This window comes from Streptomyces sp. NPDC051364, assembly GCF_040682115.1.
Lineage (GTDB): Bacteria > Actinomycetota > Actinomycetes > Streptomycetales > Streptomycetaceae > Streptomyces.
Genome location: NZ_JBFBAH010000027.1, coordinates 55060 through 96374 on the forward strand (window position 1 = coordinate 55060; position 41315 = coordinate 96374).

Below are 41315 nucleotides of genomic sequence, written 5' to 3' on the forward strand. Positions count from 1 at the left end.
GGCTCTACGGCCATATCAAGCCGAGAAAGCACCGCACGAGGTTCCTGGAGTTCTGCCGCTACCTGCGCAGCCTCTACCCGCCTCCGGTCCGGATCATGGTCGTGCTCGACAACTTCTCCCCGCACCTGGCCAAGAAGGACAGCCGGGTCGGCGACTGGGCCGCGGCGGACAACGTCGAGCTCGCCTACACGCCGACCAACAACTCCTGGCTGAACCGCATCGAGGCCCAGTTCACCGCCCTGTGCCACTTCGCGCTGGACGGCACCGACCACACCAGCCACAAGGAGCAGGGCAGCATGGTCCGCCGCTACATCATCTGGCGGAACAAGCACGCTGCCGACGAACGCCTCCGCGCGGTCGTCACCCGCGCGAACGTGGCCTGAGCCATGGCAGCACCCGGTGGTTCATGGCAGGCTCCCGGGACTGCGGCTCCCAGATGACCAGGCGGTACTCCGCCGCGAGCTGCTTCCTGTTGCGGCGCTGGCTGACCTGGCGCTGTTCGATCGCGTGAAAAGGCTCCCCGTCGGCGGTATCCGCGCCGCTGGGACGGGCACAGCACTGCCCCGAGGCGGCTGATCACCTAGGCGGACACATATGTGAGTGCCGGATACACCTCCGGGTCGCCCTCGACACCGGCCTCACGGAGGATCGGAATGAGGATCTCGGCGAAGCGGTTGAGGGCCTCCTCGGACTCCCAGACGTCGACGACGCGGAAGGTGCTCTCGCCCTGTCCCGCGATGTGTGCGAGCAAACCTTCTACGGGCCAGTCGGCTGGAGATTCCATCCGGTTCTTGCCCCCGGTCAACTTGCGGTTGGTCTCCTCGTACTGCTCCTGTGTGAACTCGGGGGAGATGAGGACGATCGGCATTTGGGTCCTTCCAGATCGCGGAGACGCGGCATGGGCTGCCACGTCTGGGCCGGAATCAGGCGACGGCGACGTCCGCCTGTTCATATAGCGATCCTGGGCCGCGTCGCATCATCGCGCATGACTTGCTGCTCCACACGAGATGGAGTCACGCCCGTCGAGAGGGCGAACGTTGCCTGACGCGGCACCAGGTGCCGAAGTAAGCAAGCGAGCGTGCAGTTGGCCAGATGGGCCCTCGCTGGCGCTCCTTACCCCTACGGTCGGTGCGCCATGATCAGCTCGAACTCCTCCAGGCTCAGCAACCTGGCGTTCAGCTTCTTGAGGGACGCGCCGCGGATCGCCGACTGCGGCCCCCGCGTCGCGACCAGCGCGGCCTTGTCGCGGAACAGCGCGCCTACGTGCGCGCGCCCCGCCGCTGCGTTCAGGAAGAGCGTCGCGCTGACCGCGCCGTCCAGGGCCTCCAGCTGGGGACGGCCCAGCTCCTCGAACGTCTGCCGGTACGCGGGCGCGTCGGACGGGTCGAACTCCACGTACCCGGTCCGGATCCACATGCCGGGCGCCACCTTGGGCGCGGGCGTGTACGACACGGCCTCCCAGTCGTCGACGGTCACGGTGTCTGCGAAGGGGGCCAGCAGCTCCAGACGGCGCTCGCGCAGCCGCGTATCGCTCTCCGCCCGAGCGCTCTCGCTCTCCCACCACGAGCCCATGAGGATCTTGCCGATCTCCCCGTCCGCGAACAGCCCGAAGCGGTGGTAGCCGGGGTTCTGGATGAGCAGTCCGGGTGCTTCGCTGCGGAGCGCGTCGAGCACACCCTCGAGCTTGGCCGGGTCGCCGGTGGCGTAGGTGGTGCGCACGTACCAGGTTTGCATGGCTCGTCCTGTCGGAGGGGGGCTCCCGCGGCGGTGGCGCGCGGCTCCCCTCCATGCGAAGCCGAACCGAGCCGGTCCGCGACGCGAGTGGCCCATTCGGTGGTGGCATGGGGTGGGCTGGTCGCACTCCTGGAGCGCAGCCGTTCGAAGAACGCCACCACCTCCTGGTGTGGCTCGCCGGACAGCTGCTCCACTCCCCGACCCTGCGGGCAGCCGTGCCCACGGTGGTAGGCCCCGCCGAGCGGGCTGCCTACGCCGAGCAGCTGCGCAAGGAGGTCTCCGAGGCGCTCCACCCCCACGTCGTCGCCGAGTTGGCCGCCTCCCTGGATGCCCGCGACCCCGGACGCCCGGCCCCGTCCCTCCCGTACATCGGCGACGCCCTTGATGCCCGGGACCTGATCCTGGCCCTCACGACCGCCCGGGCCGCGATCGAGGCCGCCGACGGAGCCGTGGTGCTGCGCGCCGCCGGACGCATGGGAGTTCCACCCATGCGTCCGGCCCGCGCCGGAGGCCCTGATGTCCGGCGCCCGCCTGACCTTCGGCGACCTCGCCGAACCGCTCCGGCCTCACCGCCGAACAGGTCGCGGGCCTCGCCATGGAGCTGGTATCCAGGGACGCGGCCGCCGTCTCCCACCCGAGGTGGGACCAGCCATGTTCGACACCCCCGCACCCGCCACTGCCGACCGGATGCTGGCCGCCCAGCGGCACGCTGCCGACCAGTTCGGCCTGCGGGCCACCGGCTGGCCCGCCGCCCGGCCCGGTAGGGCCGTTGTCACAGCCGGCGGCTACCTTGCAGCTCAGCACACAGCCGATGCAGGACGCAGGGACAGGGAGCGGCGATGGTGGTCGAGGCGGGGTACGCGCAGGCGTGGGACCTGGAGGCCCGCGCGCCCTGGCGGCCGATATCCGCCGGGGAGGCCCGGGATGCCGCCGGGCTTCCGTACGTCGTGGTGTACCAAGCGGCGGGCCGGGAGGCTCCGCTGGAGGTCCGGCTCGTCTCCTGGCGGGATCACTATGTCGGGTTGTGGGTCTACGACGCCCAGGGCCGCCGCACCTACGACCTGGACATGCGGCTGCTGGACGACCCGTCGCGGCTGCTGCGCCGGTACTCCGTCGGCTGGTACTACACCGGCCCGGAGATGGCGGAGTTCGACAAGGCGTGCCCGCGCATCACCGTGGACCTCTTCCCGGACGGGAGGGGCCGACGGACGGAGGAGCGGCAGGGGCAGGGCGGGGGCTCCTACGTCACCTCGCCCAGTCTCCGGGACGACGAGCGCTGGATGGACCGCCCCGCCTTCGGGGAGTGGCCGCTGCTCTCGGCCCAGGTGCACGGGCTCATTGAGCCGCCGGCCTTCGAGGCGGCTGAGGTGGCCGAGGCAGCCGAGCCCGGTGACGGAGATGCCCCCGCCACCTGCTGGCGTCCGCCGCGACCCGCGCAGCCCGGGCCGATCAACGAGCTGTTCCGGCCCGGGGTGTGTGTGACCGACGGGTACCACCCCGAGATGACCGTCGTGGAGCCGCGCCGGGTCGGCACCCTGTGCGGGCCCAGCGGGCTGCTGGCCGTCTCCGGCCCGGACACCGACGAAGGCGACCGGCCGCGCATCACGGTCCCCCTCGCGCCCGGGGAGTACGTACTCGACGAGGCGCGGGTCCGCTTCAGCTACCACTGCGAGTGGCGGGACGCCGAGGTCACGACCACGGAACCCACGGCCGTCCGCCTGCTCGTCAGCGAGACCCCCGCCGCGACCTGGAGATGGCCCTCGGCCCGGACGACGATCCCCGGCTGTTCATCGAGAAGCAGATAGCCGGCTTCGACACCGACGGCGCCACCGGCTGCTTTGCCGACGCCGGGGCCTGGGAGCCGCTCATCGCGCTCTTCGAGCGGGGGCTGATCCAGGGGGAGCCGGACCTGGACGGGTATGAGGACATCGACGACGGCTCCATGTTCATGGCGTACCTGGGACGAGGCTTCCGGCGGCGAGCTCATGGCCTTCGCGACGACCGGGGACGGTACCTACCCCGTGTGGGTCGGCCGTTCCGAGGCCGGCGAGGTGGTCGGCGTCGTGGTGCTGGTGGGGGGATGCCCGAGCTGCTCCCGGAGCGGGACGGAACCACCGCCGATGCCTGAGACGACGTACGTGACCTTTGAGGAGTCCTGGGAGCGGCGTCCCCTACCCGGCGGTCGCGAGCTGTCCCCCGAGGAGGCGTGAGCCCGGGATGCCGCCGGCCTTCCGTACGCGGTGATCTACCGTGCGCCGGGTCGCGAAGGCCCGCCCGGGGGTGCGGATGGTGGCGTGGCAAGCCGGCGTCCTCGACGCCTGGGCGTACGACGAGCACGGCCGCCGGACCGCCGAGGCCGAGCTGCGGCTGCGGGCCTGCTCGTGCGGCGGTACCCGGACGGGCAGACGGCGGAGTTCGATGTGCACTGCCCCCGGACGGCGGTAAAGCTCTCCGCCGACGGTACCGCGCTCATCTCGCACCAGCCCGAGGGCATGCGGGGCGACTCCCCGGAGGCCGAGGTGGCGGTGGCCGAGGAGGACCTCTGGACGGCCCGCCCGGGCTTCGACGACTGGCCGACGCTCCCGGTCGCGGACGCGCTCCCCTGGGTCGCTGCGAAGCCGGCCCCGAGGCGTCCGGCTGGCACCAGGAGCCCTCCCGGCTGCTCGGGTCCACCGACTTCGACCGGGTCTTCCGGCCCGGCACCCACCTCCCCGGCTGACGGTCCGGTCCGGTTCCGTGTCCACGCGAACGGGGGGCCTGCGGCGGGCCACGGCTGACCAAGCGTGGCACGCCGGGGACCCAACATCCGGGCACACGTCCCGACCAGCATGGACGTGAGTGCCGTCCTTCGACCTGGTGACTTCTCTGAACCAGGAGGGTGTGTGCCTTCTACGGGCGCCCTGGGATCTTGTTTGCAGGCCTGCGCGGTAGAGCGTGGCGGTCTTCTCGTGGCGGGTGGCCGGGCCGCGGCACCTGATTCAGCGCACGCAATCCAGCGTTACGCAGGGCGTGGTGTGGTACGGCGGCACTCGGGTGGTTCCGTCGACGTTCACGTTGTTGTAAGGGTCTCCACTCGGCTGGGTGACCCCGACGTCGTCCTTCTCGACCGTGCGGGTCAGCTTCTTCACGGGCCTGGGCGTCTTGGTGAGGCGTTTGACCGTGCGCAGGTTGTCGGTGTCGGTGTCTGTGTGGACGCTTGCCGTCGTCGTGGTGGGAGCGGCGAAAGCGGTGGAGGAGAGCGAGACGCCTCCGCCGGCCAGGAGGGTGGCGATGAGCAGGGGGGCGACACGTCGGGTCCCGGTGGCGGTCATGGGGAGACGCTCCTCAGAAGAAGTTGTGGAGTGCGGAGGGGCGGGTTGCCCGTCTGACGGCGTTGAACCGTGACTCCATTGCGCCCCACGCAGGGCCTGCGGTCACGACACGGAAAGTCGGGGCTTGACACACCAGCCCACCCGGCCAGTCATGTGTCGGGGGCGCTCGCCTGCGCTTTCCCGCGTTCGGAGTGCGCGGGGAAGCGCAGGCCGCGCCGGGTCGGCCCGTGGCCGCGACGAGCCGCCCCGCGCCGCCAGAGGTGCAGCGGGTGCGACGCCGGAAGGATCCAGGGGCTGAGCGCGAGGCAGCGATCTTGCACGAGATGGCCGCCGCGGCGGCGAAGGAGAAGCGCAGCCGGCGAAGACGGCCTCCGCTGGTCGGAAGAACTATGCACACGCCATCGCCACCGGTGCTGACCAGTGAGCCCTTTCAGCGTTGCCTCTCCAGGGTGAGGACTGCCGTGGCGATTGACGTCATTCGATGGGGGCTGCCCCGTGTTCTTCGGAAGATCCGCCGGGACTTCAGCCGTGTCATGCCGCGTTCGACGGGTGCGCGGGAGATGGCCAGTGCCCGGTTGACCGTTGGCTGAGGCGCGGACAGGTCGCCGCCGGGCGGTCGTGTACGTCCGGGATCGCGCGAACGGGACGGGTGGGCATGCCGACGTCATAGGTCAAGCCGAACGTTGGATATCGGCCACCGATCAGCACTGAAGGCGATGGATGGCTGAGGTGTCGGACTGGGCAGCCTTATCAGGACTAATCAGCTTAAAACAGGCGACGAGAAGTGCAGAAATGTCCAGACGATGGCATATAAATCGGCCAGGGGGGTTTTGAGTCACCAGGTTCAATTTTCCTTTGCAGGCAGGTGCGGACCTATGAAGGGTTTCTCCCGTTCCCAACAGGGGGAATCATGGGAGGGGATTTCGTGAAGATTGCCGGTAGATCCGTCGCTTTCGCCATCGCGGGCGCAGCCATTGCGGCTGTAGGCCTCGCGGCGCCGGCCACCGCACAAGCGTCTGCAACCGCCAGCGCCTCCGGAGCCACCGTCACCGTCCACCATCGCGGGGACGGTACCCAGCCGCCTGCAGGGCTGGGCAACCCCTCTGAATGGGGTGTGGTGACGTTCAAGATGGACGCTTCGGCGGACTCCGCCAGGTCGCTGGCGAGTGCATGCCTCAGCCCGTCCAGCGGCGGCACCTGGTGTTACGGCTGGTACGCAAGAGAAGTCAGCCCCGGGGTAATCAATAAGTACTGCTACTCGAATTACGCGCACCAGACGAAGGGGCACTCGTCCACGGTGAAGCTCGCGGGCAACACGCGTCGCGTTCACGCCGCAGCCGGCGACACCTCTAACGCGAACCTCACTGCGGGTCTCGCCTACACCTGCTCTACCTACTACAGCGTCGACTAGGTTCTGATCCCCGCACCAAGCGGTAACTCCTTGGAAGGTGCGGTAGGTTGGTGCGCCGCTCGGGGGCTGTTCGGTTGCCCGTGCAGTCTCAGAGTGGCGCCACCTCCAACTCGGACTTACTCGCTGAACGGGGAAGAAAAATCATGCGCTTTACGCGTGCTCGAGTTGTGTCGGTCGCTGTGTCTCTCGTGGCGGGTTTGCTGCTTGGCCTGGTGGGCCCCGTTGTCGGGAAATGGGATAATCCCGTTTGTGTCGCCATGAGCATTGTTTTTTCTAGTGGTTGGCCGTGGGCCTGCTACGCATTGCTGGTGGGCTATTTCCGCCGATCTAAAATCGAGTCGGTATTGCTGGCATCTTTGGGATTGGCCATCGGTGTCGTCACATACTACATTTTCAAGGACATGAATCCCACCATTCCGGCCGGAATGGAATCCGCCAGCTCCATTCCGGCTGGAATGGAATCTGACACCTCCAGCGAGGGGCAAATTCTCGTGTGGGGAATAGCGGCTTTCGTGTTTGGTGCCCCTGTGGGACTCATGGGGAACGTAGCGCGAACGCCCGGAGTCGGTGGCCTTCTGTTCCGTCTGGTTGTTCCATTGACTGCCTTCTTCGAGGCTACTCAGCGATTGAGCACAGAGGCGGACTCGCAGGGTCCGGTTTTCGCCATAACCTGGAACGTAACTCGCATCGCAGCATGCGTCGTCGCCGTGGCTCTCATGGGACACACGGTGTGGAGCTGGCGCGTTCGGCGTAGCCGAGCCGACGGACGAACGGAAGCTGCCGCGCCTGCACGGCGTCTCTGACCCCAACCGAACGCTTCGGCGACCCGCTTGTCCTCGCGGCCAGTGTCCGGCTCCACGCGCACGTGCTCGTCCGAGAGAAGCACGCCGGACAGGCCGTCACGCTGATCCGGCACACCGCCTCCCAGCTCACCGTCTCGTACGACCGTCGCTCCCCGCACCACCTCGCCGTCCTCGGGCTGCTCCTGCTGCGCGGAGCCACGGCCGCGAGCCGCGCGGACGACCGTGCCGCCACCGGGGAGTTCCTCGCCGAAGCCGAGGAGGTGGCGCGGTACGTCGCCCTGGACCAGCCGGATGCCTGGGCCAACTTCAGCCCGACGAACGTCACCCTGCACCGGATCAGCGCCGCGGTCTCCTTCGGCGACGCGGGCATCGTGAAGGCGCTGAAGCTGCTGGGGGAACGGGTTCACCCGGACACCGGCCGTCTGATGTCCTACACCGCCTGCGAGGTGATCGGCGGCCACGCGCACATCGCGGACACCGACGAGCTGGCTGAGCTTGCATGGGTGGCCCACATTGAGATCTCGCAGTACATCCCGTACCCCCTCTTCGCGCCTGTGCAAGAACACCTGGACGTCGTCCTGGAGCGCTGACAGCGCGCTGCATGGCGTGGCCGCTGAATACGTCCCGGAGAATCTTGCCCTTGCCTGAGACCGGGTGGCACAGCACATGCTGTGCCACCCGGTCTCATTGCGTGGGTCAGGTGCTCCGTCTCATGCCGCTCGACGCCAGGGCAGGCGGGAGCGCCTCGCGGGCAGTCCGAGCAGTTCGTGCAAAGCCTTGCCCTCGTGGGCCCAGCGGCACGCGAAGCCCTGAGGCTGTCGTGCGGGCCTGTCGCGCGGGTCCTCCTGTCGGCGCGACATGGGCCGTGTGACCTGCGGTGGGGAGGTCTGGCCCCCGGGGCGGGCGTGGACGCGACAGCCCGGCCGCGGCCGGCGGCCGTCGGCCCCTGTTCAGAAGCACTGGACCTCTCCCTGGCTGTCGCAGGTAGAGGTGTCGGCGCGGTCGGGAGGCTTGCCCATGGGGGCTGACCTGGGGGAAGGAGCGGTGTCCGGTTTGGGGGGCCCGCCTCCGGCAGTGCTTCCGGTGCAACCCCCGGCTGGCTGGCCGGGGGTGGGGCCGGTTGTGGCTGCCGGGACCGCGGGAGGGGTCCCGTACGGAAGTAGTCGTCGGAATGGCGCCCACTTGTCCTGGTGGCCCGCGGATGGACGACCGGCGTGTCCTCCGAGGGGGAAACAAGGGGGGAACCATGGGGGGAGAGATGGGGGGAAGCGGTTTTCGCGGTCTGACTGCGTCAGCCCTGGTCAGAGCCTGTTCTGTAGGTGGACCAGGAAGGGGTTCTTGCCAGGGCAGCAGCGGTCTGCTCCTGGTGAACGCGGTCCTGGTCATGCCGCAGATGCTCGAAGATCGATCTGTACGCGGCGCGACCACCGCAGCGGCATGGAGATCCGAGAGATCGACGCAAGTCCCCTTCCGGTCGGCGACCTAGCGCCGGACCGTCGGGTAGGAGAAGACCTCGGCGCCGTGCTCCTCGACCAGGCGGTAGAAGATCCGTGTGATCGTGTGCCGTTGGGCACTCAGGGCGCTCAGGTGCGGCGGAGGGGCTGTGTAGGTCGTCGCCCTGCGGCTCGGCGGGGGCGGCCGATGCTGTGAGGGACGTACAGGGCTGGTGCCTTCCCCGGGTCGTGTGGCAGGCGCAGCCCCCTGCCCGGGTCAGCCGTCGGCGGTGCCGCCGGTCAGCAGCAGCTCCGCCAAGGGCGTTCGCGCGTGGTGCACCGAACGGCCTGTGCGCGTGGTGGTGAGGAGACCAGCGGCGCGTAGGGCCGAGGCGTGGGCTGAGGCCGTGGCGTTGCTGACGCCGATGCGGCGTGCCAGTCCCGTGGTCGTACGTGCTTCGTCCAAGGAGCGCAGGAGCGCGAGCCGGGTGCGCCCGAGGACTCCCGCGAGGGGCTCGCCCGCCTGGCCGCCCCTGTCCGGGACGAGCGGCAGCCCCCGGCCTGCCGGGTAGGTGAGCACCGTCGGGCGGTCCGGCAGGTGCTGAACGAGCGGGTCGCGACGCCAGTGGAATGTGGGGCGCAGGATCATTCCGCGTCCCCCGAGGTATATCTCTCGCACACCCCCGGCGCCCGGCCTGGGCCATTCCCAGACACCGTCGCGCAGCCGTGACCCCGGTGCCAGGTCGGTCAGGGTGGCGCCGAGGCCGTGTTCGGCGACGGCTAGGGCATGGCGGGTGAACTCCGTCCGGTGCAGGTCCTGGACCAGAGGCCAGACCGGCGCGATTACCGTCTCGTGGGCCGCCCGCTGTGCCCGGCCGAGTGTCCGCCAGGCGTCGGCGGTCCCGCCGTGCAGGGCGCGGATCCACGGCGGGGCCGGCCGTCGCGCGTACACCTGCTCGATCCCGGCCCGCACGGACTCCGGGCGAGCGGCCCTGATCAGCGCGACCCCCTCGTCCAGCGTGTCGCCGAGGACGTCGAGGAAGGCGGGGGCCATCCCGTCCGGCACCAGGTCCGCGAGCGGTTCGACCGCGCTCGGCAGGCTCCGCAGCAGTCTGTTCCGCCAGCGCCCGAAGAGCAGCTCCTCGTGCGGGGCGCCCAGCATCATCAGGGCAGCGTGCAGCTCGGGTACCGGTGAGGGCCGCGGCGCGAACCGTACCCGGGCGAAATCGTCCGCCGTGAAATGGATCCGGATCACGCACATCTCCCTGTTCCGCGCAAGCCTTTCGGGCCCGGCCGCAAGCTTCGCCGTGGCATCGCGCCCGCTCCCAGGATGCCGTCCATGACCATGTCCTTCACGCCCGGCCGCCGTTCCTTCGCCAAGGGCGCCCTCGCCGGCGCCGCCACCCTGTTCCTCGCGACCGCCGCCCCCGGCTCCGCCTCGGCTTCCGCGCGTTCCGGCGCGCCCCTCCTCCGGCTGCCCACGCCCACCGGCCCGTACCCCGTCGGAGCCCGGGCCCTCCACCTCGTCGACCGCTCCCGCAACGACCCGTGGCAGCCCGAGATCGGCGTACGCGAGCTCATGGTCACCATCCTGCGGCCGGCCGTGCCCGGCCGTGGCTTCCCGCGCGTTCCGCAGCTGTCGCCCGGCGCCGCCGGAGAGTTTGCCTTCCTCGCCCACCTAGTCCGTCCGCACCTGCCGGCGACGGGGGTCGACTGGTCGGCCACCCTCACCCATGCCCGGGCCGGGGCACCGCCGTTGCCCGGCCGGCGCCCCGTACTGCTCTACAGCCCCGGCGGCGGCGACGCCCGCACGATGGGCAGCTCACTGGCGATCGACCTCGCCTCATGCGGCTGGACCGTCATCACAGTTGACCACCCCGGGGACGCGAGCGAGGTGGAGTTCCCCGACGAGCGGCCGGGACGCGACCGGATCCGGACGACCGTGCTGCGTCCGGACCTCGACGCGGCGACCTTCCGCACCATGATCGACACCCGGGTCGCCGACCTCCGCTTCGTCCTCGACACCCTCGGGCTGGACCGGGTCGGGGTCTACGGGCACTCCGCGGGCGGCACCGCGGCCGCGCAGGCGCTCCACGAGGACCGGCGGATCGCCGCCGCCGTCAACCTGGAGGGGTACCTCGACCAGATGGACGGCGAACTGTTGGCGGTGGCCCGGCAGGGGACGGACCGGCCGCTGCTCCTGGCCGGCACCGACGGCTTCCGCGACGCCCGGCTGGACCGGTCCTGGGCAGCGCTTCTCGCCCACGCGGGCCCCGTCACCCGGCGGCAGCTCGACGGCACCGCCCACTGGGTCTTCACCGACTACGCGGCCCTCGTCCCCCAGCTCCACAAGGCCGGCCTGATGACAGCTGCCGGACGCGCCGCCATGGTCGGCCGGGCAGACCCGCGCATCACCGTGCCTGCCGTTCGCGACCTCGTAAGGTCGTTCTTCGCCCGGCACCTGCCAGTGTGAGCGCGTCCCCTCCCGTTGAGGGTTGGTCGTTCGCCGTGGTGATGTACGCCGGATGGGGTCCGCCTCAGTCGGCACGCCCCTTTTTCCGCTGAACGAATGAGGACCGACTTCCTAAGCAGATCGGCGAAGGGGTCACCGGGAAGGCGACACTGCCGTCATTTCCCGTGAACATCCAGAGTGCAGATGATCACTCAACGCCGCCGGAACCGACGAACAAACGCTGTCGGTCAAAGCGGAACAAGCTCACCGCTGGGCTGTAGAAGCGGGGCGTGGCTCCGAGGCTGGCGCGGCATCCACGGCACTGCCACGGCCTGCGCATGGTGACCCAGTGGGCACGGGTGCACCACGGGCATTCGATGAGGTAGGCGCCTGGGCCGTACGCGGAGTCCCACCATGCGTGACCGTAACGAGCGCGGTAACCGGGTTGGTTCGGGCTGCGGTCGGAGGGCCAGCCCAGCAGGACCAGCTGGCCGCCGGGCCAAAGGCAGGTGCATGCGCCGACGCAGTGGCAGGCGCGGAGCTTGCCGAGCTCTGTTGCCTTCTCCCGACGCGGTGTGGTCGGGCCCTTAACCTCTAGCCACGTGCCTATCTCGGGCAGCCAGAAGTCAGGCAGGTACTGGGTGCCGGAGGGAAGCGTGATCAGTTCAGGCTCGTACTCCCACACAATGCCAAGGCCGTCGAGGGTGCGGGCCCAGTCGGCTTCGAGGCGGGACCGGAAGCGGGTGCCGGCATAGGTGGTGGGGACAGCGTCAATGGGCTCGGTCATCAGGGCTCCTTGTCCTTCGGTGGGGTGGCGAGCTAGACCACGGCGGAGCCGGGCCGGACGCGCCGGAGAACTGACACTTGATCGGGATGCGCCAGTTTGCCGCCACGGTGCTTGCAGCCGCACCGACCTGTCGGTGCCAACAGCTGGCGAGCGGGACCTGACGGTGTCGGTCTCCGCGGCGAGACCGCGCCCAAGGTCCTCGGACTGGCGGCTCGGCTGAGCGGACGGCCGGACGTGTGGCGTCGGCCACGGACAAACCGGTCCGGTCCAGGGGTAGTCAAGGCGAAAACGGACACCCGTCGGCGGTGATCGTCAGACGACGGTCAAGGGGTGGCTTTTCACGGTGGCTCCGGCCCGTGCGCAGATCCGCGTCCGGGCCGGACGACCGCCGATCCGGCTAGCAGGCCGGAGGAACGAGGACACCGTGTCCGCCGAATCCACGCCCGACCCTGCCCACGAGCACCGCGCCGCCCGCGACCGCCGGCCCTTCGACGACGTGGACAAGGTTCCGCGGGTCCCCTCCACGGGTCCCTCCATCGCCCCCTCCACGGCCACTTCGCCCGCCGGGCGCGTTGGCGCAGGTCAGCCCCGGCGGCCAGGGTCCCGCGACGCGTTCGACAACCCTCCTAGGTCGGCACAGGTCTGGAAGCCGACCGGAGTGCGAAGGAAGGAAGTGCTGAGGGCTCTGGGGATCTTCCAGCGAGCTACCGCTGATCAGCTGTGGCGGATGCTGCGCTCCGCAGACCGGCACGACCGGATCACCAGGGACACTCTGAACGCGTTGAAGGACTCGGGCCTGGTCCGGGTGGAGACGCGACTGGAGTCGGGTCACCAGCTGTGGGTGCTCACCGAGAAGGGTCACAAGGAAGCCAAGCTGCTGCTTCCGAAGAACGTACGGATCTCCGCGCTGCGCAAGCTGGAGTTCGACGACGAAGGCCGGCCGGTGGAAGCCGACGGCTACGACGAGCACGCCGCCGCCGTCACCTCTACCGCCGCCGTGCTCACCGGAGCCGGGTACGGCCCACCGCTGTCGTGGCAGACCGAGATCGGGCACAGGCTCCCGTACGGCTACACCCAGTACGCCGACCTGACGATGCGCGCCCCGGACGCCGGGGTGCCCGCGATGCTCCTGGAGGTAGACCGCGTCACCGAGCCCGTCGACGACGTGGGGCACAAAGTGCGGCGCTACTCGGAGTGGTTCGAGCTCCTGGCGCCGAAGGCCGACGCGGACCTCGAGCGAGCAGCCCGTCACGAGGGAGCAGCGGTGCATGCCTTCCGGCTGTGGTCGCGCCTCTACCCGGCGACCGGCCGCGAGGGCTACGTCCCGGTGGCGTTCGTGTTCACCGGGAAGACGGCCGCGCAGCGCGCCAGCCGGATCCGGCGCCTGGAGCACGCCGTCCGCGCGTACTTCGCCGGCAACCCGTATCCGGGCCGGGGCGCGGGCATCACGGCTGTCGACTACCACCAGGCGGTGCCGGTGGTGGTCACCGAGCTGGAGCGGATCACCGCCGACCCGGCCGGGGCCGCCGGCAAGGTATGGCGCAGGCTTGGACGCGAGGAGTGGCAGACGCACGGAGGCCCTGGACAACCCCGACGGCGACCGCCTGTACGCCGTGCAGCGGGAGCAGGCCCGCCGACGGAAGGCGGAACGCGAAGCCGCGGCCCATGAGGCGCGTCGGCCCGTGTGCAGGCGCTGCGGCAGCAAGTTCACCGACGACCGCTGGGAGGTGATCCGGCCGTCCTCGTGGCGCAGCGAGGAAGACGACCTGTGCGGATCGTGCCTGCACGAACGCTACGAACAGGTGCAGGCGGAGACGGACGCGCGGCGCCAGGCGGAGGAAAGCGCGGACCGCGAGGCGGCCGACGCGGAGAGGCAGAAGAGCCGCGGCCTGTTCGGCCGCCGCCGGTAGCCGCAGGCAGTGGGCGGTCACCCGGGCTCTTTCGCCACGGCCGCCCCCGTACCAACGCGGGCAAGCCAAAGGGGAGCCTGGGCAAGCCGCCAGGCGATCGCTTCCGCAGAGAGTTGCACGGGCCGGTCACGCCCCTGACGTGCGGTTTGACCGGTGACGGGGCCGGGATCGGTCACGTCGGCCCCCGTGACCGGTGACCGTGACCGGTGACCGGTTACGCGATCGGGCAGGCCCAAGGCTTCCCTGGGCAAGCCCACCGCCGAGCAGGCTTGCCCACCCGTTTTCCGGGGACGGTCCGCAGCTCTCGCCGTGTCGGTGGCCTTGGGCATACTGCTGGCCATGACGCCGCCGCTGCCTTTCCGCCTGCACCTCATGATCACTTTTGTGATGGCGGCGACAGGGACTTTTGCGGGAGCCGTGCTCGGCCTGGCGCTGTCCGGCCGCCTGCTGTCCCTGATCTGTGCCGGGGCCGGCGGACTCGGCGCGGGGACCTGGGCGTTGCTCTCGCGCCGCCAGATCGTCAGCTTCTTCAAGGAGCTGCTCCGGCCCGCCTGGGAGATCCCCCGGCCGGTCGACGGGGACGCCGAGGGTCTCGCCGACAACGTGGTGGCGGGCCTGTGCATGTACCAGGCCGCGATGTTCCCCCTGGCGCGAGGCGGGGTGAGCGCCGCGGAGCTCACGGCCCGCCGGGCGGTGGCCTACCGGCTCTCCGCGTACGAGGGCCTGCCGCGCCAGATCCAGGTATCGGCGGCCGCAGCCCTGGAAGCCATAGACCAGGGGAAGGACGCCGCGCGGGCGGCAGAGGCGATGAGTGGCTTTGTCGGTCATAAGCGGGCTCTGGCACACATTTCGTGCACGATCTTGCCGGCTCTCCGCCAGTAGGAGGTAAGCACCACGTGAGCTGCGCGGATTGGATATCAAGAGAGGCTGGTGGAGCCCGAGTCAAGATCGTTCACGGAATGTGTGCCAGAACCCATAAGCGAGCGCGTCTGTTGCCCGGGCACGGGAGCACCCCGCTGCCGAGCAGAACGATGTCGCCGAGTTTCAGCAGCACGTGATTGCTTGACTCGGAACGCTGTCGTGTGCCGGTCCACCGGGGGTGGACTCCGAGCCTGGCAGTGTGCCGCGTACGGTCAGCGAATGCACGATCAGCGAGACCAAGATCGCGGCGTCGGCAAGCCGGAGCACTGGCAGGCCACCCTGCCTGCTGACATCACCGACGGGGTCACAGAGGCTGAAGCGGTGGTGTTCGTGTGCGCAACATGCAGCGTCCCCCTGACGGGGCCACTCACGCGGCTGCCCGAAGTTCCCGAGGCTCCCTACTACGCTTGGTGGGACGCCGATGAGCCGGGTCCGTCCCCGGCGACCGTGCCGTCAGGCTGCTACGCGATCGAGACGGAGCCGTACGGTGGGCCCTTGGTCGTCGCCCAGGCGCCCGGGCCGGTGATGCCGCGCCACGGAGGCCACTGGAACGTGGATGGGAAGCCCTTGGTGTCGCAGGGCCCGCGAGGCAACATCGTCATCAACCCGGACGACGCCCGCGGCCTGGAGCTGCAGCATGCATCCCCCGCCTGCTGCGGAGCGACCCCGGATGGCGGAATGAACCAGCTGTGCGCCTGTGGAACCCTCGTCGCGACCCTCTGCTCCGACTGCTGCCTGCCGTACGAACTCCATCTCTCAGCCGACCACGTCCGAGCGGTTCGCCCCTGAGCCGGGCGCGGGCCGCTGCTACTTCTCACCGACATTCCAACGCCGGCCAGGCATCGGCTGGTGCCGACCACCGACGACAACCGCTGCCAGGTCTCACCTACGCAGCCACGATGAGCGACCTGCGGGTCACGGTCTACGAGCACCGCGGCAGCCGATAGGAGTCGCGGGCAGGGTTGCACCGGAAGGGGGCTGAACCGTTGTCTGGACGGTTGCTTTCAGCGGGGGACCGGGGGTGTGACCGGAGGTGTGAACCCCCGAATCCGATGATCTTCCGTTCCCGCAGGTCAAACCCGGTGGGCAAGCCTCTTCCGGAAAACGACACCTCTTTCCCCGCGATAGCCGGGGGAAGAGGCTCTATGCAGTGACGGCCGCCGCGGCGGCCAGTGGAAGCAGCCGGCCCACCCTGGAGCCTGACGTGACAGGGCCCTCTGGTCGTACCCGCAGGCGATGCCTGCCTGGACTGGGGAGGCTGTCGGGTGCCAGGCCCGAAGCAAGCGGTGAAGGAGGCCATCCCCGAGTGGTTCTCACCCCGCCCTTCGAGCCGATGCTCGCCCAGGCCGCCGAGTACGTCCCCGGCTCCGGCGTCCTGGCGAGCGGCTTCGCGGCGGAGCAGAAGTTCGACGGCCACCGCGCGATCCTCTTCACCCCCGCCGGCCCGGGCGGCCGGGTGCTCCTGCAGACCCGGCGAGGCTCTCTCGTCCAGGACCGGTTCCCCGACTTGGTCGCGGCCGCCGGGCAACTACCCGAGGGCCTGGTCCTCGATGGCGAGCTCGTCGTCTGGGACACCGCAGCCGGCCGGCTGTCCTTCGAAGCCCTCCAGCGCCGGGCCGCCGCCCGCGGCCGCACCGCCACCGCGCTCGCCGCGAAGACCCCCGCGTTCTTCATCGCCTTCGACGCCCTGCAGATCGACGGCATCGAGCTACTGGCCCTGCCTACGCCGAGCGCCGCCGTCGCCTGGAGGTCCTGTTCGCGGCCCGCGCGCTGAGCGCACCGACCCTGCCGTCCGGCCCGCTCTCGGCCGCGCGGAACAGCTCGATGCGCCCCGCTGTGCTCCAGCAGCGCTCCGCCCAGTACGGGTGAGAGCTGATCAGGCACGACAACCGGATCAGCTCCCGTCGCAGCTCGGCTGCTGCCACGGTGGGGCGAAGGGCGAGCTGGTTGTAGGCGCGGATCTGCTGGCGCTTGAGGCTGATCAGGTCGGCGGGGAAGCGGAAGGGCATCACTCGCTTATTCAATCAGGTGTTCGAATTACGGGGCCAGTCCGTTCGTGTCCCATGCGGTTGGTCGCGCAGCGCAGGTGGGCGGTCCAGGACAGGCCGAAAAAGTTATCCACAGATCCGCAGCTCAGGACCGCCATTCGCCGTCCCGCATCCACAGGCCCGCGGCCGTAGAAGGGAGGTGTCCGCTTCCGGGTGTGCAGTACCCGGCACGCACACCGAAAGGCACGGCCCATGGCACAGACAAAGTTCGACAAGCAGTGCTCACCGAGGTCCAGGAGCACCTGGCGCAGTCCGTCATCGAGGTCATGCTCCTGCTGGCCTGCCGTCGTACGTCATCGAGGCGGCCGCCGACGGGCAGGAGACCGGCGTTGCCCTGGTTCCGGAGACCCGCCGCGGGCTGCGGGTGCAGTGGCAGCAGGACCCACAGGCCCGCTGTCTTCCCTCCGGGCTGCGCGCTGCGCAGCAGGCCGCGATGAACCAGGCGCTGCGCGCGATCTTGTCCGCGCACCGGTTCCAAGTGGCTGACGGTCCGCTGGGCGAGGCGCCGCTCGTGCTGGGGCTCACCCGCTCCGACGGGTGAGCCCCAGACGGGGCGTGGTCAGCGGTTGTTGCGATAGGCGATGATGCCGCCGGCGACCAGGCCGCGGCCGCGGGCGGTACGGAACTCCTCCAGCCGCTTGGCGTCGGTGTAACGCTCCGGTGTGCTGTCCGGCGGGGTGCGCACGCCGAGCTGTGGGCCGTAGAAGCACACAACGTACCTGTGGTGCAGGGTGGCGGAGTACCAGTCGGGCGAGGCGGGGACGCAGATGCGGGAGTAGACGCCGCCGTCCGGGGAGCGCAGCTCGATCCGGTCGTCGGCCAGCCGGTGCAGAGCCCAGCCGGGGATGGTCCGCAGATCGGCGAAGCCGCGGGGGAAGCGCCGCATCCCGGCTGCGATGGCGCCCTCCACCTGGATCTCCATGGGCTCGCCGCCCGGGACCCGGGACATCATCGCGCGCTCGGGCTCGAACAGGGCCACCGGCATCGGGTCTTCGCCGTCGGTGGTCTGCAGGGTGCCGGTGTCCGGGTCGATGCCGGTGGCGACTTGCCCCAGCCCGAGCGCGGGGGGTGTCCATGTAGAGCAGCCGGCCGTGGTCGTCGACGTTGTTGCTCAGATGCTCCCCGGCCGCCAGGATTTCCGCCTGGCTGACGGCCCGGTCGTCGATGTGGAATCGCTGACCTGGTAGCTGCTGCCGGTCGGCCCGCTGCTTCTTCGGCTTGAACCGTCCCATCGAGGTACCCCCTCCGTGTGTGATCAGCCAAGCCTCAGCCAGGCGCGAGCGGCGGCACAAGACCGCCTTACGCCATATCCCCGCAGCACAAACGCCCCCGGCGCACGCCGGGGGCCTCGCCAGGACGGAGCCGATCACCCCGACGCGGAAGGAGTGCTCCGCCACGGATTCGGGGACCTCTTTTACGGGGGAGGGCACACCCCAGGCCGCCGGCGGCGGTCCCCGGGGCGGGTGTTGCTCAGGTGCTGCGCTGGCCGCGGGTGGTCTGGCGGAGTTGTTCGGTGTGCCGGGTCAGGGCGTCGATGCGTGCGGCGAGGTCCGCGTCCTCGGGCCGCAGATGGGCCCGGGTGTCGGTCAGGGGGCGCACGAGGCGGGCGGCGTCGTCGTGGCCGAGGGCCAGGTTCAGGGCGCCGACGGTGTCGGCGGCGTCGGCGGGCAGGCCGGTGAGGGCGGTGATCTGTGCGGCCAGGCGTCGGAGGTCGGCTGCGTTGTCGCGGGCCCAGGTGGTGACGGTGCGGTCGGCGGCGCGGGTGTCGCGGGTGGCCTGGACGCGTTCTTCGCCGGTGGAGCCGGGGGTGCCGGGGCGCAGGCGGAGGTAGCGGCGTTCGGCGGCCTGGCGGCTGGCGACGCCGAGGGGGCCTGCGAGGTCGGCCCAGCTCGCGCCCTCGTCGCGGGCGGTTTCGATCAGCCCGCTCTCCCAGCCGGCGAGCTGTTCGCGGACCTCGCGTAGCGTCAGCAGTGCGGCCAGGGCCGGGTGCGGGCCGGAGCCGGCCGGGGGTGGTGCTGGGGTCGCAGGCTTTTGCGCGGAGGACTGCTGAGCGTCCTGTACGGACTGGTTGATTGCCTCCAGGGCCGCCGCGGCGGCGAGGAAGGGAACGGGTGTGGCCAGCGGGGCGGGTTCGGTCATGGGACTCTCCGTCGTCTCGTCATCCTCCAGATGACTCCTTGCTTGTCATCGTTTCGATGACATGTTACAACGGGAGCACGTTGAAGCGCATTGGCAGTTTCTGCCTGAACCAACTGGAGGTGTTTCGCGATGTTGATGCGCACTGACCCGTTCCGCGAGATGGACCGGATCGTCCAGCAGCTGTCGGGTACGTCCGGGACGTGGTCGAAGCCGTCGGTGATGCCGATGGACGCCTACCGCCTACCGTGAGGGCGACGAGTACGTGATCGCCTTCGATCTCCCCGGTGTGAGCACCGAGGCGGTCGACATCGACGTCGAGCGGAACATGCTGACCGTGAAGGCGGAGCGCCGCCCGGTCGCGAAGGCGGACCCCGTGAAGGTGGAGCTCTCCGAGCGGCCCCTCGGGGTCTTCTCCCGCCAGGTCGTCCTGGCCGACACCCTGGACACCGAGCGGATCGAGGCCCACTACGACGCGGGTGTCCTGACCCTGCGGATCCCGATCGCCGAGCGCGCCAAGCCCCGCAAGATCGTCATCGGCGGCGAGTCCGGCCGCAAGCAGATCTCCGGCTGAACCCTCCAGTACCAGCCGGCAGCGGAGGGCGGGGAAAGCCGATTCCCCCTCCGGCACCCGCCCTCCGCACCCCTCCGCCCTCTTCATTGCTTCCCGGAGGTGATGTGATGTCGATGCGCAGGGAGTCGTTCCTGGCCCATGTCCAAGAACGCGGCGAGTACGAAACCCCGGAAGAGGCCGATCGTGTTGCACGCGTCGTCCTGGCCCTGCTCGGCGCACACCTGGTCGGCACCGTGCGGGCCGAGCTCGCCGCCCGCCTCCCCGAGACGTACGCCCTGATCCTGCTCAACCCTCTGCAGGCCGCGGAGCCGCTCTCGCCGGAGCGGTTCGTCCGTGCGACCGCGGCATGGATCGAGGGCGCCACCGAGAAGACGGCCCTGTGGGACATCGGCGCGGTCCTCTCGACGGTGGCCGCCGCCGCGGGCGACGTCCTCACCCGCGAAGTCCTGCTCCAGCTCCCGCCCGGCTACGACCTCCTCTTCGGCCACCCCCAACCCACCTGACCAACCGCCCACCGGCCGAAGGCCGGATCCTTCGCAGAGAAAGGCAACCGCAGCCATGTACGACCAGCCTCGACCGAACCCGGCCCCTCACGCCATGACGTTCGACCAGATGCTGGAACGCGTGCGCTACGAAGGCGCCTACCCCACCCACGAACGCGCCGCGGAAGCCGTCCACCACGTCCTGGCCGCCCTCGGCCGACAGCTCACCGGCGACGAACGCGTCGACCTCGCCCAGTGCCTGCCCGTCGAGGCCGCACTCACCCTGACCGCCCAGATCCCCGACACCGACACCGAGCACCTCACCGGCTGGGGCTTCGTGAAGGACCTGGCCGCACGCATCGGCGCCACCCCGGCCACCGCTCGCTGGGACACCGGTGCCGTCCTCGCCGTCGTCACCCGCCTCGCCGGGCCCGACCTCCTCGCCCGGATCCTGCGCCGGCTCCCCGGCGGCTACGCCCTCCTCTTCGGCCAGGCCGAACTGCGCCGGCCCGAGCCCGCCGCCGCCTGACCCAGACGAGCAGCGCGTGCACATGCGGCAGGGCCGGAACCGCTCCTGCGGTTCCGGCCCTGCCGCATGAGGATCAGTGCTTGAAGACGTCCTTGACCTTCTCCTTGGCCTCGCGGGCGTTGCCCGTGGCCTGCTCCGCACGGCCCTCGGCGGTCAGCCGCTCGTTGCCCGTCAGGCGTCCAGCGGTCTCCTTGAGCTTGCCCTTGGCCTGCTCGACCTTCGCCTCGGCCTTCTGCTCACCAGACACAGCTGATCACTCCCTCTTGGGTGGAAACGCCTTACGAAACCCCGTATGGCTGCTGAGGCTCTCGTAAGCAGGCCCGGCTGCAACCGTCCTGCCCGGGCGCACCAGGTCCGCGGTGCGGCCCAGCGCGCTACCGGGGGAGAAGGGCGCGGACGCTTGCCGCCTTCGGGCCCGGGCGTGACGACGACGCGGTGGGCAAGGTCGTTGACCATGTGCCAGCCGAATCCACCCGTCCCGTCGACGAGGTCAGGGGTCCGCATTCGCGGCATCCGCGGGCTGGCATCCTCGACGACGACCTCGATCGTGCCGGGGTGGGCGGCGAAACTGATGGTCTGCGCGGGAATGTCAGTGGCCGTTGGTCGTTTCGCTGTCACTGGATCTGACCTTGATGGATGAGTGTGGTTCATTCTTGACCTATGGGTGGGAAACGTGGTGGCGTCGGTGACGTGAGTGACTTCGCATGACCCGCCCGACTGCCGAGGTGCTGCGTGTTCTGCTGTCGGCGCCGACCCACGGGCCGCTGTGGGCGGCGAGGATCAGCGAGCTAGCCGGCTTGGGCAGGAGCACGGTCTCGCAGATTCTGGCCAGGCTCACCGGGCGGCAGTGGGTCACGCTCCACCAGGAGCGGGACCCACACCCGGGCCGTCCGGCACGGGTGCTGTGTGTGCTGACGCAGCAGGGCCGCCGCGAAGCGGAGGCAGCACTGGGCGCGCGGGGCGCGGCCAGCCGGCGCGGCTCCGGAGAGTCGACGGCGACCGGTGCCCTGGCCCGTCAGGGCTCGGCACACTGCGGTCGGCGAGGCCTCAAACTGCTCCCTATGATCGACCATTCCGCCATCAAGAAGGCGCTCCGGACCCCGGCCGTCGAACTGGGTGGGGACAGTACTGTCCCGGAAGCCGTTGCCGTCGAGCGATTGGCCGCGCTCAGGGAGGCGCTCGGGGCGCTTCAGGCGCTCACCGAGACCTTTACGAGGGAGTTCTTCGCCCGTAGTGCCGTCGGCACCGCCTACAGCGAGGAGCACTGGGACATCATGAACGACTTCCTGACCGAGGCGAACGCGATTCGAAGCAGGGCCCTGCGCGCCCACAACTACTGACAAGTCCGGCTGCTGAGCTCTGCTGACGCACTGACACGTGCTGCCGATCGGCCGTGACACGCGTGACGAATCCCCAGGTCAGTTTCGTACAGACCGGCATCTACGCCCCCGCCGAGGCTGACCCCGGCGGCGCGTTCCTGTGGCAGAGCGACACCCCATAATCCCGGGCGCACGGTCTACGCCGCGATCCGGACGACGGATGGGGGTCGGACACCCCCGGGAGTCTGTAACAGCGTCTGCCAGCCCACGAGCTGACGATGCGCACGCCGGCGACTCATGGCATCACAGTCCTCACAGTGCTCCATACGTGGGCGTTCTCGTGGAGAGCGGGGAGCTGTCCGTGTAGCGTCAGGGCCAGCTGTCATGGTTCCGAAGTTCCGGTCGCCCGTGAGCACGCGTTCACGGGCGATTCTGCTGTTCACAGTCTCTGAGGGCCAGGGCGATCACCTCCGGTTCCCGCACGGTGCGGGACCGATTTTCGAGTCCCCTTGGAGGGCAACATGGCTACCGGAACCGTTAAGTGGTTCAACGCGGAGAAGGGCTTCGGCTTCATCGAGCAGGAGGGCGGCGGCCCGGACGTCTTCGCCCACTACTCGAACATCGCCGCCACCGGCTTCCGTGAGCTCCAGGAAGGCCAGAAGGTCAACTTCGACGTCACCCAGGGCCAGAAGGGCCCGCAGGCAGAGAACATCACTCCCGCCTAGACCCACCTCTGCGCCCGCCCAGGACACTTCCTCGGCGGGCGCTGTGTGTCGGGCACCTTCTCCTGGGGAGCCGGCCGTGCGTCAGGGAGCGTGACGGGCTCGGGTACGGCCCCCTGCACCCCAGTTGCCCGCCGGTCACAGAGCGGCGAGTGGTGGCCGGCTTCAGACGCCGGACCGTCATCGGACGGCTCTTCACCTCTCCTGTCTTCCAGCCGCTCTACGTGGGCCCTGGAGACCGTCACAGAGCCCGTGCGGGCCTCTGTACTGCGCCAGGGGGCCGCAATGCCCCGTTCGAAGGCTCCCAGGGGCCCCGTGGACGGCCCCGCGCGAGTGTCACCGACACCACGCGGGTCTCCCGCCTGTGGGCCCGGGACCTGTCGACGGACGCACCGCGGCAACGTCGTCGGCATCCCACGACGCCCTGGTCGGCCTCGCCTCCGAGCTCCAGCGCCGCATTGACCTCGACGGCGACCTCGACGGGGTGCCGCGCCTGATGGCCGTGCTCGACCAGGCCGACGCGGGGGCCCGTCACCCCGGTCGGCGTTGGCGGCTTGGCGTTACCGGGCGAGGAGGGCGCTGACGGTCTTGCTGTCGGCCGCGCGGCGGGTGACCGCGGTGGCGCAGGCGAGGCGGTTGACCATGGGCCAGCCGAAGCCTCCGGTGCCGCCGTTCAGGTCGGGGGTGCGCATGCGCGGGGCCCGCGGACTGCGGTCGTGGACGGTCACCTCGATGCTGTCCGGGTGCGCGGTCAGGTCCAGGGTGCAGGTGCCGCCTCCGTGGCGCAGGGCGTTGGTGACGAGCTCCGAGACGACCAGCACCACGGTGTCGGCAGCCTCGGCTGCGATCGCCGGGTGCACGAGGCCATCGAGGAAAGCCCGAGCGCTCTCGCGTGCGCCGGCGACGGATGTCGCTGAGCGGACGGTTGCGACGTTGACGCTCATCGTGTCCATCAGGTCACCCTGGTCTCTGGATCGTCAATGCCCGGTCCTATCTGCCCGGCTTGTGCCCGCCCGGCGACCGGCTAACCCGGCGGTGACAGGGCCTCCGGCACTGTTCGAATGATCACGCGCGAAGCCTGCGGCGGCTGCGGCGCCGAGCCAGACGCGGTGCCACCTGCCGTAGCGGCTGTGGCCGCACCGGTGTGGAGCCGCTCCCTGCCCCGTCGTCGTTCGAGGTCGATTACCTCACTGTCGAACACACGGAAATGTATGTCGGCTGGAGTAGACATTGGGTGGCGAGCTGGTTATGGTTTCTCTCGTAACGCAGAGAGACCGCAGGGCCTGGCAGAGACGAACTGCCGGGCAGCAGTACCCGCAGTTGCAGTGCGCAGGACGGTGCGGTGGTGGAGTTCCGAAGCCAGGGTTGTTGCAGGACGGCGACGGGGGCTGACGACCGGACCGGGTGGCCCGCAGTGATCAGGGGCCGCCGTGAGCAGTACCGCAGTTAACGCAGTGGCAGTACCCGTAGTAAGTGCAGTTGGCAGTACCCAGCAGTGAAGTCAGTGAGTGGTACCTCGGTGAAGGCGTCGGCTGCGGGCGCGCGCACCGGGAGGTTCGGCAGTGGGGTTCTAAGCCAGAGCAGACGCAGGATGGGCGACGGGGCTGGCTGCCGAAGAGTGGCGCTGGGTGAGGCCACCAGCAGTTCGCATCACCAGCAGTACAAGCAGTTCGCAGTAACAGCAGTACGCAGTTCCCGTTTGGTAAGTGATTGATCCAGAGGGAAGAACGGAGGAGCCGAGCACCATCAGGATCGCCCGGGCGGAAGGCTGAGCCCGGGTACCGCAGGACATCGATAGTGAGGTGGTCTCCGGTCAAGCAACCGCGATCCCCGCATCCCCGACGGCGTATCGGTCGGGTCGGCGGAAACAGAAGGTCGGCGCAGTAACAGGGCCGGCAGATGGTGTAGCAGTTCCTTCGGGGCCCTGGTGCCATAGGCGCCAGGGCCCCTCCACGCGTTCCACAGAGAGGTGCAATGACAGCAGACGACACGCTCGGCCGTCTCGATGACGACGACTACCCCGCCTACACCATGGGCCGGGCCGCCGAAATGCTCGGCACCACCCAGGGCTTCCTCCGCGCCATCGGCGAAGCCCGCCTCATCACCCCGCTGCGCTCCGCCGGCGGCCACCGCCGATACTCCCGCTACCAACTGCGCATCGCCGCCCGCGCCCGCGAACTCGTCGACCAGGGCACCCCCATCGAGGCCGCCTGCCGCATCGTCATCCTCGAGGACCAGCTCGAGGAAGCGCAGCGCATCAACGCCGAGCACCGCCGCGCCGCCGGATCGGCGAACCCGCCGACCGCGGCCTGAGACAGCCAGAGCTGATGCGCCGCCTTGGAACAGCAGGCCCGCGGGAGCCGGGCGTGATCCCTACTCCTCGGCGGGCCGCCCGCCCCTACACCCGGACCGCTGTCCTGGCGGGCCGCTACGGTCTTGTCCCTCTCGCCGGTGAACTCGACCTGGAGACCGTGCCTGCCGTCCGCGACGCGGTCCGCAGGTGCCTCGACAACCGGCCCGCCCGCCTGCGCATCGACATCAGCGGGGTGTCGTTCTGCGACTGCTCCGGCCTCGGCGCCCTGCTGTGGGCGAAGGCCGAAGCGGCTCGCGCCGGAACCGGCTTCCACCTCAGCGGCCCGCCTCAGCCCATCGTCGCCCGGGTCCTGGACGCCACCGGGGCGGCCGCCCACCTCGGCCTGGCGCCGCAACCGGCGGAGGGGAAGCGGCGGTGACTCTCTGGCGTGAAGTCCTGGCGGCCCTGGCCGACGACAGCCTCGACGACGGCAGCCGGGAGCAGGTCCTGGCGCGGGGTGCCGCGCACCTCGACGCCAACCGGGCCACGCAGGCAGAGCCGGCGAGCGTTGAGGACGTCATGCGGATCGCGTTCGAGGAGTTCTGCCTGCTCCTGGACTCCGAGACCGCCCGCACCGCCCTGAACGAATCCGGGCCAGGAACCGGGTAACCGGCCGGGCGGATACGCGTTGAACCGGATATGACCACGACGACGATGCGGCTCACCCCGGTCATCGGCGGACAGCGAAGAGGCGGAGAAACGGTTCCCCCCGACTGGGAGCCGACGCCGCCCTCGTCCAGGAGTGGCTGAACACAGGACGACGCGTCCCGGGCCGGCACGACGAGGAATGGGCCATCCTCGCCCGCCGCTGCCCGTGGCCCCAACCCTGACCCACCCGCGTGGTGCCCGTCCCGAGCCGGGCATCACACCCGGGGAGCGAGCCCCCGTATCGGCGCGCTTCCCGGGGGCTGCCGGAGCGGCTCCGCGGTTGGGCCGGCCGCTCCGGCAGCCACCCTGCCCCCCGGTCAGCCCAGCCGCTCGGCGTTGAGCCGCTCGCGCAGGTACAACAGGACCGCCGCGTTCGCGACCTCGGCCAGCACCACCAGCAGGCAACGGATCCGCTCGTCATCACCGTCACGGACCGCACCCACGATCTGCTCCACCGTCTCCCTGGCCTGAGCGGGGATCCCCGCTCCTGCGCCCGGCCGGGCTTTCGTGCCCTCGTCTTCGCAGCTCACCGCCACAGCAGACCACAGCCGCGCCGGGCTGCCCAGAGCGCGAGGTAGTGACGACGGCCCCTGACACCGGGGGGCGGGGCAGGGGCCGTCACGCGCCGTCCGTGGGGGATGTGGGCGGCGCGCCTGTCGCCGCCATCAACGACAGGGGCCCCGCCAGGTCACGCGAATGACCGATCGTGCCCCGATGCCCGCGCACACCGGCTTTCCTCAAACCCCCTCGGGCTGCGGCTCCCGTGCGGGTGTGGAGCCGCAGCCGCGCTGGGCTCAGATGCGGGCGCGCCCGTAGTACTGGCCGAGCTGGTCGCGGTAGGCGGCGTTGCCGCGGTGCTTGTCCTTGTCGTACTCGGGCGAGTCCTTGATCTGGTCCTTGGTGAGGCTGACGTTGACCGTCTTCTCCTTCACGTCGACACGCACGACGGTGCCGGCGGGCAGCAGGACTTCCTTGCCGAAGATCCAGGGTCCGGTGTCAACGACGAGGTAGGAGGAGCCGACCTCTTCGGTGGCCTCGTCGACCTTGCCGATGTGCCCGTCACTGGCCTCGACCTTGAAGCCGACCAGGCTGGTGCCGGGCGTGTAGTGGGACTCCGGGTTGTAGCTCCACATGTCGGTCACGTTGGTGGGTCTCCTTCTCGAGCAGGGCCGGCCGCGCTCACTCGGCGGGTCAGGTGTGCAGGAGGCTGTTGCGGCCGTCGTGGCCATCCGCCTCCTCCTCGTCGAGCCAGTGCCCGCCGTTCGCGAGGTAGCGGAACCCGTGGTGCTGGTTCACCGGGAGGGTGACCGTGACCGCGCGGGTGCCGTCGGGGCGCTCGGCCATCGGGTGGGCGCCGGGCCGCCAGTCGTTGAAGTCGCCGACCACGCTGACCTCACCGGCCGGATGGCCGGCGGGCAGGACGAACGTGATCTCGGTCCGGTTCTTACGCCGGGTGCGCTCCAGCATCGACGGTCTCCTCACGTCAGGGGCAATGGCTTCGCCATCCCTGCCCGCTGCGGCGATCTCGACAGCGCGGGACTACGCCACACGCCACAGCTGCCACCCGGACGGACGGCGTGTACCCTCCCCGGCGGCACGGCCGGATCCGACAGGACCGGGCGTTTCGGGGGCCGGGCGGTGGGTGTGCGCCGGAGCGGCCCGCGAGGTAGAGCACGTCGGCGACGAGGAGGAGCACGGCGGCCAGTCAGCGCACCGCGGCGTAGACCTCGGCGGCTTGGGTGATGAACCAGCGGCTGTCGTCCGGGTTCAGGGCCTGAGCCTGCAGGTGCTCGTACATGACGCTGTAGCGCTGCACGTCGGATCGTTTCTCCAGATAGAGGTCGCTGGTGAACCGTTCCAGATACACCGTCCCCCCGTCCGAGGCGTCCGCGAAGCGGAGGACGGAGAACTGCCCCGAGACGCCCGCATGGGCTCCGACGCTGTGCGGGAGGACCTGCACAGTGACGTGCGGCTGCGCCCCGAGATGGTTCAGGTACTCCAGCTGTTCACGCATGATGGCGGGGCTGCCGACCACCCGGCGCAATGCCGATTCGTCCAGCACCACCCACAAGCGGAAAGAGCGGGCCGGGTGGTGGACCCGGTTCTGCCGGCGCAGCCGCACCTCAAGGCGCGCGGCGGCCTGTTCAGCCGTGGCCAGAGGGATCGTTTCCGCGATGACCGCGGCCGCGTAGGCAGGCGTCTGCAGCAGACCGGGGACCACCAGCGGCTCATAGGAGCAGACCGCGGCGGCCTCGCTCTCCAGGCCGACGTAGACGGCGTACGGGACCTCGCCGAAGGTGACCCACCAGCCCTGGCGGCCCGATTCGCCGGCCTGCCGCATCAGGCAGTCGACGAGCTGGGGGTCCGCGACCCCGTAGAGGGCGCACAGGTCTCGCACATCGCGGGGCTTGATGGTGCGGCGGCCGTTCTCCAGATGACTGATCTTGGGCTGGGAAATCATCAGCCGCTCGGCCACCTGGGTACTCGTCAGGCCACTGGCCAGGCGGAGCCGACGCAGCTCCGCGCCCAGCCGGCGCCGTCTGACGGTGGGATTTACGTTCACCGCCACAGGCGGAGTACCTCCGGCTCGGGACCGTCTACCAGCCACGGGATGCTGCGGCCGGGCCCCAGCGAACGCATTCGCCGTGCAGAAATGATCAACGAGCCTCACGGCCGAGCGTCACCTCACGCAAACAGGATCGCCCGGGCTGAACCCCAGACAGCCGTAAAGACCTTTCCCTGCCCGCGGCGTCCGCGAGCACCCCAGCCCCGGCTCGTCCGCCGGCTGCGCGCTGGTTGTCAGGCTGGCCCCGGCCGTCCATGGACCGGCGTGAAGTTCTCCTCGGCATGGGGCACCCGCGACGTCCTTGACACCACCCTCGTCCGGCCCGACCTCGTCGCGGAGATCAGCGCCGACACCTCCATCAACCGCGGCGTCTACCGGCACCTGATCCGGTACGTGCGCCTGCGCCTGGACGCGACCGTCGATGACGTGCCCCGGTTCGGCGGGGGACGGCCGCAGCCGCGGGGTGACCGCCGATGACAGGGCCAGCGGGTGAGAACTGGCAGCACCGGCTGGTGTCGAAACTGCAGTGACGGCGATAGGCGGCTCTCGTACCGTCTTGCGGCACTAGCCTTGGTGCGCCGCAGTGATGTTCCAGGGGGGAGCTACCTACCGTGCAGCCTTTGCAAGAGCAGGACCCCGAGCGGGTCGCGGACTACCGGCTTCTTGGCCGGCTGGGGGAGGGCGGGATGGGGGTGGTCTACCTGGCCCGGTCCCCGCGGGGTCGGATGGTGGCGGTGAAGACCGTCCGCGCCGAGCTGGCGGCGGCCCCGGATTTCCGGCGCCGCTTCGCCAAAGAGACCGCTGTGGCCCGGCAGGTCGGCGGGGAGTGGACGGCTGCCGTGTTGGCCGCAGACCCGGACGCGGCACTGCCCTGGGTTGCGACGGCCTACGTCGCCGGGCCGACCCTGCAGCAGGTGGTGGTGGAGCAGCACGGGCCGCTGCCGGAGCATTCGGTGCGTGGTCTGGCCTCAGGGTTGTGCCGGGCGCTGGGTGACATCCACGCCGCCGGGCTGGTCCACCGTGACCTGAAGCCGTCGAACGTCATGGTGACCATCGAGGGCCCGAAAGTGATCGACTTCGGTATCGCCCGCGCCCTGGACTCCACCACCGGCGGCCTGACCAGTACCGGGGTGGTGGTCGGCTCGCCCGGATTCATGTCACCGGAGCAGATCCGCGGCGAGAGCCTGACCGAGGCGAGCGACATCTTCTCGCTTGGCGCGGTGCTCGCCTTCGCTGCCTCCGGGCGGCTCCCGTTCGAGGTGGCGGGAGGGCAGGTGCATGCTCTGATGTTCAAGGTGGTGCACGAGCCGCCGGATCTCATCGGCGTGCCCGGGCCGCTGAGGGAACTGATCGAGACCTGCCTCGCAAAGGATCCGGCGGACCGGCCCACTCTGGCCGAGCTGCGGGAACGGCAGGACATCCAGTACCGATCGCTGGGCCCCTGGCTGCCGCTGGAGGTGCTGACCCGGCTCGGCCAGGATGCCGTCCAGCTCCTGGACCAGGAGGACCCGCACACCCGGATGACTCCGGTCGATGCGGATCCAGCCGCCGAGGCGACAGCCGCAGGCGCGGCCAAACCGCTGTACGTGCCCACGGCCGTCGACCAGGCTCCCGGGGCATCCCAGCGTGACCAGGCCGGGCAGGTGCAGGAGCCGCCGTCCCGTCTGGCCGACGAACGCCGCCGCGCACGCGGCCGGGGCCCGACTGACGGGTACCGGGCCGCTGTCTACTGGTTCCTTGCCCTCTCCGCCCTGGTCTCCGCACTTACGGCTATCCACCAGATCATCGCCGCCACCGACCAAGGACATGTGTATGACGACGGTTTCTATCCGGACTGGGGAGATGCCTGGAAGAACATCGCGGACCCATGGGCCTGGGGCAGCCCCGCAGTCGGCGCCCTGTGGACCGCCCAGCTCCTCTTCGGCGCAGGGCTGGTAGTGAGCTGGCTGATCTGGTCCGCCCGCGTGCGCTCCGTCGCCGAGCAGTTTGCTCCCGGTCGGCTGCGATACCGCCCGTCCATGGCGGTAGTGGGATGGCTCATACCGGTCGGAAATCTGTTCCTTCCCAAGCAGATCGCCAACGACGTCTGGCATGCCTCCAGCGCGCCCGGCCAGGGCGCCGGCACAGACCCAGCCCGACTGCTGCACACCTGGTGGGCCGCCTGCCTGGTCACCCTCATGACCTGGCCGCTCTTGCTGAGTCCGTGGACCACGTTCCGCAAGGAGGTGAGCATCAGCAAGGAGGTATACATCGCGAGCCAGAGCGAGTGGGTTTGCTGCGGCTATGACTACCGGTATGAGTTCCAGCTGGAAACCTGGTTCGCTCTCGCTCTGCATGTGCTGGTTGTGCCGGCAGCGATCGTCACCGCTCGCTACGTCCACCGGGTGACCGCCATGCAAGCGGTCAAGATCCAGGGCTGACCGGCAGCCTCGACGTCACGGTCCGTCGGTTCATCTGACGGGCCGTTTCGGTTTGTCGGGCTGATGGTGGGCAGGCCCGTGGCCTGGCCGTCGCGCCGGGTGCCACGTCTCCAGAGGTGGCGATGCCGGTCGTTGGGGCGGTACTCACCTACAAAGCCAGGACCCGACAGGCCAGCTATCCCGCCCACTCGACGCCCAGCTCCGTGAGCGCGGTGCGCTGCTCGGCGGTGAGTTTGTCGCGGCGGGTTTTGGTGTTGGTGATCCATACGCCAAGTCGGACCGCTACCGGTGCGCCCTCGCCGTCGACCGTGATCTCTTCGCTGTGCCCGCGCGGTACCGGCCGCTCGGCGCCCTCCCGTTCCACCCACTGACTGAGGGCGGTCAGGCCCCGCTGGAAGGCTGCTGACGCTTTCCCCGGCGCTTTCCCGGCACTCTTGGCCGCTGGGGCTGGGGTGGGCCGTTCAGCTGGCTTGATGCCCAGCTTGGACAGCCGGTGCTGCTGCTCTTCGGTCAGCTCTGTCCAGGAGTTCGTCTGTCGCTTCAGCCAGCGTCCGAGGTCGTCGCCTTCGAAGAGGACGCCGGGCTGGATCTCGGGCAGCACTCCACCGGCCTCGGTGTCGGCGAGGTCGGTGAGGACCCGGTGGTGGCGTTGCCAGTCCAGCGGCCATGGGCAGTTCCAGTCCTGGTCGATTGCGGCGAGTTGCCCGGCCCGGGTCTCGGTGGTCGTCTCGTTTTTGCCGAGGCCGCCGGTGCGCCGCAGGTTCGCCATGAGCTGCCCGATGGCGAGCTGTTCGCCGTTCTCGCCCCATACGGCGTCCTGGCGGGGTGCGAGGTGGCCGTGGGCGCGCCGGTAGGAGCGGAGCAGTGCGAGTTTGGTTTCCCATGCTTCCTCGCCCGGCTCCCACACCATCCCCTCCTCGTCCAGCTGCTGTTTGCGGTGGTCTTCCAGTTCGCCGGCCCGCAGGGCCTTGCGCTGCTGGTGGACCCACCGGCCGAGGGGGAAGGCGTCGGTGATGCCGACTTCGGTTTCGGTGTCGTAGGGGATGGCGTGCAGGCCGGTGATGCCGTTCTCGGCGCGCCACCGGCGCAGGGCCTGGAAGCCCTCCAGCCACACCAGGCTCTCGGGCCGGTACACGCGCGTGCGGAGGAAGGCGGCGATGGTGGCGGCGTCGCGTGGGCTGGAGAAGTGCAGCAGGGCCGAGTCCGCCGCGGCTTCGGTCTCGCCCTCGCGGTCCTGGCCGTCGCCTTCGCCGCTGGCCCCGATGATCCGGCCCTCCTTGTCGCGTCGGAGGTGGGTTGTGCGCTGCCCGCTGGTGAGGGGCCGGTTCGCGAGTTGTTCGACGATGTGTTCGGAGTGTGAGCGTAGGCCTTGTAGTACGGCTACGAGGGGTGCGTACGAGGCGGAGGCGATCATGTCGTCGGGGTTTTCGCCGGGCTGGAGGAAGACGGGCACGATGATCCGGGCGGTCTTCTGGGTGCCGTCGGGGTTCGGCCGCAGGGCCCGTCCGATGTTTTGGACGATCTCGACCTGCGACCCGCGGGTGTCGGCGAAGCAGATCGCTTCCACCCCGCGTTCGCCGACGATGTCGACGCCTTCGCCGAGGACGCGTACGGAGGCAAGGAACGCGCGGTGCACGCGTCGGCCGTCGGCGTCGATGCCGTTGGCGAACTGCCGGATCACCTCGCGGCGCTCGGAGACGAGGTGGTCGCCGCACAGCCACGCCGCCCACACGCGGTCCGGGGGTACGTGGCGGCCGGCCTCCAGCTCGTAGAACTCGGCGTCGATCGACGACTTCGGCAGCTGCTCCGCGGCGGCCAGGGCCTGTTCGGATGCCTCGGTGGCGTACAGCGCGGCAGCCGTGGCGGGCATCTTGGCCGCGAACGCGGCGGCTTCCTCCACCCGCTGGTGGAACGTCATGACCGTACGGAGATTGGTCGCTGCTGCGTGCTCTAGAAGTGCGGTCTGCAGCAGGGCCAGGCGCCGCCCCCGCAGTGCCTCTTCCGAGAGTCCGGGGATGGGGTCGGGGTCGCGGATTTCGAGGACGTCGATTTCGAATCCGGCGAGGATCTCGCGATCGATCGCCTCGGACAGTCCGAGCTCGTAGATCCATTCGCCGTAAGGACCGTCTGGGTCGGACAGCATGGAGGCGATCTCCAGCTCGCGTCCGTCCTTGCCCTTCTGCGGCCGCGCCGTGGCCATGATCCGGGGCGTGGCGGTGAGGTAGAGCCGGAAGTCGACGGGGATACGGGTGTTGTCGTGGATCGCCGCCCAGGGCCGGCCGAGGTCTCCGGCTGTGCCGTGTGCCTCATCGACCACTGCGAAGTCGAAGCGCTCCATGGCCTGGCCGTAGAGCCGCTCTCCGCCCGCAAGGGCGGCCTCCAGCGGCCCGCGAACCTTCCGCTGGCCCATCGGTGCGTCGATGTCTTCGCGGTCGACGAGGGAGGCGTAGGTGGCGAACACGACGACCGGCCCGGACCCGGCCCACAGCGCCAGCTGGATCGGGTTCGTGGTCGTACGGACATCGAGCTGCTCCAGGACGTCGTCGTTCTCCAGCGAGCAGACCGCCACCATCGGAGCCCGGTGGCCGACCCGGCGCCACGCCTGGGTGGTCTGCACCAGGAGGTCCAGGGTGGGGACCATGATGAGGATCCGGCTGCCCTGGTTGCGACGCCGCGGGTGATTGTCACTGGGTTGCTGCGGTAGTTGTCATCGCGGGTGGGTCGTCGTTTGTGCTGGTCAGGGGTGGGCCTGCTCCTGGTGGTGACATTTTGGTGCGGTGTGTTCGGTGTCATCGGTGTGCGTTGTCGCTGGACAGTGGGGTGCGGTGTCCATGGGGTGTGGTCGGCGTCCGGGGTTGTGGGTGGCCGTTGTTGTCCGGTGTCAGAACCCCGCCATCGATTTGTCGAACACCCCGCCCACCGCGCCGTAGAAGCTGCATTTTGCTGAGTGTCCGGACCTTTTTCGGAGTGTGAAGCCCAGTAGGAAGAAGGCGAGGAAGAGGCCTCCTTCGACGATGGTGATCACCGGGTTGTAGATGAAGTACACGAAGGCGGCGACGCCCAGCCAGACCACGATGGGCAGCATTGACCCCTGGAGAACAGTGCCGAAGCCGACGGGCACCAGGCCGTCCGGCAGCACCCGTCCGTTCCACAGTTCGATGTGGTCGCGCGTCACGCAGTGCTCGTCGGTCATGCCCTGATCAGATCACCCCGTACTGGTCTGTGTGGTGATGAGCCAGAGACCGGGCTACCAGGGGTGTGTGGGCTGGGCCTGGGGCGGATGCCTTGTACCGCAGGCCGCTGGTCGTTGTCTCCGGTTCGGGGCTTTTGGTCATGTGGCCCGTTTTCTGGCGGTGTCATTGGGCTGAGGCTGTTTTGTTGGCCGGGGTCGGGCCGGGGTGGTGGTGCGCGGTGGCTGTGCCGCCGGATGAGGACGTGGTGGGTCCAGTAGTGCCGTCCGGGTTGGGGCGCGAGGGTGCCGTTGAACGTCTGATGGCTTTGGACGCCCAGGGTGGGTTGACGACGGCGCATGTGCGGTTGGTGGCGTCGGGGCTCGGCGTCTCGGTCCGGACCGTGCGCCGTTGGGTTGAGGCCGCCCGCAGTGAGGGCCGGACCGGCCGCCGACCGCAGTCGCGTTTCACGCTCACGGCGCAGGTCCGCGCTCGTCTGGCGGTGTGGGGTGGGAATGTGGCTGCGGTCCACCGTGAGCTGGACGCTGAGGCCCGGGCGGCCGGGGACCCGGAGGCGGTGCCGTCGTTGGCGACGTTGCAGCGCGCGGTGGCGCGCGATCTGTCGGCGGGGGAGCGGGCGGGTCTGCGTGGGGGTGAGGCGGCGCGTCGCCGGTATGACGTGTACGGGAAGCGTCCCGCGACGCATCGGAATGCGTGTTGGGAGGGTGACCACAAGCGGATCCCGGTACGGGTGGATCTCGAAGGCTCATTGGTGTGTCCGTGGGTGACGTGGTTCATCGATGTCGCGACGAAGGCGATCGTGGGAGTGGCGGTAACCCCGCATCAACCGGCGAGGGACGCGGTCTTGGCCGCGCTGCGCACGGGTATCAGCAGGCAGGATCCGTACGGCCCGTTCGGTGGCCTGCCGGGGCGGGTGCGGGTGGACCGGGGCAAGGAGTTCCTCTGCAGGACGGTGGAGCGCGCTCTGGGCGGCTTCGCGGTCCCGGTGGATGATCTGTCGGCGTACAAGCCGTACCGGAAGGGCACCGTCGAGGCCCTGAACGGTGCGGTGGAGGAGATGCTGCTGGTCTCCCTGCCGGGCTATACGCACCGGGCTCGCCCCGCGGAGGCGTACCGTCCGGATCCGGTGGAGGATCTGCTCTCGTACCCGGACTTCGTGAAGGTCCTGTTGGACTGGGTGGCCTGGTGGAACACCGAGCACCACCCTGCCGGTCTGGACGCGAACCTGACGCCGTTGGCGGCGTGGGAGGCGGATCCGGCGCCGGTCGAGGACGTCGCGGAGGAGCGGCTGGCGTTTTTCGCGCTGGAGGACGATGGCCGGCTGCGGAAGATCACGACGAAGGGGATCAGCTGGCGTCGTCGTGCCTATATCGGGCCGTGGATGGCCGGGCATGTCGGTATGCGGGTCCGGCTGCGGTATCTGCCGCACTACGACGGGCGGATCGAGGTGTTTGCCGCCGAGGAGTGGGGACGGCACCTCGGGACCGCCTACCTGGCGGAGGCGGCGACGGTGGAGCAGCGTCGTGCGCTGAGTTCGGTCAGGGAGAAGAAGGCCCGCGCGTTGAAGGCGGATCTGAAGGCGGCTGAGAAGCTGCGTAAGACCCGCTACACGGCCACGACCACGGCTGCTGCGCCCCGTCCGCGGCGCACGGTCACTTCCTCTCAGGCACAGGCGGAGATCGCCCGGTCAAGGGCCGTGGATCTGGCCGCCCGGGCGCTGCCGGACTTGATCCCTCCCCGTGAGCCTCCGGCTTCCTGGGCTCGCCCGGTTGTCCGTCCTCGCCGGGCGGCCGACTCGCAGACGGACGCTGGGCAGGCAGCCGACGGTGCACCGCGCGGAGCGGCCGATGCACGTAACGACAGCGGGGAGCGTTGAGCGATGGTGACTGCTGAGCGACAGGGCCGGCTGCCGCGTGAGCGGGAGGACCACTTCATGCGGCTGCCGGGCGCCCAGGTGGTTTCCACGCGTGCTCTGCTCATGGTCCGGGAGAACATTCGCGTCGCGATCGAGGCCAGAGCCATGATCTGCATCTATGGGCAGGCGGGGCGGGGCAAGTCGTTGGCGGTGAACACCTCGCTGCGTGAGCTTGCGCCGAAGCTGACACGCCGGATCCAGTTCCGCTCCCGCCCCTCGACCCGAGACCTGCGCCACGAGCTGTTCCACGCCCTAGGCCTGCAGGGCCGCCCGCCGGGGCAGCCGATCGAGTTCGACCGGATGCTGCGCGGCGCGCTGGAGGAGACGCACGTCCTGGTCTGTGATGAGGCGCAGTGGCTGTCGAAGATGTGTTTCGAATATCTGCGCTATTTGTGGGATGACATCGGCTCGGACCTAACGATCGTGTTCACGGGCGGGGACGGCTGTTTCGAGATGCTGCAGAGCGAGCCGATGCTGGAGTCCCGGGTGTACGCGTGGCAGGAGATCGACCCGATGCCGCTGGAGGAGGTCCTCACCGTCATCCCGGCCTTTCATCCCGTCTGGGCGGACGCGGACCCGGACTTGATCGCCATGTGCGATGACGAGGCCGCGCACGGCAACTTCCGGGCCTGGGCGAAGATCACCCATCACCTGACTGCCGGGATGAAGGAGTCCGGACGGATTCTGGACGAGGACCTGTTGAGGTGGTCCTACAGCAAGCTGCGCCAGCGCCCGGTGGTGGCCTGAGTGCTGGACTGCCCGGACCCGCCGCCGATTACGGTGGTCTTGGACCCGTACGACGACGTGGTCCACACCCGGGCGGCCCTTGCATCCCACGCTCCGCAGCACGGGCGCCTCACCGTTCATCCGACTCCGGGGACGGATGCCGCGATCGCGCTTGCCTACGATGTCCTCGCGGCCCTGGGCAAGCCCGTCCCCCTGGCCGGCTACCGCCACCTCGACCCGGCCCCGGCTTGGTCGATCGCCGCCGCTTGGATCCTTGCGACCCCGATCACCCACCTGACCCTGCTGCGCGCTCACCTGCTCACCCCGCATCGCTTCAGAGATCTCCTAGCCCTGCGCCGGCGTACCGGTGTCCGCCTGGTTCTGGTATGCCACCACCGGTCCATGCGGGCGTTCCTGGAACGCGAACTGCGCCAGGTGGACCACAGCATCGCCGAGGCCTCCGCCCTGCTGCCCGAGACCGAGCCGGCCATCCTGGAGCGCCAGGCATCGCAAGTGGCGCGGCCGTTGGCGAACCGCTGGATCAGCCTGCCCGCCCTGACCACTCTCAGGGCCTTCGACGACGCGACCCGTCCATGCCGGTGTGCCGCGCCGCTGGCAGCGGACCGGGACTTCTTCCCACCGGTGATGCCGCCGGTCACCGAGGCGGAGGTGGCGTGGCGGCTCCACCGCGCCACGGCACACCCATACCAGGCGGCTCAGCTCGCCACGGCCGCGTTCACCGCAGCTTCGACCACGCAGCTCGCCACCGCGCACGTCCGCGATCTGGCCCCGGACGGTACGACCATCACCCTTCACGACCAGGGGCTGCGCCGGGGCTGCATGACCCACCCTGTTCCCGACTGGGCCCGCCCCTTGCTGAGGGCGGCCGCTCTCCTCTGGCGGATCGGGGCCGGCACCAGCGGACCGCTGTTCAGCGATCCGCTGGGAGGCGAGGGGCTGCCGTCCTTGACGGCCTTTGCTGAGGGCTGCAGGCTGCGCCCGCCCCAGCCGCCGCGCCCCAAGCTGCGCCGGACTCGGCGAGGGACGGCGCCGGCTCCGAAGGAGCCTGCGAAGACCATCTGGCCTGTGTGCACCGCCCATTACGGGCTTGCGTGGGCCAGGGCTGAACCGGATCTGATGCAGGGCTGCCCGTACCCGCCTCCGCACACTCGAAAGACCATCGACAGGCGGAAGAAGGGATGGCTGCCACCGGACTATGGCCTGCGCGAGCTCAGGCCTCCGCGTTGAGGCTGTGCGGTTTCACTGCCGTTCGAATTGGCGTGCGTGCGCGGGTGAGGCCCGGCGCCCGGACCTTCGGGGGCAGTACCACCGGTCCGCCCAACGCGCGTTGGTGCAGCCTCCGTTGGTGCAGCCTCAGAGGCTCTTGCCTCCGTGGACGCCGTAGCGTTCGAACAGCACGGCAAGGGCCGTGGACGGGGCGCTCAACGCCTTCGTTCGCGGGGCCCGCAGGGGAGGGGAGGGGAGGGGAGGGGAGCACGATGACGGAAGCCGAGTCTGACCGAGCCAAGGCGGGCCGGGTCCTCGAAGCGGTCCCTTGGGATGCTGCTTGCCTCACCACGCTGTCCCGCCGGATGCCTGCACCGGGTGCCCGCCGAGCTCACGCACGGCGCCGAGGATGCGCTGGATGCTGCGGGGGGACTGTGTCCGCTTCAGGGCTCGCCGAAGCCCATCAGGCCTTCCGTGACGCGCTCGAACGCCTCGTGGACGAGTTCGCCGGCACCCATGTCCCGGATGCCGCCGGACCGCCATTGGCTTGCCGTGCGTGCGCCGCTCCGCTTTAATAAATGAACAGACATTTATTAATTGGGGGTGTGGGTCGTGGCAGGGCGTCCAAGGGGTATCGATGACGCGACGATCTTGCGGGCGGCGGTGGGCGTCATGGGCCGGACGGGCCCGGCGAAGCTGACACTGGCCCTGCTGGCGCGGGAGGTCGGGTTGGTGCCGGGCACGTTGGTGCAGCGGTTCGGTTCCAAGCGGGGTCTGCTGCTGGCGCTGGCTGAGCACACGGCGAAGGATGCGTGCGCGTTGTACGAGGGCGTACGGGCCGAACATGACTCGCCGCTGGCGGCGCTCGGGGCACTGGTCGTCGAGACCTGGGCGGCGGCCGCCAGCCCCGAGGCGTTCGCCAACCATCTCGCGTTCCTGTGCGCGGATCTGGAGGACACGCAGTTCCGTGACTGCGCCCTCGTCTCCCAGCAGGCGCAGTCCCACTGGATCGGCGAGTTGCTGGATCACGCCAAGGACGCGCGCGAACTGGGGCCGGACACGGACACCACCGCCCTGGCCGCGACGGTGCAGGCCGCGACATTGGGGGTCGCTGTGCTCTGGGCGGTCGACCGACAGGGCGCCCTCGCCGAACGGCAGCGCGCCGCCCTGGACGCCGTTCTCGCCCCCCATCGCCCCGCCCAGTGACCTGCGTTTCCCTTTCTCCGGCAAGGAGCCAGACCATCATGACTACCTCCTCCACTCCCGAAGCCGCTGAGCGTTCCTTCCGTACCCTGGTCTACATCGGCACGAGCCTGGACGGGTTCATCGCCCGCCCGGACGGTGACATCGACTGGCTCAACGAGCGTGGCGCGCAGGCCGGCGACATGGGGTACGAGGCGTTCATGGCCGGCATCGACACGCTGGTGATGGGCCGCAACACCTACGAGAAGGTCCTCACCTTCGGCTTCTGGCCCTACGAAGGCAAGCGCGTGGCCGTACTGAGCACCCAGCTGACGACGGATGACGCGAACGTCACCGTCTACCGCAGCCTGGACGCACTCCTGAAAAGCCTGACCACCGAGGGCGCGAAGAACGTGTATGTGGATGGCGGACAGATAGTCCAGACGTTCCTGCGCGAAGGCATCCTCGACGAACTCATCATCACCACCGCCCCGGTCCTCCTGGGTACGGGCATCCCCCTGTTCGGCCGCCTGGACCGCGACATCGACCTAGTGCACCGGGAGACCCGCGCGCTCGGCGCCGGGTTCGTCCAGAGCATCTACACCGTCGACGACCAGCTGGAGCCAACGGCGAGTTGAGCGAGCCGGCCGAGTATCTGCGCTGCCCAGTCCACGGCGCCCGCCGCGTCACCGATGTCGCCCGGGTCTGCCCTGTGGGCGACGCCTCGGCGGCCGCGCCCACAAGGTCGGCTGAGCCAACCACGCTGGTGTCCTGTTCTTGCTGGACAGGGTGTTGCGGATTCCCACGGATCGGCTTGCGGTGGCAGGTGGTTGCGGTCGCGGCGGGGAATGTTGGCGGGACGCGACATCCTGGAGGTGGTTGCGTCACCTGTTGTCAGTGATCGGCGTCACTGAAAAGTCCGGTAAAACCCGCAAGTCACAGGGGTCCTGAGGGTGGTTCAGGCCAGGTCGGGTGAGCACTGCGCAGTTTCACCGATCCACGACAGTATCGGCTACCTGATGTCCCGTCTCACCGAAGGTTGGTCAGTCTCACCGAACCTTGACCACTCGGCTGTTTGTCTCATCGAACTTTGACCGCCGCGGGTCAAGAGCAGATGGCCCCCGGGCCTGGCAGGCGCTGCGTGGCCGGACGACGCACTGTCGTCTGCGGTTTCCACCTCGAGAAGGTACGGCTCGCTGCGGCCTTACGCACTTCTCCGCAGGGCCCTACCTTTGCGTCATGGAAACTCGGCGTCCCGCCTCGCTTGCGGAAGTTGTGTTACCCGTGACAGCCGGATGGCGGCTGATGTTCGTGCGCAGCAGGGGCCACGAGCTGGCTACCGCGCTCGGCGGGAGCATCATGGTCCCGCCGAAGGTCGCAGCCCCGCTTCTGCTGGCCGCTCTGGTGCCCGCCGTGGTCTGGGGGAACGCACTCATCTGGGGCATTTTCTGGGTCCTACTGACGCTCACGGTCGTCGCGGTGGTCGTGCTCGCCGCGGCCATGCTGTTCGCCACGGTCTCCCTGGACGTGCGGTGGGTCGAGCTCCGCCCCCTGGGAACTCCGGCCCAGTTCGTGATCGCCCGCTTTCTGCGTTCGTCGACCACGGCGATGGCTGATCTGCGGCGAGTCGTCGTCATCGAGCGGCTCAGGCTGGGGCAGCGACGGTCGATCAAGGTGGTGTTTCACACCCGCAGCGAGACGGTGGAGTGCGAACCGTCGACGTTCGCACCGCTCTTCCGGATCGACGCACAGGAGCTGACCGGCTGGTTGACCGAGCAACTCGGCCAGGCCCAGGTGCCGGTGGAGCGTCAGACGGAGGTCCAGCGAGACTTCCTGCGTCCGGACGAGTGGTGGACCCCGTCCCACACCGCCCAGCTGTGGCGGGTACCCGTCGGCGAGGTCGACGGCATAGCCGCCCAGCGCGGCGTCGAAATCTATCGGTACACGCCCCGGACGAGCGCGATGTACAGCCCTGGCACTTCGGTCACCGTCTACGACCCCGGCCGGGCCTACGACGTCGCCGAAGAACTCCGCGCTGAACGAGCCGCCGGCCAGGCCGCCGACAGCACGGCAGCCCCCGGCCCCGCCGAGGACGACGCAACGGATTCCCGCTGACTCGGTCGGGCCGGTCCTGACCTGGCTCGGAGACTGAACTTCATGAGCGGGCGTATGGCATCGCCTGCGTGGTGATGAATCCCGTCGGAGCCGAACCTTGACCCTCGAGCTCGCTGCCCAGCTGCGTATGGCCAGCCTCGTCGCTGTCAGCACCTGCCTGGCCCGGGGGCCACTGCCCTTGACCTGCGGCGGTCAAAGTTCGATGAGACAAACGGCCGAGTGGTCAAGGTTCGGTGAGACTGACCAACCTTCGGTGAGACGGGACACCTGATGTCGCCGGTCAGTGAATCTGAGCAGTCGTCATACTTCTGACCTGGGGTTGTGCAGGTTGGCTGAGCGGGTTGGCGGCTGTGCTGGCTCAGTGAATCTGCGCGGAGTTCGGGGGGCGCCAGCTGTCTGA

At 69.6% G+C, this 41315-nt stretch carries 41 protein-coding genes and 4 pseudogenes (1 of these 45 running past the window's edge); 27 read left to right on the plus strand and 18 right to left on the minus strand.

All coding sequences use genetic code 11. The features are described from left to right. Positions 1-383: pseudogene (locus AB0M76_RS34335) on the plus strand (transposase) (its annotated part extends 356 nt beyond the left edge of the window); the annotation flags it as partial. A gap of 197 nt (positions 384-580) precedes the next feature. On the opposite strand, the gene AB0M76_RS34340 reads toward AB0M76_RS34335, so the two are convergent. Continuing rightward, positions 581-868, minus strand: a complete 288-nt coding sequence (locus tag AB0M76_RS34340) for a hypothetical protein (RefSeq protein ID WP_067010458.1) — start codon at positions 866-868, stop codon at positions 581-583. A gap of 251 nt (positions 869-1119) precedes the next feature. Next, on the minus strand, positions 1120-1734 hold the full coding sequence (locus tag AB0M76_RS34345; protein WP_365956669.1) for a hypothetical protein: 615 nt from the start codon (positions 1732-1734) through the stop codon (positions 1120-1122). An 839-nt stretch (positions 1735-2573) separates the two neighbouring features. On the opposite strand from AB0M76_RS34345, the gene AB0M76_RS34350 reads away from it, so the two are divergent. Continuing rightward, positions 2574-3539 carry a hypothetical protein gene (locus AB0M76_RS34350; protein ID WP_365956670.1) on the plus strand — a complete coding sequence of 322 codons (966 nt, stop codon included), beginning with the start codon at positions 2574-2576 and terminating at the stop codon, positions 3537-3539. 1173 nt (positions 3540-4712) lie between these two features. Here the strand turns inward: AB0M76_RS34350 and AB0M76_RS34355 are convergent. Together AB0M76_RS34355 and AB0M76_RS34360 are read right to left on the minus strand one after the other, a co-directional pair. Then, positions 4713-5045, minus strand: coding sequence for a hypothetical protein (locus AB0M76_RS34355; protein WP_365956672.1), 333 nt, complete (start codon positions 5043-5045; stop codon positions 4713-4715). Positions 5046-5475: 430 nt separating this feature from the next. Beyond that, a pseudogene (locus AB0M76_RS34360) lies at positions 5476-5664 on the minus strand (IS5/IS1182 family transposase); the annotation flags it as partial. A 306-nt stretch (positions 5665-5970) separates the two neighbouring features. On the opposite strand from AB0M76_RS34360, the gene AB0M76_RS34365 reads away from it, so the two are divergent. Both AB0M76_RS34365 and AB0M76_RS34370 read left to right on the plus strand, forming a co-directional pair. Beyond that, a complete protein-coding gene (locus tag AB0M76_RS34365) occupies positions 5971-6456 on the plus strand; it encodes a lactococcin 972 family bacteriocin (protein WP_365956673.1) in 486 nt (161 codons plus the stop codon). A gap of 865 nt (positions 6457-7321) precedes the next feature. Beyond that, a complete protein-coding gene (locus AB0M76_RS34370) occupies positions 7322-7849 on the plus strand; it encodes a hypothetical protein (RefSeq protein WP_365956674.1) in 528 nt (175 codons plus the stop codon). Positions 7850-8969: 1120 nt separating this feature from the next. Here AB0M76_RS34370 and AB0M76_RS34375 read toward each other — a convergent pair. After that, complete coding sequence (locus AB0M76_RS34375) at positions 8970-9947, minus strand: winged helix-turn-helix domain-containing protein (protein ID WP_365956675.1); 978 nt, start codon at positions 9945-9947, stop codon at positions 8970-8972. An 84-nt stretch (positions 9948-10031) separates the two neighbouring features. Here AB0M76_RS34375 and AB0M76_RS34380 point away from each other — a divergent pair, with 84 nt between their 5' ends. Next, a complete protein-coding gene (locus AB0M76_RS34380; protein ID WP_365956677.1) occupies positions 10032-11165 on the plus strand; it encodes an alpha/beta fold hydrolase in 1134 nt (377 codons plus the stop codon). 187 nt (positions 11166-11352) lie between these two features. On the opposite strand, the gene AB0M76_RS34385 is transcribed toward AB0M76_RS34380, so the two are convergent. Continuing rightward, positions 11353-11931 (minus strand): hypothetical protein, encoded by a 579-nt coding sequence (locus tag AB0M76_RS34385; RefSeq protein WP_365956678.1) that lies wholly within the window; start codon positions 11929-11931, stop codon positions 11353-11355. Positions 11932-12604: 673 nt separating this feature from the next. On the opposite strand from AB0M76_RS34385, the gene AB0M76_RS34390 reads away from it, so the two are divergent. From AB0M76_RS34390 to AB0M76_RS34410, 5 genes are all read left to right on the plus strand, one after another. Beyond that, positions 12605-13600 (plus strand): replication-relaxation family protein, encoded by a 996-nt coding sequence (locus AB0M76_RS34390; protein ID WP_365956679.1) that lies wholly within the window; start codon positions 12605-12607, stop codon positions 13598-13600. Between the two features lie 13 nt (positions 13601-13613). Next, on the plus strand, positions 13614-13841 hold the full coding sequence (locus tag AB0M76_RS34395) for a hypothetical protein (protein WP_365956680.1): 228 nt from the start codon (positions 13614-13616) through the stop codon (positions 13839-13841). 339 nt (positions 13842-14180) lie between these two features. Further along, positions 14181-14723: a hypothetical protein gene (locus tag AB0M76_RS34400; RefSeq protein ID WP_365956681.1), complete on the plus strand. Its 543-nt coding sequence runs from the start codon at positions 14181-14183 to the stop codon at positions 14721-14723. Between the two features lie 258 nt (positions 14724-14981). Then, positions 14982-15551 (plus strand): hypothetical protein, encoded by a 570-nt coding sequence (locus AB0M76_RS34405; RefSeq protein WP_365956682.1) that lies wholly within the window; start codon positions 14982-14984, stop codon positions 15549-15551. A 517-nt stretch (positions 15552-16068) separates the two neighbouring features. After that, positions 16069-16536, plus strand: a complete 468-nt coding sequence (locus tag AB0M76_RS34410; protein WP_365956683.1) for a hypothetical protein — start codon at positions 16069-16071, stop codon at positions 16534-16536. On the opposite strand, the gene AB0M76_RS34415 is transcribed toward AB0M76_RS34410, so the two are convergent. Further along, positions 16484-16771, minus strand: a complete 288-nt coding sequence (locus tag AB0M76_RS34415; RefSeq protein ID WP_365956684.1) for a hypothetical protein — start codon at positions 16769-16771, stop codon at positions 16484-16486. The two genes, AB0M76_RS34410 and AB0M76_RS34415, sit on opposite strands and share 53 nt — an antisense overlap. A gap of 403 nt (positions 16772-17174) precedes the next feature. Between AB0M76_RS34415 and AB0M76_RS34420 the strand changes: the two genes are divergently transcribed. Continuing rightward, positions 17175-17351 carry a hypothetical protein gene (locus AB0M76_RS34420; RefSeq protein WP_365956685.1) on the plus strand — a complete coding sequence of 59 codons (177 nt, stop codon included), beginning with the start codon at positions 17175-17177 and terminating at the stop codon, positions 17349-17351. Between the two features lie 18 nt (positions 17352-17369). On the opposite strand, the gene AB0M76_RS34425 is transcribed toward AB0M76_RS34420, so the two are convergent. Together AB0M76_RS34425 and AB0M76_RS34430 are read right to left on the minus strand one after the other, a co-directional pair. Beyond that, the gene (locus AB0M76_RS34425; RefSeq protein ID WP_365956686.1) at positions 17370-17795 is read right to left on the minus strand and encodes a hypothetical protein; all 426 of its coding nucleotides are present in this window, start codon (positions 17793-17795) and stop codon (positions 17370-17372) included. A gap of 485 nt (positions 17796-18280) precedes the next feature. Next, the gene (locus tag AB0M76_RS34430; RefSeq protein WP_365956687.1) at positions 18281-18949 is read right to left on the minus strand and encodes an HSP18 transcriptional regulator; all 669 of its coding nucleotides are present in this window, start codon (positions 18947-18949) and stop codon (positions 18281-18283) included. A gap of 129 nt (positions 18950-19078) precedes the next feature. Between AB0M76_RS34430 and AB0M76_RS34435 the strand changes: the two are divergent. The 3 genes and pseudogenes from AB0M76_RS34435 to AB0M76_RS34445 all read left to right on the plus strand — a co-directional run bounded on the left by AB0M76_RS34435 (position 19079) and on the right by AB0M76_RS34445 (position 20531). Then, positions 19079-19520: pseudogene (locus tag AB0M76_RS34435) on the plus strand (Hsp20/alpha crystallin family protein). Between the two features lie 107 nt (positions 19521-19627). Continuing rightward, positions 19628-20023, plus strand: a complete 396-nt coding sequence (locus AB0M76_RS34440) for a DUF2267 domain-containing protein (protein WP_365956688.1) — start codon at positions 19628-19630, stop codon at positions 20021-20023. Between the two features lie 55 nt (positions 20024-20078). Further along, on the plus strand, positions 20079-20531 hold the full coding sequence (locus AB0M76_RS34445) for a DUF2267 domain-containing protein (protein ID WP_365956689.1): 453 nt from the start codon (positions 20079-20081) through the stop codon (positions 20529-20531). A gap of 73 nt (positions 20532-20604) precedes the next feature. On the opposite strand, the gene AB0M76_RS34450 is transcribed toward AB0M76_RS34445, so the two are convergent. Both AB0M76_RS34450 and AB0M76_RS34455 read right to left on the minus strand, forming a co-directional pair. Further along, positions 20605-20778 carry a CsbD family protein gene (locus AB0M76_RS34450; protein ID WP_365956690.1) on the minus strand — a complete coding sequence of 58 codons (174 nt, stop codon included), beginning with the start codon at positions 20776-20778 and terminating at the stop codon, positions 20605-20607. Positions 20779-20905: 127 nt separating this feature from the next. After that, positions 20906-21092: pseudogene (locus AB0M76_RS34455) on the minus strand (ATP-binding protein); the annotation flags it as partial. A gap of 143 nt (positions 21093-21235) precedes the next feature. On the opposite strand from AB0M76_RS34455, the gene AB0M76_RS34460 reads away from it, so the two are divergent. Together AB0M76_RS34460 and AB0M76_RS34465 are read left to right on the plus strand one after the other, a co-directional pair. Then, positions 21236-21871, plus strand: coding sequence for a helix-turn-helix domain-containing protein (locus AB0M76_RS34460; protein WP_365956691.1), 636 nt, complete (start codon positions 21236-21238; stop codon positions 21869-21871). A 500-nt stretch (positions 21872-22371) separates the two neighbouring features. Beyond that, positions 22372-22575 carry a cold-shock protein gene (locus AB0M76_RS34465; RefSeq protein WP_365956692.1) on the plus strand — a complete coding sequence of 68 codons (204 nt, stop codon included), beginning with the start codon at positions 22372-22374 and terminating at the stop codon, positions 22573-22575. Positions 22576-23132: 557 nt separating this feature from the next. On the opposite strand, the gene AB0M76_RS34470 is transcribed toward AB0M76_RS34465, so the two are convergent. Further along, entirely contained in the window at positions 23133-23525 is a 393-nt protein-coding gene (locus AB0M76_RS34470) for an ATP-binding protein (RefSeq protein WP_365956693.1), read from the minus strand. Positions 23526-24546: 1021 nt separating this feature from the next. Between AB0M76_RS34470 and AB0M76_RS34475 the strand changes: the two genes are divergently transcribed. The 3 genes from AB0M76_RS34475 to AB0M76_RS34485 are packed head-to-tail and all read left to right on the plus strand — an operon-like array spanning position 24547 to position 25534. Then, the gene (locus tag AB0M76_RS34475; protein WP_365956694.1) at positions 24547-24885 is read left to right on the plus strand and encodes a MerR family transcriptional regulator; all 339 of its coding nucleotides are present in this window, start codon (positions 24547-24549) and stop codon (positions 24883-24885) included. 53 nt (positions 24886-24938) lie between these two features. Then, a complete protein-coding gene (locus AB0M76_RS34480; protein ID WP_365956695.1) occupies positions 24939-25304 on the plus strand; it encodes an STAS domain-containing protein in 366 nt (121 codons plus the stop codon). Further along, complete coding sequence (locus tag AB0M76_RS34485) at positions 25301-25534, plus strand: hypothetical protein (RefSeq protein ID WP_365956696.1); 234 nt, start codon at positions 25301-25303, stop codon at positions 25532-25534. The genes AB0M76_RS34480 and AB0M76_RS34485 overlap by 4 nt, the downstream gene beginning before the upstream one ends. 356 nt (positions 25535-25890) lie before the next feature. On the opposite strand, the gene AB0M76_RS34490 is transcribed toward AB0M76_RS34485, so the two are convergent. The 4 genes from AB0M76_RS34490 to AB0M76_RS34505 all read right to left on the minus strand — a co-directional run bounded on the left by AB0M76_RS34490 (position 25891) and on the right by AB0M76_RS34505 (position 28142). After that, positions 25891-26103 carry a hypothetical protein gene (locus AB0M76_RS34490; protein WP_365956697.1) on the minus strand — a complete coding sequence of 71 codons (213 nt, stop codon included), beginning with the start codon at positions 26101-26103 and terminating at the stop codon, positions 25891-25893. Positions 26104-26367: 264 nt separating this feature from the next. Beyond that, entirely contained in the window at positions 26368-26706 is a 339-nt protein-coding gene (locus AB0M76_RS34495; protein ID WP_365956715.1) for a PRC-barrel domain-containing protein, read from the minus strand. Between the two features lie 58 nt (positions 26707-26764). Further along, positions 26765-27040: an isoamylase early set domain-containing protein gene (locus AB0M76_RS34500; protein ID WP_365956698.1), complete on the minus strand. Its 276-nt coding sequence runs from the start codon at positions 27038-27040 to the stop codon at positions 26765-26767. 238 nt (positions 27041-27278) lie between these two features. Next, positions 27279-28142, minus strand: a complete 864-nt coding sequence (locus AB0M76_RS34505) for a helix-turn-helix transcriptional regulator (protein WP_365956699.1) — start codon at positions 28140-28142, stop codon at positions 27279-27281. A gap of 261 nt (positions 28143-28403) precedes the next feature. On the opposite strand from AB0M76_RS34505, the gene AB0M76_RS34510 reads away from it, so the two are divergent. Together AB0M76_RS34510 and AB0M76_RS34515 are read left to right on the plus strand one after the other, a co-directional pair. Then, positions 28404-28616, plus strand: coding sequence for a hypothetical protein (locus AB0M76_RS34510; protein WP_365956700.1), 213 nt, complete (start codon positions 28404-28406; stop codon positions 28614-28616). Between the two features lie 134 nt (positions 28617-28750). Further along, positions 28751-30559, plus strand: a complete 1809-nt coding sequence (locus AB0M76_RS34515; protein ID WP_365956701.1) for a protein kinase — start codon at positions 28751-28753, stop codon at positions 30557-30559. 175 nt (positions 30560-30734) lie between these two features. On the opposite strand, the gene AB0M76_RS34520 is transcribed toward AB0M76_RS34515, so the two are convergent. Both AB0M76_RS34520 and AB0M76_RS34525 read right to left on the minus strand, forming a co-directional pair. Further along, positions 30735-33200 (minus strand): Helicase associated domain protein, encoded by a 2466-nt coding sequence (locus AB0M76_RS34520; RefSeq protein WP_365956702.1) that lies wholly within the window; start codon positions 33198-33200, stop codon positions 30735-30737. A 240-nt stretch (positions 33201-33440) separates the two neighbouring features. After that, positions 33441-33752, minus strand: a complete 312-nt coding sequence (locus AB0M76_RS34525) for a hypothetical protein (RefSeq protein ID WP_365956703.1) — start codon at positions 33750-33752, stop codon at positions 33441-33443. A gap of 299 nt (positions 33753-34051) precedes the next feature. Between AB0M76_RS34525 and AB0M76_RS34530 the strand changes: the two genes are divergently transcribed. From AB0M76_RS34530 to AB0M76_RS34555, 6 genes are all read left to right on the plus strand, one after another. Beyond that, complete coding sequence (locus AB0M76_RS34530; RefSeq protein WP_365956704.1) at positions 34052-35626, plus strand: Mu transposase C-terminal domain-containing protein; 1575 nt, start codon at positions 34052-34054, stop codon at positions 35624-35626. 57 nt (positions 35627-35683) lie between these two features. Continuing rightward, the gene (locus AB0M76_RS34535; RefSeq protein WP_365956705.1) at positions 35684-36412 is read left to right on the plus strand and encodes an ATP-binding protein; all 729 of its coding nucleotides are present in this window, start codon (positions 35684-35686) and stop codon (positions 36410-36412) included. A gap of 39 nt (positions 36413-36451) precedes the next feature. After that, on the plus strand, positions 36452-37639 hold the full coding sequence (locus AB0M76_RS34540) for a hypothetical protein (protein ID WP_365956706.1): 1188 nt from the start codon (positions 36452-36454) through the stop codon (positions 37637-37639). A gap of 591 nt (positions 37640-38230) precedes the next feature. After that, positions 38231-38824 (plus strand): TetR/AcrR family transcriptional regulator, encoded by a 594-nt coding sequence (locus AB0M76_RS34545; RefSeq protein ID WP_365956707.1) that lies wholly within the window; start codon positions 38231-38233, stop codon positions 38822-38824. Positions 38825-38862: 38 nt separating this feature from the next. Then, a complete protein-coding gene (locus tag AB0M76_RS34550; RefSeq protein ID WP_365956708.1) occupies positions 38863-39438 on the plus strand; it encodes a dihydrofolate reductase family protein in 576 nt (191 codons plus the stop codon). A gap of 646 nt (positions 39439-40084) precedes the next feature. After that, the gene (locus AB0M76_RS34555; protein WP_365956709.1) at positions 40085-40915 is read left to right on the plus strand and encodes a hypothetical protein; all 831 of its coding nucleotides are present in this window, start codon (positions 40085-40087) and stop codon (positions 40913-40915) included. Positions 40916-41315: the final 400 nt, after the last annotated feature.

Coding starts and splice junctions, on each gene's coding strand:
- AB0M76_RS34400 (WP_365956681.1), top strand. CDS start 14,181: ATGACGCCGCCGCTGCCTTTCCGCCTGCACCTCATGATCACTTTTGTG.
- AB0M76_RS34340 (WP_067010458.1), bottom strand. CDS start 868: ATGCCGATCGTCCTCATCTCCCCCGAGTTCACACAGGAGCAGTACGAG.
- AB0M76_RS34350 (WP_365956670.1), top strand. CDS start 2,574: ATGGTGGTCGAGGCGGGGTACGCGCAGGCGTGGGACCTGGAGGCCCGC.
- AB0M76_RS34520 (WP_365956702.1), bottom strand. CDS start 33,200: ATGGTCCCCACCCTGGACCTCCTGGTGCAGACCACCCAGGCGTGGCGC.
- AB0M76_RS34345 (WP_365956669.1), bottom strand. CDS start 1,734: ATGCAAACCTGGTACGTGCGCACCACCTACGCCACCGGCGACCCGGCC.
- AB0M76_RS34550 (WP_365956708.1), top strand. CDS start 38,863: ATGACTACCTCCTCCACTCCCGAAGCCGCTGAGCGTTCCTTCCGTACC.
- AB0M76_RS34425 (WP_365956686.1), bottom strand. CDS start 17,795: ATGCCGGTGGCCCTGTTCGAGCCCGAGCGCGCGATGATGTCCCGGGTC.
- AB0M76_RS34440 (WP_365956688.1), top strand. CDS start 19,628: ATGTCGATGCGCAGGGAGTCGTTCCTGGCCCATGTCCAAGAACGCGGC.
- AB0M76_RS34355 (WP_365956672.1), bottom strand. CDS start 5,045: ATGACCGCCACCGGGACCCGACGTGTCGCCCCCCTGCTCATCGCCACC.
- AB0M76_RS34415 (WP_365956684.1), bottom strand. CDS start 16,771: ATGCCCTTCCGCTTCCCCGCCGACCTGATCAGCCTCAAGCGCCAGCAG.
- AB0M76_RS34475 (WP_365956694.1), top strand. CDS start 24,547: ATGACAGCAGACGACACGCTCGGCCGTCTCGATGACGACGACTACCCC.
- AB0M76_RS34465 (WP_365956692.1), top strand. CDS start 22,372: ATGGCTACCGGAACCGTTAAGTGGTTCAACGCGGAGAAGGGCTTCGGC.
- AB0M76_RS34530 (WP_365956704.1), top strand. CDS start 34,052: ATGGCTTTGGACGCCCAGGGTGGGTTGACGACGGCGCATGTGCGGTTG.
- AB0M76_RS34470 (WP_365956693.1), bottom strand. CDS start 23,525: ATGGACACGATGAGCGTCAACGTCGCAACCGTCCGCTCAGCGACATCC.
- AB0M76_RS34460 (WP_365956691.1), top strand. CDS start 21,236: ATGACCCGCCCGACTGCCGAGGTGCTGCGTGTTCTGCTGTCGGCGCCG.
- AB0M76_RS34445 (WP_365956689.1), top strand. CDS start 20,079: ATGTACGACCAGCCTCGACCGAACCCGGCCCCTCACGCCATGACGTTC.
- AB0M76_RS34500 (WP_365956698.1), bottom strand. CDS start 27,040: ATGCTGGAGCGCACCCGGCGTAAGAACCGGACCGAGATCACGTTCGTC.
- AB0M76_RS34385 (WP_365956678.1), bottom strand. CDS start 11,931: ATGACCGAGCCCATTGACGCTGTCCCCACCACCTATGCCGGCACCCGC.
- AB0M76_RS34380 (WP_365956677.1), top strand. CDS start 10,032: ATGACCATGTCCTTCACGCCCGGCCGCCGTTCCTTCGCCAAGGGCGCC.
- AB0M76_RS34525 (WP_365956703.1), bottom strand. CDS start 33,752: ATGACCGACGAGCACTGCGTGACGCGCGACCACATCGAACTGTGGAAC.
- AB0M76_RS34405 (WP_365956682.1), top strand. CDS start 14,982: ATGCACGATCAGCGAGACCAAGATCGCGGCGTCGGCAAGCCGGAGCAC.
- AB0M76_RS34535 (WP_365956705.1), top strand. CDS start 35,684: ATGCGGCTGCCGGGCGCCCAGGTGGTTTCCACGCGTGCTCTGCTCATG.
- AB0M76_RS34430 (WP_365956687.1), bottom strand. CDS start 18,949: ATGACCGAACCCGCCCCGCTGGCCACACCCGTTCCCTTCCTCGCCGCC.
- AB0M76_RS34495 (WP_365956715.1), bottom strand. CDS start 26,706: ATGTGGAGCTACAACCCGGAGTCCCACTACACGCCCGGCACCAGCCTG.